Genomic DNA, 49,275 nt, shown 5'->3' on the forward strand with positions numbered 1-49,275 from the left:
GAACCCACCACCGGCGCAGGGAAGTGGCTGTTGCGCGCTGCCTGGGCGTCCAGTGGTCGCCCCTCCCTCTGGCAGGGCGGGGACAAAACGCCCCCCCCCCCCCCCCCCCTCCCCCCACCCCCCCCAACCCCCCCCCCCCCCCCCCCCCCCCCCCCCCCCCGCTGCGCATCGGAAAGCACGCTGCGGATCGCCAGGTACGTCTTGGGTTCGGCCTTGCGCAGCGCGTCCGAGCCCGGCCAGATCAGCACGTGCTCCCCCTGCGGCAGCCACGAAAGGTCGGTCAGGCAGTCGTAGAGCGCGTCCAGGTTGTGCCCGAAGTAGTCCGGAAAGGACAGTGCTTCGGCGAACGCGGTCAGCGTGCTCGCCTTGTCGACGGTTGCCCGCGAGTTCACCAGGTGCGGGTACGCGCCCCGGGCGAAGGCTTCTTCCGCGGCGGCCTTCGCCTGCTCCCCGGCGCTCATCGGGCCGGGTCCACGACGACGAACGACGCGTAGTGGTCGCCGGTGTAGAACAGCTCGTGCGCCTGACCGGTGATCAGCCGCCGCGCGCCGCGGTCGGCGCTGCCGGGGGTCTTCACGGTGTACTCGTGGTAGTAACCGGACTGCTTGCGGGGCAAGCGCTTCTCCCGGTTCTCGAAGACGACGTCGTCGTTGCGCGGATACGGGTAGGGGCCGCCCTTTTGGATCAGCTTCCAGGTGTCGCCGGCCTGCGAGGGCAGTGTCGACAACGGCTTGAGCGGCAGCCCGGAGTCGGCGCCGGGCAGGGCCGCGCCTCCCTGGGCGGGCGCGCTCGCCGACGTGCCGGGGCCCGGCGAGGGGGTTGCCGGCTTGTCGCCGCCGACGGCGTCCTTGACCAGCCAGCCCCCCAACACCAGCACGAGGAGCCCGATCAGCGCGGCGGTGATCCGCCTTCGGTTGAACATGGTGCGCCAGCCTAGGACGAGGTGTCGGAGCGGTCGTCGTCACGGCCCGGGGTGAGCCGGCGGGCGAAGAGCCCGACGAGCTTGTCGAGGATCCAGGCGGCGGCCAGGCACAGCGGCACGACGACCACCATGACCAGCACGAACTGGACCGGGAACCACGCCTGGGCGAGCCACAGCTCGACCCCGTCCCACCAGTCGGCAAGCCCGTTGAACACGGTGTGAGCCTACGCGCGGTCTGCTGCCCCCGCGCCGTAGGGGCGGTACGTTGCCAGACATGTTCGCCGTGTACGCGCAAGAACCCAACGCCGAAAGCCCCTTGGACTCGCTCGTCGTCGGCGAGCGACCCGAACCCGACGTGCCGGACGGCTGGGTCCGGGTGCACGTCAAGGCGGCCAGCCTCAACATGCACGACCTGTGGACCCTGCGCGGCGTCGGGATCAAGCCGGACCAGTTCCCGATGGTCCTCGGCTGCGACGGCGCCGGCACCCTCGACGACGGCTCGGAGGTCGTCGTCCACTCCGTGATCAACGCGCCGGGCTGGCAGGGTGACGACACCCTCGACCCGAAGCGCACGCTGCTCACCGAGAAGCACCAGGGCACCTTCGCCGACCAGGTCGTCGTGCCCGCGCGCAACGTCGTCCCGAAGCCGGCCGGGCTGAGCTTCGCCGAGGCCGCGACCATGGGCACGGCGTGGCTGACGGCGTACCGGATGCTGTTCGTGAAGTCCGGGCTGCGGCCGGGGCAGACGATGCTCGTGCAGGGCGCCTCCGGCGGGGTCTCGACGGCGCTGGTGCAGCTCGGCCGCGAGGCCGGGTTCCGGGTCTGGGTGACCGGCCGCACCGAGGAGAAGCGCGCGCTCGCGGCCGGCCTCGGCGCGCACCAGACGTTCGAATCGGGGGCACGGCTGCCCGAGCGCGTCGACGCCGTGTTCGAGACGGTCGGCAAGGCCACCTGGTCACACTCGGTGAAGTCGCTCAAGCCGGGCGGCATCATCGTCGTCTCCGGCTCGACCAGCGGCCCCGACGCGAACGCCGAGCTCCAGCGGGTGTTCTTCCTCCAGCTGCGGATCGCCGGGTCGACCATGGGCACCCGTGACGAGCTCGCGGACCTCCTGGCCTACCTCGACCTGACCGGCGTGCGGCCGCAGATCGGCGCGGAACTGCCGTTCGCGGAAGCGGCCAAGGGCTTCCAGGCGATGCTCGACGGGGACACCGCGGGCAAGATCGTTTTCACCCGTTAGGGCGGTGACCTGGGCGGATCCGACCGGAGCCCGCCCAGGTCACCACTTATACCGCCCATCTCGTGAATTGTCAACGTACTCGAACCGAGATCTGGTCGTTAGCACCGAAATTCCACCAAAACCCAATGGTGGCAAGCTAATCTGTAGTCATGACCGCAACGAAGCGGCCCGCTCCGGCGGTACCGGGCGGCCGGCCCAGCAGCGACCCGGACCCGATCCGGGTTTCCTTCCGGCGCTACGCCGGCGTCCGCACCCGTGTGCTCGAGGTCGGTGACCTCGCACCGGACCCGGAGCTCCCCCGCCGCTCACTGCGGCGGCGGGCAGCCACGCCGCACGTGCGGCCCAGCGCCCCGCGGCTCGTGCTTCTGCACGGCTACTGCGACAGCGCCGACACCTGGCGCCCCGCCCTCGAGCAGCTCGCGGCCGCCGGCGTCCCGGCGATCGCCGTCGACCTCCCCGGCTTCGGGGACGCCCAGCCGCTGCGGCCCGGCCCGATGCTGCCCCAGCTCGACGCGTTCACCACCGCCGTCGTCCGCGAACAGGCCGTGCTCGGCTCGGTCGTGCTCGCCGGCAACTCCCTCGGCGGCACCATGAGCCTGCGCGCGGCGCAGAACAGCCGGCTGCCGATCTCCGGGGTCGTGTCGATCGCCGCGCCGGGGTTCGTCGACTCGTGGCTGATCCGCACGGTCGCGCGGTACCCGCTGCCGCTGCGGCTGTACTCGGCGCTGCCGGTCCCGGTGCCGGGCTTCCTCGTGCGCAAGGTCGCCGAGCAGGTCGTCCCGCGGCTGCTGTACGCGAACTCGGGCGCGGCCGACGCGACGCAGGTCCAGCGCTTCACCGCGCTGTTCCCGGACTACCGCGCGACGAAGAGCCGCCTGGAGCAGGCCCGGCAGCTCGTCGCGGAGCTCGCCGACGCCTACCGCCTCGACTCGGTGAAGGTGCCGCTGCTGGTCGTCGCGTGCGGCAAGGACAAGCTCGTCACCGCCGCGTCCGGGCGCCAGCTGCACACGCTGGTGCCGCACAGCCGGCTGCTGGTGCGCGAGGACTGGGGGCATTGCCCGCAGCTGGACGACCCGGTGGAGGTCTCCGAGCTGCTCACCTACTTCGCCGCGAGCGCGGTCCGGACCACCCAGGCCAAGCGCGCCGTCGCGGCGGCGCCGGAAGCCGTGAGCGAAGACACCGCGGCGGGCTGAGCGGCTCACACTGTCTTCACGCGGAGTTGGCGGTAGGTTCCCCCGTTGGGTCCGTGATCCGGGCTCGTCCACCGACGTTCGGGAGACGAAGATGTCCGCTCCAAGCCTGGGCTCCAGCTCCGGCATCTTCCGGCGCAAGCCGATCGACCAGATCCAGGACACCAGCGAAGCCGGCGGCCTGAAACGCACCCTGGGACTGTGGCAGCTGACCGCCATCGGCATCGGCGGCATCATCGGCGCCGGGATCTTCGCCCTGGCCGGCAGCGTCGCGCACGGCGACGACTCGGCGGGCATCGCCGGCGTCGGCCCGGCTGTGCTGATCTCGTTCCTCATCGCCGGCGTCGCCAGCGCCGCCGCCGCGTTCTCCTACGCCGAGTTCGCGGGCATGATCCCGAAGGCCGGTTCGGCCTACACCTACGGCTACGCGGTGCTCGGCGAGGTCGTCGGCTGGTTCATCGGCTGGGACCTGCTGCTGGAGTACACCGCGATCGTGGCGGTGGTGGCGATCGGCATTTCCGGCTACTTCAGCTTCCTGCTCGGCCAGCTCGGGCTCGACCTGCCCGCGTGGATGCTGGGCGCGCCCGGCACCGGGCCCGGGCACAAGGTCGACCTCTTCGCGATGCTGCTGTGCCTGTTGATCGCGTACCTGCTCAACCGCGGCATCCGCAGCGCCGCCCGGTTCGAGACGGCGATGGTCGGGATCAAGGTCCTGATCGTGCTGGTGGTCATCCTGGTCGGCTTCTTCTACGTCAAGACCGGCAACTACACGCCGTTCGCCCCGGCCGGCTTCGGCGGCGCGGTGACCGGAGCGGCGACGGTCTTCTTCGCCGTCTTCGGCTACGACGCCATGTCCACCGCCGCGGAGGAGTCCAAGGACGCGCAACGGCACATGCCGAAGGCGATCCTCTACTCGCTCGGCATTTCCATGGTGCTGTACGTGCTGGCCTGCCTGGTGCTGACCGGCATGCAGAAGTACACCGAGATCGACCCGAAGAGCGGCTTCTCGACAGCGTTCAAGTCGGTCGGCCTCGACGGGCTCGCGACCGTGATCGCGATCGGCGCGATCGTCGGCATTCTCACTGTGCTGTTCACGTTCATGATGGGCGCCACCCGCGTCGGCTACTCGATGAGCCGCGACGGCCTGCTCCCGCCGTGGTTCGGCAAGACGAGCCCGAAGCGCCAGGTGCCGAGCCGGATGACCTGGCTCCTCGGCGGCGCGTCCGCGGTCATCGCCGGCGTGCTGCCGATCGGCGAGGCGGCCGAGCTGACGAACATCGGCATCCTGCTCGCGTTCGTCGTCGTCTGCGTCGCGGTGATCGTGCTGCGCTACAAGCGTCCCGATCTGTCGCGGACGTTCAAGACGCCGGGCATGCCGGTGGTGCCCGCGATCGGCGTCGTTTTCTCGATCTGGCTGATCACGTTCCTTCAGCCGGCAACCTGGCTGCGGTTCGCCGTCTGGTTCGTGCTCGGGATGATCGTCTACTTCGCCTACAGCCGGCGGCACTCGGTGCTGAACCGCACCGGCCCGGAGGCCTAGCGGATCCGGTCGAGGCGCGCGGCGGCGTCGCGCGCCTCGACCTTCAGCCGTTCGACGATCACGGCGGCCGACGCGTCGTAGGCGAGCGGGTAGGTCTGGCCGGCCCACAGCGAGATCGCTTCCGAGTCACCCGCCTTCGCCGACGCCTTGCGCACCGGCCCGGCCAGGTTGTTCAGCTGCGGGTACGCGGCGGGCGCGCCTTCGGACAGCGCGTCCATGAACCTGTTGACCAGCCCGCGCGCCGGACGTCCGCTGAAGGCCCGTGTGAAGACCGTCTCGCGTTCGGCGAGCGCCAGCGCCTTGCGGTGGGCCTCGGAGGTGCCGGCTTCGTCCGCGCGCAGGAAGACCGTGCCCAGCTGGGCGGCCACGGCCCCGGCGGCGAGCACGGCGGCGACGTCCGCGCCGTGGACCAGGCCACCGGCGGCGACCAGCGGCAGGTCGGTCTGCCCGGAGACGAGCCGCAACAGCGCGAGCACGCCGTACTCCGGGCCACCGCCGGGCAGGTGCGCGTCGTCGGTGAACAGGCTCCGGTGCCCGCCGGCCTCGAACCCCTGGAGGACCAGCGCGTCGGCGCCGAGGTCCGCCGCCCGGCGCGCGGCTTCCGGCGTCGTCACGGTGACGACGACCGTGCTGCCGGCCTCCTTGAGCCGCACGACGTCGGACGGGCTCGGCGGCCCGAAGGTGAACGACACCACCGGGATCCGCTTCTCGAGCACGACGTCCAGCTTCGCCGCGTACGCGTCGTCGTCCCACTTCGGCTCGCCGAGCTCGACGTCGTACTCGCGGGCGAAGACCTCGAGCCGCTCGCGGTGGGCGCTGAGGTCGGCGCCGGTGTCCGGCTGCGGGACGAAGAGGTTGACGCCGAACGCGCGGCCGGTGAGCTCGCGGGTGCGGTCGATCTGCGCGGCGAGCGCCGCGGGGGTGAGCATGCCCGCCGAGAGGAAGCCGAAGCCGCCGGCTTCGGTGACCGCGGCGACCAGTTCGGGCGTGGTCGGCCCGCCCGCCATGGGCGCGGCGATGACCGGGAACGTCAGCTCGTCGAACATGCCACCGAGCGTAGTACTCAGGCGGGCAACAACATCGTGTAGAGCTTGGTGATGAGCCCGTCCTCGACGAGGGCGACGTCGATCCCCCGCACGACCGGCGGCGCGCCTTCCGGGCCGAGCTCCCAGGCGAGGTGGCCCAGGTCGTGGTTCACCAGCACCGGGCCGGCCGGCGCGAACACGAACCCCGGGGACTGCTCCAGCAGCCCCTTCGCCTTGGCGTTCAGCTCCTCGTGCCCGGTCGCCATCCCCTCGGGATCGGCGAAGGTGACATCGGCCGCATACGTCGCCGCGATTGCCTTCGCCCGCCGCTCGTCGTCACGCTCGTTGAAGACCTCGAGCAGGTTCGCCCGCATCAGTTCGGCCACCGTCGCCATCTCGCACCCTCCTAGGCTCGGCGCCATGTTACGTGACATGTCACGTAACCGTCAGGGGTGGTCGTCCGGCCGCGGCAGGCTGCCGTGCTCGACGAGCGAGTCGTAAACGCGTTCGAGCAGGCCCGCCAGCTGCGGCAGGCCGTCCGGCCCGAGCGCGTCCAGGAACGCCGTGCGCACGAACTCGACGTGGTCCGGCGCCGCCCGGCGCAGCGCCGCCCAGCCGTCCTCGGACAGCGTCACGTCGGTGGCCCGGCGGTCTTCGGGGCTGACGCCGGTCGCGACCAGACCGCGTTCACGCATGCGCTTCAGGTGGTGCGAGAGCCGGCTGCGCTCCCAGCCGAGGCGGACCGCGAGGTCGGTGACCCGCATCCGGCCGTCCGCCGCGCTGGTCAGCGCGACCAGCACGTGGTAGTCGGCGAGCGAGATCCCGCTGTCGGCGCGCAGCTGCCGGTTCAGCTCGTACTCCAGGCGGAGGTGCACCTTCATGTACGCGTACCACGCGGCCGTCTCGGCGCTCGAGAGCAGCGCGAACGGCGAACCCGCCACGAAGTACCGCGTCACCGGGCGAGCTTACTGTGCCGTTCGTTGCCAATCCGACCACAGTCACGGCCGAATGGTTTCGTGGCCACAGTCACCGGCCGCTCGAGGGTCGGCCTGCTTTTGGCCGGATTGACAACCACCCGAACTGGTCTAGACCACGACCGGCAGAAATGCGACGATCCCGGCAGGCGTGACGGCGAGGTCGCGCCCTTCCCGCCAGGAGGTCCCCGGTGAAGCCAACCCGCACGCGACGGCTCGGCCGCGCACTCGCCGTGCTGGCCCTGATCGGCGCCAGCACGACCGCCGCCCAGCTGACCCCGGCCGCGGCGGCCACCCCCGCGTTGCAGTCGATCGTCCCGGTGCCGGTGTCGGTGACCCCGGCGGCGGGAGTGACGTTCCCGCTGGTCTCGACGACGAAGATCGTCACCGAGGCCGGGTCGGCGCCGGCCAAGCAGGTCGGTGACTACCTTGCCGGGGTGCTGCGCCCGTCGACGGGCTACGCGCTGCCGGTGTCCGACGCGCCCGCGTCCGTGCCCGCGGACAGCATCGCCCTCCTGCTCTCCGGCGCGCCCGCGTCCGTCGGAGCGCAGGGGTACCAGCTGGTGTCGACGGCGTCGTCGGTCACTGTGCGGGCCACGACGGCCGACGGGCTCTTCGCGGGCGTCCAGACGTTGCGGCAGCTGCTGCCGGGCCGCGTCGAAAGCGCGTCGGTGCAGCAAGGACCGTGGACCGTCCCGGGCGCGACGGTCGTGGACTACCCGCGCTTCGGCTACCGCGGCGCGATGCTCGACGTCGCGCGGCACTTCCACCCGGTGTCGACGGTCAAGCGGTACATCGACCAGCTGGCCCAGTACAAGATCAACAACCTCCACCTGCACCTGGCCGACGACCAGGGCTGGCGCATCCAGATCGACAGCTGGCCGCGTCTGACGACGTACGGCGGCAGCACCCAGGTCGGCGGCGGTGCGGGCGGCTACTACACGAAGGCGCAGTACACGGACATCGTGAGCTACGCGGCGTCGCGGCACATCACGGTCATCCCGGAGATCGACATGCCCGGGCACGTGAACGCGGCGCTGGCGTCGTACGCGGAGCTGAACTGCAACGGGGTGGCACCGGCCCTGCGGACGGACACGGCGGTCGGCTACAGCTCGCTGTGCATCTCGAAGGACATCACGTACACGTTCATCGCGGACGTCCTGCGCGAACTGGCGGCGCTGACCCCGGGCCCGTACCTCCACATCGGCGGCGACGAAGCGTCTTCGACGTCGGCCTCGGACTACCTGACGTTCGTGAACAAGGTGCTGCCCCTGGTCGCGGCAACGGGCAAGTCGGTGGTCGGCTGGCACGACATCGCGAAGGCAACACTGCCGGCGTCGGCTTCCCCGCAGTTCTGGGGAACCACCACGTCGGACGCGGGCGTCTCGGCGGCGGTTTCCCGGGGCAGCAAGGTGATCCTGTCACCGGCGAACAAGGCGTACCTGGACATGAAGTACAACAGCTCGTCCCCGATCGGCCTGTCGTGGGCGGGGTACATCGAGGTCCAGGACGCGTACGGCTGGAACCCGGGAGCGTACCTGTCGGGCGTGGGCGAGTCCGCGGTCCGCGGCGTGGAGTCCCCGCTGTGGGCGGAAACGGTGGTGACGCCGTCGGACATCGACTACCTGGCATTCCCTCGGCTGGCGGCGCACGCGGAGCTGGGCTGGTCCCCGTGGTCGACGCACGACTGGACGGCGTTCCGCACCCGCTTGGGCGCCCAGGCGCCCCGCTGGGTGGCGCAGGGCATCAACTTCTACCGGTCATCCCAGGTCACGTGGGACACGGGCGGCACGACCAACCCGGGCACGTGCACGGACGCGGCCTGGACGGCGTCGCAGGTGTACACGGGCGGGAACGTGGTGTCCCACAACGGCCACAAGTGGACGGCGAAGTGGTGGACGCAGGGTGAGGAGCCGGGAACAACGGGCCAGTGGGGAGTGTGGACCGACAACGGCGCCTGTTGAGCATCGCCGAGCCCGTCTCGCGGAGACGGGCCCGGCGGTCGTCCGCAGACCGAGACGGGCAGTTCCAGATCCTCACCAGCGGCTCCCTGACTCGCGGGCTCCGCACCGTGGCCTGGGCTGACGACCTCCTCGTCGTGACCCATCAGCCGGCACCTTCCTCGGCTATCTCTTCGTCGAGCCCCGGCGGCACGTCGCGGGGCTGAACGAGCTCACCGAGACGAGGCGCCGGCCGTCGCGCGGGCGGTGTGGGTGGGCGCCCGGGCGCACCTTCGTCGCCGGGCGGTCGCCGGGGTTCACGTCGACTGGCCCGGCGCTCCGCACGGCGATCCGCCGGGCTGTGCGGACGGTTAGCACCGCACTTCACCCGGTGAAACCGGAACATCGCGCCGGGCGGGCAGGTTAAGTTGAGGCATGAGCGTTGATCTCGAGCAGGTTCGGACGCTGTCGCTGCAGGAGCACGGCCTCGCCACCGTCGCCACGACGCGCGCCGACGGCACGGTGCACTCCTCCGTGGTCAACGCGGGCGTCTTCGACGACCCGGTGACCGGCACCCCGGGCGTCGCCTACGTTGCCGTCGGGCAGGCGCACAAGCTTCTGCTGCTGCGCCGGGCCGGGCACGCCACGCTGACCTTCCGCCGGGGCTGGAACTGGGTCTCCGTCACCGGCGCCACCCACCTCATCGGGCCGGACGACCCCGACCCCGCCTTCGACGCCGCGGGCCTGCCGAAACTGCTGCGCGACGTCTTCATCGCCGCCACCGGCACGCACGACGACTGGGACGAGTACGACCGCGTGATGGCCGCGGAACGCCGGGTTGCGGTGTTCGTGCGGGCAGACCGGATAATCGGCAACCCCTGACCCGCCCGGCCCCAGGAGTCGTCCCGTTGCCCGAGTCCCCGTCCCGTGTCACCACGCCGGTCAAGGTCCTGATCGGCGTGCTCGCGGTCGCCGACGCCGGTTTCGGCGCGGCGCTCGCCGGGGGATTGGTGCGCGGCCTGTCCCCCTGGCTGATCGGCGGCGCCTATGCGGCCACCGTGCTCGTCGCGGTGGTCGTGTTCCGCGTCTCCCGCGCTCGCATGCTCAAGCGCGGCCTCGACGGCCTCCGCGACCTCACCCTCGGCGAGGAGGGCATCCGCCTGCCCGCGGGCACCCTCAGCACCCGGGTGGTCCCGTGGGCCCAGATCGCCGACGTCACGGTGCGCCGCTCAGCCCGCTTCGGCGACGGCCACCTGCGCGACGCCATCTGGCTGGACCTGGTCACCGGTGAAGGGGTGGAGAGCTCGGTGCAGTGCTACGCCCCGCGCGGCAAGCTGCACCCGGCCCCGGCGGGAAGGCGCCAGTTCGAGCAGACGGCGATCCTGGACCCGGCGCTGTTCACGGCCGTGATCGAGCGGCTCCGGAAGGAGCTGCGACACCGCCGGCTGCACTCCCAGCTCCGCGGCGCACCACGCATCCGCCACCACTGACGGGCTCCGCAGCTGCGCCGCATTCGACGGCGCGGCAAACGGACTGCGCGCTCACTCCGCCGGCGGCGAAGCAGGGCCGCTGGACCACAAGGACGAGTCGATGACCCCGTCCTCCGGCGCTGCGATCCACCAACACGCCCGGCAGCGCGGACCGCGGCCCGCCGGGCAGCTTCGCCGGCATGGCCGGCGCCTCCCGGCCGGGTCCGGCCAGAGCGGCCGGCCTGTCCTCGTGCGCGGCCAGCCGGCCTCAGGCGAGCCGGCCCAGCAGCTCCCGCGGCACGATCCGCACCGCGAACGGCCGCTCGAGCTCGACCGCCTCGTCGGCCGCCGCCTTGGCCACCTGCTGGTAGTGGCCGTCCTCGTCCAGCTCGAACACGGTCAGCTCAGGGCCCGCCGGATCGATCACCCAATAACTCTCGGTCCGGAGCCGCTCGTAGACAGCTTTCTTGAGGTTCAGGTCGTAGATCGCCGTGCTGGGCGACAACACTTCGACGGCCAGCACCGGCGGTGCCGGGAGGTCCTTCTCGGTGAAGTCCTCGTCCCGGCCGACCAGGACATCCGGCTGCAGCTCCGTATCGTCGCCCGAGTGCACCGCGAACGGTGCGATCAGTACGTCGTACTCGGGCGGGCACGCGTCCTCGAGGACTCTCGAGAGTCGCACCACGATCTTCTGATGTCTTCTTCCCGGCGCGGGGCTCACGATGAGCACCCCGTCGATGAGCTCGTAGCGTCGGCCGTCATCCGGGATCCCCTCGAGGTCGCGCACCTTCAAGGGGCCCGAACCGGTGGGATGCTCGAAGTCCGCCATGACCGTCATGGTGCTCTCCTTTCGCTCTTCGCACCAGAGCACACCAGACAGCACCGACAGAAACCGCGTCGAACACGGGTTCGGCGCCCATATTCACTCGGCGGAGCGAATATGGGCGCCACTGTCACATCAGGAGAACAGTTACTTCTTGCCCTTACCCGAGTCCTCAGTGGACAGAGCGGCGACGAAGGCCTCCTGCGGGACCTCGACCCGGCCCACGGTCTTCATCCGCTTCTTGCCTTCCTTCTGCTTCTCCAGCAGCTTGCGCTTCCGCGAGATGTCACCGCCGTAACACTTGGCCAGGACGTCCTTGCGGATCGCGCGAATCGTTTCGCGGGCGATGATCCGGGAGCCGATGGCCGCCTGGATCGGCACCTCGAACTGCTGGCGCGGAATGAGCTCGCGCAGCCGCGTCGCCATTCGGTTGCCGTAACCGTAGGCCGCGTCCTTGTGCACGATCGCGGAAAACGCGTCGACGGTTTCGCCCTGCAGCAGGATGTCGACCTTCACCAGCTCGGCGACCTGCTCGCCGGCCTCTTCGTAGTCGAGCGACGCATAGCCGCGCGTACGCGACTTCAGCGTGTCGAAGAAGTCGAAGATGATTTCCGCCAGCGGCAGGTTGTACCGCAGCTCGACCCGGTCCTCGGACAGGTAGTCCATGCCGAGCAGCGTCCCGCGCTTGGTCTGGCACAGCTCCATGATCGTGCCGACGAACTCCGACGGCGCGAGGATGCTGACCTTCGAAACCGGCTCGTGCACCTCGGAGATCTTCAGCCCGCTCGGCCAGTCCGACGGGTTGGTCACGACCACCTCGCTGCGATCCTCCAGCACCACGCGGTAAACCACGTTCGGTGCCGTCGAAATCAGGTCGAGGCCGAACTCGCGCTCGAGCCGGTCGCGCGTGATCTCCAGGTGCAGCAGGCCGAGGAAGCCGCAGCGGAAGCCGAAGCCCAGCGCCACCGACGTCTCCGGCTCGTAGTCGAGCGCGGCGTCGTTCAGCTGAAGCTTGTCGAGCGCCTCGCGCAGCTCCGGGTAGTCGGAGCCGTCCACCGGATACAGTCCGGAGTAGACCATCGGCTTCGGCTCGCGGTAGCCGGCCAGCGCCTCCTTGGCGCCGTGGCGTTCGGACGTCACGGTGTCGCCGACCTTGGACTGGCGGACGTCCTTCACGCCGGTGATCAGGTAGCCCACCTCGCCGACGCCGAGCCCCTTGCTGGGCTTGGGCTCCGGCGAGATGATCCCGACCTCGAGCAGCTCGTGCGTCGCGCCGGTCGACATCATCTTGATCTTCTCGCGCGGCGTGATCTTGCCGTCGACGACCCGGATGTAGGTGACGACGCCGCGGTAGGTGTCGTACACCGAGTCGAAGATCATCGCGCGGGCGGGCGCGTCGGCGTCGCCCTGCGGCGCCGGGACCTGCTTGACGACCTCGTCGAGCAGCGTGCCGACGCCCATGCCGGTCTTGGCCGAGACCCGCAGGACGTCGTCGGGCTCGCAGCCGATGATGTGGGCCAGCTCACCCGCGTACTTGTCGGGGTCGGCCGAGGGCAGGTCGATCTTGTTGAGCACCGGGATGATCTGGAGGTTGTTCTCCAGGGCGAGGTAGAGGTTGGCCAGCGTCTGGGCCTCGATCCCCTGCGCGGCGTCGACCAGCAGGACGGCGCCTTCGCACGCCTCCAGCGCCCGGGACACCTCGTAGGTGAAGTCGACGTGGCCGGGGGTGTCGATCATGTGCAGGACGTGGTCCTGCCCGTCGACCTGCCACGGGAGCCGGACGTTCTGGGCCTTGATCGTGATCCCGCGCTCCCGCTCGATGTCCATCCGGTCGAGGTACTGCGCGCGCATGGCCCGCTCTTCCACGACGCCGGTGAGCTGCAGCATGCGGTCGGCCAGGGTGGACTTGCCGTGGTCGATGTGCGCGATGATGCAGAAGTTCCGGATGAGCTCCGGAGGCGTGAAGGTCGTGTCGGCGAACTTGTTGAGCGCTGTCACTCGAATGAGTCCTCGGAAAGTCGGGGATGGCCACCTCTATGGTCCCATGGCCCTCCGGGTGCGGGTGGGGGTCATCCCCGATGCGGGCTTTTGTGATCCGTGGTGCCCTCGAAGTATGAGCACTTCGCACCAGCCGGCACCCCCTCCCCAGCCGGAGACCAGCGGCTTCGCCCGCGTCCTCGACCGGACGTTCGGTCACCCCTCCGGCGTGCTCGGCCGCCTCGGCGGCCTGCTGATGGCCAGGGGGAACGCCGCCACCGAACACCGCGTCGTCGACCTGGCCAAGCTCGAGCCGGACGAGACCGTCCTGGTCGTCGGGCCGGGCCCCGGCGTCGGCCTGGAGGCCGCGTCGCGGCTGGCCGGGCGCGTCGTCGGTGTCGACCCCTCCCCCGAGATGCTCGCGCTCTGCCACGAGCGCTGCGGCGACCACGCCGAGCTGCGGGAGGGGTCGGCCGCGCACACCGGTGAGCCCGGCGAGTCCGTCGACGTCGTGCTGACCGTGAACAACGTGATGCTCTGGGACGACCGCGCCGCGGGGTTCGCCGAGCTGTTCCGGGTGCTGCGGCCCGGCGGACGGCTGCTGCTGTCCGCGCACGAGAAGTGGCTGCCCGTGAGCAGGCACGTGCTGGCCGACGAGGCCGCCGCCGCGGGCTTCGCCGACCTGCAGACGTGGACCTGGGAGCCGCCCGGCTTCACCGCGCTGGCCGCGCAGCTGCGCGCCGTCAAGCCCGCCTAGCGGGTGTCGGTGCGGATCGGGTGGCCTTCGGGCACCTCGACCAGCACGATCCGCGTGCCGTCCGGGTCGGCGATCCAGGCCTCGTCCAGGCCCCAGGGCTCGCGCCGGGCGTCCCGCACCGGCTCCAGGCCCTTCCCCTTGAGCTCGGCCAGGGTGCCCGCCAGGTCCCGGACCTGCACCCAGAGCACCAGGTCGGGCGACGCGCCCGCCGTCCCCTCGCCGGAGACCTCCAGGGAGCCGTGGCCGAGGAAGAACACGGTGCCGCCGGGGAACTCGCGCTCCACGGCCAGGCCGAGGGTGTCGCGGTAGAACCCGGTGGTCGCGGCGACGTCACGCGGGCGGATCAACAGCCTGCTCTTCAGGACTTCCATCCGACCATCCCTACCGGACGCGCTCAGGCGAGGGCAATCGCGGCGATCCCCGACAGCACGATCACGGAGCCGGCGAGCCGCCGCACGGCGTCGCGTTCGCCCAGCACCAGCCACGCGGCGAGGCCACCGAGCACGATGCTCAGCTCCCGGGCGGGCGCGACCAGGCTGACCGGCGCCATGGTGAGCGCGAACAGCACCAGGACGTACGCGATCGGCGAAAGCACCGCGACGACGAGCACCTCGCGACGCTGCTCGCGCCAGATCCGGCGCACCTCCCCGCGGTCGGCCAGCGCGCCGGGCACGAGCAGCACGCTCTGCAGGACCGACCCGAGGCCGAAGTAGACGATCGGCGGCACGCCGAGGCCGGTCACCGCGTGTGCGTCCCAGAGCGTGTAGCCGGCGATGACGGCGCCGGTCAGCAGGCCGTAGAAGATCCCGGCCTTGACCGCTTGCGGGTCGCCCGCCTTGCGGCCGGTGCTGATCACCAGCACCCCGGTGATCACGAGGAACGCGCCGAGCAGGCCGAGCAGGCCCGGCCGCTCGCCGAGCACGAGGACGGCGGCCAGCACCGACAGCAGCGGCCCGGTGCCGCGCGCGACCGGGTAGACGACCGAGAGGTCGCCGACGCGGTACCCGCGCTGCAGGACGATGCCGTAGGCGATGTGCAGCACCGCCGTCACGACGGCGGCGAGCAGCCAGCTCCACTGTGGACGGTCCGTTTCCACGACCAGCAGCACGACCGTCACCGGCAGGAGCAAGACGGCGGAAGCCGTGTAGTAGAGCCAGACGAACTGCGTGCCACCGGAGGAGATCCGCTTGGCGGCCAGGTTCCACGCCGCGTGCACGACCGCGGCGACGAGGACGAAGGACAGGGCGGTGGCGTTCATGGGACCCTTTCGGGTTTTCGCGCGCGCGAAAACCGGGTCCTCCAGGCTTTTGCCCCGTCAGATGAACGACCGGCCGTCCGGGCCCGCCGATGGTGCCGCTCGGACCAGACCCGCCGGTCCTGGTTGTGTGGTGCGGTGTGTGCGGACCGGCGACGGAACCCTAGGCACTGACCGCCCTCCACCGTACTCCCCATGATCGGCGGCGCGCAGGTCCCGGCGGACGAGGCCGGGAGCCGGGCTGTTAGAGTTGTCGCTCGCTGCCCGTGCGGCATTCCGTCATGGAGGAAACCTGTTTTCGAGCAGGGCCACTTCAGCGCGGCGGCGAATCTCACCGAGTGAAACAGGAGTTGCCCTATGGCCAACATCAAGTCGCAGATCAAGCGCATCACGACGAACGAGAAGGCGCGTCAGCGCAACCAGGCGATCCGGTCCTCGGTGAAGACCGCGATCCGCAAGGTCCGCGAAGCCGCCGAGGCCGGCGACAAGGCCAAGGCTGCCGAGCTGCAGCGCGACGCCGCCCAGAAGCTGGACAAGGCCGTCTCGAAGGGCGTCATCCACGCCAACCAGGCCGCCAACAAGAAGTCGGCGCTCGCGAAGCGCGTCAACGCGCTCTGAGCAAGCTGTTTCTGGAGAAGCCCCGGCCTCGGCCGGGGCTTTCTTCATGTCAGCGGTCGCCCTTGGCGGCCGCCACCTCCAGCACGGCTCGTTCCAGCGCGTAACCCGGGTCGGCCGCCACGCCCTTGACCTCGGCGTTGAGCCGCGCGACCACCCGCATCGCCGTGGCCAGCCCGTCCTGGTTCCAGCCCCTGGACTGGCCCTGCGCCTTGCGGATCTTCCACGGCGGCATGCCCAGCTCGCCGGCCAGCTGGTTGGGGTTGCCCCGGCCCGCACCGGAGACGCGGGCGATCGTGCGGACGGCGTCGGCCAGCGCGTCGGCGACCAGGACGTGCGGGACCCCGAGCTGCATCGCCCAGCGCAACGACTCCAGCGCCGCCGCGCGGTCACCGCTGACCGCCCGCTCCGCGACCGCGAACCCGGTCACGTCGGCCCGGCCGCGGTGGTAGCGCCGGACCGCTTCGGCGTCGACCGCGCCGCCGGTGTCCGCGACCAGCTGGGTCGCCGCGGAGGAGAGTTCCCGCAGGTCGGAGCCCACGGCGTCGATGAGCGCGGCGACACCGGCCGGGTCGATCTTGCCGCCCACCCGGCGCACCTCGTGCCGCACGAACTGCTCCCGCTCGGCGGGCTTCGTCAGCTTCGGGCACTCCGTGACTTCGGCACCGGCCTTTTTCAGCACGGCCGGGAGCGTCTTGCCGGCCTTGCTGCGGCCACCGCCGGTGTGCACGACGACCAGCACGACCCCGTCCGCCGGGTCCTTCAGGTAGGACGCCACGGCGTCGGCCAGCTCCTGCGAGATGTCCTGCGCCGACTCCAGGACGATCACGCGGCCTTCGCTGAACAGCGAGGGGCTGACGAGTTCGGCCAGCTCAGGGGCTGTGAGATCGGACACCCGGACCCGGGTCAGCTCGGCGGTCGCGTCGATCGCGCGGGCCGCGGCCAGCGTCTCGCGGACGGCGCGCTCGATCAGCAGTTCTTCCTCACCCAGGACCAGGTGCAGCGGGGGCGGGGCGGTGGCTTGCGCGGTCACCGGAGGATCCTCTCACTTCTCCGAACGTGCGCCCGCTCCGGTGATGTGGAGCCGCCACCATGGCACGGTCCGAACGCCATGTCGTACGGTGTCCTCGAGGCGGCGCGTTTGTGGCGCGCCCCGACAACCGAATACCGCTCATCCAGAGGGGCAGAGGGAACGGCCCGACGAAGCCCCGGCAACCGGCGTACAGCCCGTCATCCCGCGATCGCGGGGTAGCTGACGACCACGGTGCCAATTCCGGCCCGCTTCGGCGGGGCAGATGAGGAAAGGAACCTCGCGATGACCGCAACCCTCGGCACGACCTCCACCACCAAGACCCCGGATCTCGGACCGGCCGTCGAACTGGTGTCGAAGGAAGAGGGCCACCGGCAGCCGCTCGCCCCCGAGTTCGTCTCCGCCGAAGACTTCTCGCCGCTCGAGGTCGCCTACGACTTCGGCCGCGTCCGCCGCGAAGACATCGAGGCCGGCCCCAAGAACATCTGGCGCTACAAGAAGCTCCTCCCGGTTCCGTCGAACATCGAAGAAATCCCCAACACCGAGCCCGGCGCGACCCGCCTGGTGCGTGCCGACCGCCTCGCCAAGGAGCTCGGCCTCAAGCGCGTCTGGGTCAAGGACGACACCGGAAACCCGACGCACTCCTTCAAGGACCGCGTGGTCGCCGTCGCGCTGGCCGCGGCCCGCGAGTTCGGGTTCGAGGTGCTCGCGTGTCCCTCGACCGGCAACCTGGCCAACGCGACGGCCGCCGCGGCCGCCCGCGCCGGCTGGCGGTCGGTCGTGCTGATCCCGAAGTCGCTCGAGCGCGCCAAGATCCTCACCACCGCGGTGTACGACGGCGACCTCATCGCCATCGACGGCAACTACGACGACGTCAACCGCCTCGCCACCGAGCTCGCCGGTGAGCACCCGAAGTGGGCGTTCGTGAACGTGAACGTCCGGCCGTACTACTCGGAAGGCTCGAAGACGCTGGCCTTCGAGGTCGCCGAGCAGCTGGGCTGGCGCATCCCGCCGCAGATCGTCGTGCCGATCGCCTCCGGTTCTCAGCTCACCAAGGTGGACAAGGGTTTCCGCGAGCTGGGTCAGCTCGGTCTCGTGGACGCCAGCCCGTACAAGGTGTTCGGCGCCCAGGCCACGGGCTGCTCGCCGGTGTCGGCCGCGTTCCGCGGCGGCCACGACGTCGTCCAGCCGGTGAAGCCGGACACGATCGCCCGTTCGCTGGCGATCGGCAACCCGGCCGACGGCCCGTACGTGCTCGACATCGTCAACCGCACCGGCGGCGCGATCGAGGACGTCTCCGACGAAGAGGTCGTCGAAGGCATCCGCCTGCTGGCCCGCACCGAGGGCATCTTCACCGAGACGGCCGGCGGCGTCACCGTCGCCACGGCGAAGAAGCTGGTCGAGACGGGCAAGCTGGACCCGGACGCCGAGACGGTGCTCCTCATCACCGGCGACGGCCTCAAGACCCTCGACGCGATCGAGAACCACGTGGGCCCCAAGGCGGTCCTGCCGCCGTCGGCCGCCGCGGTGAACGAGGCGCTCGGGTACTGATCTTCCCCCGGCGGTGGGCCGGGGCGGGCCGCGTGGCTCGCCCCGGCTCATCGGCGCGGTGGGCCGCGGGGCTCACCTCGGCGTGAAACCGCCGGGCCCGCCGGTTCGCCTACCACGGCGGTGTCTCCGTCCTGGTCCGTCCGGGTCACCCGAGCGCCCAACGCCATCAGAGTGTCCATTGTGGACTTGCTGGGATGTCCGTAGGTGTTGCCCGCGCCCACGCTGACCAACGCCACCCGCGGTGCCACCGCGGCGAGGAACGATGGCAGCGAGTACCGCGAGCCGTGGTGGGGGACCTTCAGCACCTCCGCTTTCAGGTCTGCGACGTCGGCCAGGAGATCCGCCTGCGCGGCCAGTTCGACGTCGCCGGTCAGGAGCATCCGGCCGGCTGCCGTTTGCGCCCGGAGGACCAGCGAGCTGTTGTTGATCGTGGTGCCGTCCTGCCCGGCCGCGCGGGCCGGGACGTAGCGCGGGCCGAGCACGTCGAGTGAGAGCCCGGGCCAGTCCAGCCGCTCCCCCGGGTTCAGCTCGACCAGCGGCACGGCTTGGCGGGACGCCTCCGCGGCGACCTGCCGCCACGCCCACTCCGGCGCGCGCCCCGGCCCGACGGCGATGCCGCCGACCGCGCGGCCGTCGAAGACCGACGCGAGCCCGCCGATGTGGTCGGCGTGCAGGTGGCTCAGCACCACCAACGGGATCCGGTCGACGGCGAGCCGGTGCAGGCACTCGTCGACCGGTCCCGGCTCGGGTCCGGTGTCGATGACGATCGCCCGTCCGGGCTCGGCGGTCGCCAGGACGACCGCGTCACCCTGTCCGACGTCGCATTCGACCATCGCCCAGTCGCGCGGTGGCCACGCCGGCGCGATCACCCGGACCGGCACGAGCACCAGCAGCGCGCCGACGACCAGCACGGCCATCAGCAGCCGGATCCGCCGGTGGCGGGCGGCCAGCACCAGCACGACGAGGACACCGGCGGCGAGCAGGCCGCCGGCCCAGCCGCCGGGCCACGCGACTGTCGCGCCCGGGGCTCGTGCGCCGTGCCGCGCCACCGTGATCAGCCAGCGTGCCTCCGGATCGGCCAGGTGCACCAGGACTTTCCCCGCGCCCGGCCACCAGGGACCGGTGACCGTCGCCAGCACGCCGAGCACCGTCGCCGGGGCCACGACCGGTGCCGCGAGGACGTTGGTCAGCACCGAAACCAGGCTCACCGAGCCCGCCATGCCCGCGATCACCGGCGCGGTCACGAGGAACGCCGCCAGCGGGATCGCCAGCCCTTCGGCGAACCCCGGCGGGACGCCACGGCGGACGAGCGCGGCCGCCCAGCGAGGCGCGAGCAGCACGAGCCCGGCGGTGGCGAACACCGACAGCGCGAACCCGAAGTCCGTGGCCATCGCCGGATCCGCCACCACCAGCACGCAGACCGCGAAGGCCAACGCGGGCAACGCCGAACCGCGGCGTCCCAGCGCCAGAGCCAGCAACGCGACCGCCGCCATGACGCCGGCCCGCAGCACGCTCGGCTCCGGGCCGACCAGGACGAGGAACCCGGCCAGGCACGCCCCGGCCGCCACCGCCGACAGCCGGGGCCCGAGCCGGACCAGGCGCAGGAGGAGCAGCACCGCGCCGCAGGCCACGGCGAGGTTCCCGCCGCTGACCGCGGTCAGGTGGGCGAGGCCGGCGGTGACGAACTCCTGCTCGACCCGCGGCGACAGGCCGCTCGTGTCACCGAGGACCAGGCCCGGCAGCAACCCGGCGGGCTCGTCCGGCAGGCTCTGGCACAGGTCGTGGAGACCCGCGCGCAGATCGGCCGCTGCCCGCTGCCACCACGGCGCGGGGCCGGGTTCCGCGGGCGGGCCACGGACGGACAACACGGCGACGGTCAGGTCCGAACCACGCGGCGGCATCAGCAGACCCGAGACGGCCACTTCCTGGCCCGGGAGCAAGGTCGCCCACTGCGCGACCGGCGCGAGGAGGAGGACGCGCCCGGAGGAGTCGACCGGGCGGCCGTCGACCGACGCGGTGCGCACGTCGGCGGTGAGCACCACCGATCGGGCGCCGGCTTGGGTGTCGGCGTATCCCGCGCTCCGCACCGGCTTCGGCCGTTCGGCGACGATGACTCGGAGGGTGGCGGGTAGGCCGTTCGCAGCTGCTGCGCGGAGTTCGTCTTGCTGGGCGTCGCGGATCTGCCAGGCGACCGGGCCGGCTGTGACGAGGCCCAGCACGAGTACGGCCGCCGCTGTGCCGAGTGCTCGGGGACGGCCGCGGGCGCGGTAGAGCACCAGGCCCGCGATGAGCGCCGAGGCTAGACCGGCGGCGAGTGCCGTCCACCAGCCGAGGAGGAGGCCGGACAGTGCCGCGAGCCAGCACTGGAGGGCTGCCGGGACCAGTCGCATGTCTTGGCGGGTGTCGGTTACCGGGACGCTGGTCATCGGACCGGCTCCTGACTCCGCGGGCTGGCGGCTGTTGTCGACCGCGGGCCGACGAGCAGGCTGGTTGGTGCGCCGAGCCGGGGCAGCGCGTGGACCACCGGCAAGCCTTGCCAGACGGCAGTCACCTGCGTCCGTGCGCGGACGAGGAGCCTGACCAACACGCCAAGCCATGCAGGGACCCACTGCGAGCCCTGCCAGGCGGCAGTCACCGGGGTAGCCGCCGACCGTGAATCGACGAGGAACCCGGAGAGCGCGCTGGGCCAGCACACCAGCGCGGCCTTAAGCAACCACAAGTCCCGCCCGCTCGCAGGAGAGAGCGGTGTGGGCCGGGTTGCTTGGCAGCCGGTGGCGGGCGGTCGCAGTTGCCATGACTGCTGCTCGGCGCCGTTCGGGATCGGCGTCGGGCACCACGACGGGGAGGCGTTGGGCCCGCCGGCGGGTGTGCGGTTCGAGCCGCTGCAGGAGACCATCCGGCCGGCTGGGGCAAGCCGGCGCACCAACACCGCCCAAACGGACTGCAAGTGTGGAGCGGCAGTCATCCGGGCGGCGACCGATGACCACCAGCCACCAAACGATCGTGCCGATGCCGCGGGGACAAGCCGGGCCGGGACGGCGGTCATCCGACCGTCACCTGCTCCCGCAACTTGGCGAACTTGCTTTCGCCGATGCCATCCACGTCACGCAACTGCTCCACCTTCGTGAAGCCGCCGTGGTCGGTGCGCCACTGGACTATGCGCTTGGCCATCACCTCGCCGACTCCGGGCAGCGTGTCGAGCTGGTCCGCCGTCGCCGCGTTGAGGTCGACCTTCGCGCCGGCCGGGTCGCCGGGGGCCGCCAAGGGTGCCGCGGGAGCCGGGATTCCGACCGCTAGCTGTTCGCCGTCGGTCACCCGGCGGGCGAGGTTCAGTGCGTGGAGGTCCGCTCCCGGGTCGGCGCCGCCCGCTGCTCGGAGGACGTCCGCGACCCGGGATCCCAGGGGCACCGTGACCAGCCCCGGTGAGCGGACGCGGCCGATCACGCTGACCACGAGACCGGCCTGGGGTGCGGCCCGGGCCGGCGCCTCGGCCGCCGGTTTTGCCGGCGGCAGTGCGGGCGCCGGCTCGGGTGCCGGGCGGCCGCCGAGGAGGGCCACCGAGCCGAGGATGATCAGCACGACCGCCGCGAGGACGCCGGCGAACGCCCACCGGCGGCGGCCGGCGCCGGTGGGGCCGCCCGGCAGCCAGCGCCGGACCAGCCGGCCGCCTGGCCCGACCGTGCTCGCGTCGGGCGTGAGCTGGTCGGCCAGCCAGGCGAGCCGGTCGTTGAGGGGTGGGCCCGGATCCCGGGCGGGCTGCTCGAACACACGATCGACGTTAGGGCCCGCGGGGAGGCGTCCGACAGGGGTGCCGCCGCGTTCTGTGGACAACCGGGGTGTTGTGGATGGATCAGCTCCGCCCGGCCCGGGACCGGCCGTTTCCGTCGTACCCGGATGGCATGCTGGAGGGTTTCACCCCGCTGCCGGCACGGTGGCCCGCCGGACGACGCGACCCCCGGCCACCGACGTCACCGCCAGCGCCACCACCGCCCCGAAGACCGCGCTGAGCAGGAACGGCCCGGCATCAAGAGCCAGGCCGCCCGTCTTGACGACGGCGAACGGCACGACGCAGACCACCGCGCCGGCGGAGGCGGCCACGATCGCCGTCACCGCCGCGGCCGCCGTTTCGCGCAGCAGCATGCCTTTCGCCTGCCGGCCGGTCGAACCGAGCAGCGCCAGGACGGCGAACTCGTCGTGACGACGGCCGATCGCGGCGACGAGGTTGTTCGTCAGCGCGATGGCCATGAACAGCCCGATGAGGACCACCACGAGGTAGTTGATCGACGCCAGGACGCGCGCCGTGCTGTCCACCGCGACGTGCCGGTTCTCGATCCCCTGCATGGCCAGCGTGCCCGCCGAAACGCCGACGAGCAGGGTCAGGAACGTGACCACCGGCCGCATCCGGTCCGGCGCCGCGGCCAGGTTGACCGCGGCCAGGTAGGCGCCCGCGCCCCGGGACCGCGGCCGGAAAAGGCGCAGGACGGCGTTGGCGGCCGCGATCAGCTCCGGCGCGAGCACCGCGAGCCCGATCGCCGTCAGCACCGTGGCCGGGCCGGTCATCGCCGTCGTCGCGATGCTGTCGGCCGGCAGCCCCAGGACCGCCGACGCCGACCCGATCCCGGCGACGAGCAGGACGATCGCCGTCACCCGCCGGCCGTTGCCGGCTCGCCGGGAAGGCAACGGCTCGGCCACCGCGACCGGGCTGCGCCGCGCGGGCTTCCGGCTGCCGATCCAAGCGGCCAGGACACCCGCGCCGAGCACCACGGCGACACCTGCGACCGGCAGGGCTATCCCGGGCGCGTAGGCCGTCGCCGGGTCGGTCAGCCCGGTCGCGCGGACGCCCCGCAGGAGCAGCCATCCGAGGAGATACCCGGCCCCGAGGCCCGGGACGGCGGCCGCGGCCGAGATCGCGAGCGTTTCGACCGAAACCAGGACCCGCACCTGCCGCGGGGTGGCCCCGATCAGCCGGAGGCCGCCGACTTCGGCGGCCCGGGCCGCGAGCGTGACGCCGATGGTGGAGACCATCGCGAACACGACGATCGCCACCACCCAGCCGCCCATGATCAGCGGGAACTCGACGAGGAACGCCCGGTCCGCCGCGGCGGTGCCGGTGGCCAGGCCGGTGCCGAGCAACGCGGTCATCGCGACGACCAGGGCCAGGCCGACGACGGCGACGAGCCCGGTGGCCAGCGCAGCGCCGCGGTGGTGGCGTGCCAGCCGGAGAGCCAGGGAACCCATGTCAGCGCACCCCCGCCGCGTTCGCCGCCCGCTCGGCCGACTCGACCAGCGTCGCCATCCGGTGGGCGACGGCCGCCGCGTTCGGCCGGTCCAGCCGGTCGACGACCAGGCCGTCGGCGAGGAACAGCACGGTGTCCGAAAAGGACGCGGCGACCGGGTCGTGGGTGACCATGATGATCGTCTGGCCGCGGTCGGCGAGCCGCCGCAGCAGCCCGAGCACCTCCCGCGCGCTGCGGATGTCCAGCGCCCCGGTCGGTTCGTCCGCGAACACGACCTCGGGGTCGGTCACGAGCGCGCGGGCGACGGCGACCCGCTGCTGCTGGCCGCCGGAGAGCTGCCCGGGCCGGTGCTGTGCACGGTTCCCGAGGCCGACGTGGGCCAGCAGGTCCGCGGTGCGCCGCGGTTCGGGCCGGCGCCCGTCCAGCCGCAGCGGCAGCTCGACGTTCTCGGCCGCGGTCAGCGCCGGCAGCAGGTTGAACGACTGGAACACGAACCCGACGCGGCGGCGCCGGATCTCGGCGAGCCGCGTCTCACTCAGCCGGGCCAGGTCGTGCCCGTCCAGTTCGGCGGTGCCGCCGGTCGGGGTGCGCAGGCCGGCCGCGCAGTGCAACAAGGTGGTCTTGCCGGAGCCGGACGGCCCCATGATCGCGACGAACGAGCCGCGGGCGACGTCCAGGTCGATCCCGCGCAGCGCGTCGACCGGCCCTCCTTCGCCCTCGAACCGGCAGCGCAGCTGCCGTGTGCGGACCGCGGGTGCTGTGATCATGACGTCCCCTTCGCCTGTAATGGTCATTCGTTTAAAACGAACGTTTACATGCTACGGTAGCGCGCGTGGGACACCGGGAGAATCTGCTGACCGCGGCACGCGAGTGCCTCCTCAAGACCGGCTACGCGCGCACGACGGTGCGCGACCTGGTCGCCGCGTCGGGCGCCAACCAGGCGTCGATCAACTACCACTTCGGGTCGAAGGACCAGCTGCTCACGCGGGCGCTGATCGAGCTGAACACCGAGTGGGGCGAGCTGCTGTTCTCCGCGCTGGGCGCCCCCGACGAGCCGGTCGGGCCCGAGGAGCGCTGGCGCCGGATCATCGCGTCGATCGAGGCGAACCGGGAGCTGTGGTTCGTCAACTTCGAGAGCGTCAGCTACCTGCAGCACGACGAGCAGATCCGGGAGATCAACGCCCAGGGCCAGCAGCTGGCCCGCACGACACTGGCCCACGCGTTCGGCGGCTTGCCCGCCGACGCCGACCCCGACGACCTCCGGGTCGTCGGCTCCCACTACTACTCACTGCTGGTCGGGGTGGCCGCGCAGTGGCTGACCGACCCCGGGAACGCCCCCAGCGCGGCCGAAGTCACCCGGGCCGACCGGCGTTAACGAGACGGGACCGTCCGCTGGACGACCACGCCCAGCACCCCGGGCCCGGTGTGCGCCCCGATCACCGCGCCCAGCTCGGAGACCACGCAGCCCGCCGAGCGCGGCACCGCCTCCTCCAGCCGGTTCGCCAGCGCGACCGCCCGCTCCGGCGACGCGAGGTGGTGGACGGCCAGCTCGACGTCGTCGTCCCGGGCGGCGGCCGCGGCCAGCTCGACCAGCCGCGCGAGCGCCCGGTTCATGGTCCGGACCTTCTCCAGCGGCAGGATCCGGCCGTCCGACATGTGCAGCACCGGCTTCACCGCCAGCGCTGTGCCGAGCAGCGCCGCCGCCGGCCCGATCCGGCCGCCGCGGCGCAGGTGGTCCAGGGTTTCCACGACGAACAACGTCGACGAGCAGCCGGCCGCCGTGACCGCCGCGGCTTCGACCTCGGCCGCGTCCTTCCCGGCGCCCGCGGCGTCGGCGGCGTGCAGGGCGGCGAACCCGAGCCCCATCGCGGTCGTGCGCGAGTCGACCACGCGCACCCGGTCCGGCCCGACTTCCTGCGCGGCCAGGACGGCCGCCTCCCAGGTGCCCGAGAGCTCGCGCGAAAGGTGCACCGAGACGATCGAGTCGGCGCCGTCGGCGAAGGCGGCCCGGTACTCCTTCACGAACTCCGTCGGCGTCGGCCGGGACGTCGTGACGATCTTGCGCTGCTTCATCGCTTCGGCGACCGCCGCGGGACCGGTCTCGATGCCGTCGAGCGAAACCACGCCGTCGACCAGGACGTGCAGCGGCACCACCCGGACCGCGTGCCGTTCGGCGAAGCCCTCCGGCAGGTGGGCGGTGGAATCCGTGACTACGGCGACCGACACGCCGTCAGCCTACGTGGCCGGGGGCCGGCACCGGGGCCATCAACACGGACATCGCGTCACCCACCGCCGCGTGTCCCTGCCAGCCCCAGTGCATGCCGTCCGGGTTGCCTTCGCCGCTGAGCACGTGCTCCCCCACGACGGCTTCGAGGTCCAGCAAAGGGATTCCGGCCCGCGCGCCCCACGCGGCCAGCGCGGCGGCCGCCGCGGGACGCGCGGTGTGCACCCCGCCGTAGGCCGCGGCCCGGTGCACCGACGGCAGCATGCCGAAGATCGGCAGCTCGGGCCGCAGGACGCGCAGCGCGCCCACGGCCGTGTCGAGGTACTGCACGGTGAGCTTGGCCGGTAGCACCGTCGGACGGCCGCGGAACGCGACCGACAGCTTCGGCTGCGCGGCGAGGTAGGCCTTGCGCACGACGCGCCGGACCGGGTCCGGCCGCAGGTACTTCAGCCCCGTGCGCAGGTAGGTCGGCAACGGCGACGGCAGCGTGTCCATGCTGCCGACCGCCAGCACGACGGCGTCGACGTGGTGCAGGTCGGCCCAGACGCGCGGGTCGCCGGTCAGCGACCACCACGCGTCGCGGGCGGTCCAGCCGATCCCGGCGACCAGGTCGGCGGTGCCGCCGAGCGCCGCGGCGGCCACGTTGGGCCACAGCCGCGGTTCGTCGGCGGCGCAGGGTCCTTCGGGACCGTGAAAGCTCAGCGAATCGCCGAACACGAGCAGGCGCGGCCCCATCGGCTAGCCGTGCATCCCCGCGTTGTAGGCGTGCAGCCGCCACTTGCCGTCACGCAGGCCGAGCTCGACCCAGTGGCAGTTCGAGATCCCGCCCAGCGACGGCCAGATCTCCACCGGCAGGTTCACCAGCCGCGCGGTGAGCGCGGTGATCAGGCCGCCGTGGGCGGCCAGCAGCACGGTGTCGCCGGCGTCGGAGTTGGCCTGCTGCAGGTCGGCGACCACTTCGCCCGCGCGGTCGGCGACGTCGAGACGGTTCTCCCCGCCCGGCGGCGCCCAGGTCGCGTCCTTGCGCCAGCGGTCGCGCTCACCGGGGTAGGCCTCGTCGACCTCCGCGCCGGTCATCCCCTGCCACTCGCCGAGGTGCGTCTCGCGCAGCCGCTTGTCGATGCGCAGCGGGACGCCGATCGCGTCGGTGAGCACGGTGGCCGTGTCGGTGGCGCGACGCAGGTCGGAGGCGATCACCAGGTCCGGCGCGAACCGGGCCAGCGCGGGCGCGGCGAACCGGGCCTGGTTCCAGCCGCGCGGCGTCAGCGCCGAGTCGAGGTGACCCTGCATCCGCCCGGCGGCGTTGTAGTCCGTCTCGCCGTGGCGCCAGAGCACGAGCCGCCGCGGGCTCACGGGACGTCCGGGTCCTCGTCGGCGGCCGGCTCCTCGAGCCCCGCCACCTCGATCCTCGGGCAGTCTTTCCACAGCCGCTCGAGGCCGTAGAACGTGCGCTCCTCGACGTGCTGGACGTGCACGACGACGTCGACGTAGTCGAGCAGGACCCAGCGGCCCTCGCGGGCGCCTTCGCGGCGGACCGGCTTGTGCCCGCTCTCCCGCAGCTTCTCCTCGACGTTGTCGACGATCGCGCCGACCAGGCGCTCGTTGGACGCGGAGGCGATGACGAAGGCGTCGGTGATGACGAGCTGCTCGGACACGTCCAGCACGACGACGTCGCTGGCCTTCTTGTCCGCCGCCGCGTGTGCGGCCGCTACGGCCAGCTCTCGTGCCTCGGACGTGGCTGCCACGGTGCTCCTTCACAGATCGGGTTCGCCCGAGAAGGGTACCCGCACCGACCAGCGGCCTTTCAGTCGCTCTTCCGGTAGAGATCCTTCTTGGCGATGTAGCGGACGACGCCGTCCGGGACGAGGTACCAGACCGGCTCCCCGCGTTCGACGCGGTCGCGGCAGCCGGTCGACGAGATCGCCATCGCGGTCACCTCGACCAGGCTCACCTTGCCGCTGGGCAGGTGGTGCGAGTTGAGCCGGTAGCCGGGCCGCGTCACGCCGATGAAGTGCGCGAAGTCGAACAGCTCGTCGGCCTTGTGCCAGGTCAGGATCTGCTCGAGCGCGTCGGCGCCGGTGATGAAGTACAGCTGGTCTTCGGGGTATTCGGCGTGGAGGTCGCGCAGGGTGTCGACGGTGTAGGTCTGGCCGGCGCGGTCGATGTCGACGCGGCTGACCGAGAAGACCGGGTTGGACGCGGTCGCGATGACCGTCATCAGGTAGCGGTCCTCGGCCTTGGTCACCTGGCGGTCGGTCTTCTGCCACGGCTGCCCGGTGGGGACGAAGATCACCTCGTCGAGCCCGAACCGGGACTGGACCTCGCTCGCTGCGACGAGGTGGCCGTGGTGCACGGGGTCGAACGTGCCGCCCATGACCCCGATCCGCCGTGGTGACATGAGTGAGGAGCCTATACATCGGCGGGCGCCGACGTCCTGTGCTGCCGCACACCTCGCCCGACCGGGCAATCGTTGTGATTCAGGTCACATTACGGCCGGTATTCGACACGAACGGTCCGTTCGCGACGCCGCCGATTCCCGGTCTGTCGGTGCCATGGGGTAGACGTGGGACGTGGACACCACCGGCACCACCCCAGCCCTCCGCGACCGCGCCGAAACGCTCCTGCGAGCACTGGCCGGCGATTCGGCGAAGCTGCGCGAAGACCAATGGACGGCCATCGAGGCCTTGGTCGCGCAGCGGCGCCGCGCACTGGTCGTGCAGCGCACCGGCTGGGGCAAGTCGGCGGTGTACTTCCTGGCGACGGCCTTGCTGCGCGAGCAGGGCAGCGGGCCGACGGTGATCGTCTCGCCCCTGCTCGCGCTGATGCGCAACCAGATCTCGGCCGCGGCGAAGGCCGGGATCCACGCGGCGACGATGAACTCCGCCAACGCCCAGGAGTGGGAGCAGGTCCAGGCGGCGGTCGCGGCCGGCGAGGTCGACGTGCTGCTGGTCAGCCCCGAACGGCTGAACAACCCGGACTTCCGCGACAACGTGCTGCCGAAGCTGACCGCGAGCACCGGGCTGCTGGTGGTCGACGAGGCGCACTGCATCTCGGACTGGGGGCACGACTTCCGGCCGGACTACCGGCGCCTGCGGACGCTCCTGGGCGACCTGCCCGACGGCGTGCCGGTGCTGGCGACCACGGCGACCGCGAACGACCGCGTGGTCACCGACGTCGCCGAGCAGCTGGGCCTCGGCACCGGCGGTGACACGCTCGTCCTGCGCGGCACGCTCGACCGGGCGAGCCTGCGGCTGGCGGTGTGCCGGCTGCCGACGTCGCAGGCGCGGCTGGCCTGGCTCGCCGAGCACCTGGCCGAGCTGCCCGGGTCGGGGATCATCTACACCCTCACCGTCGCGGCGGCGCACGACGTCGCGTCGCTGCTGAAGGACCGCGGGTACCCGGTGGCGGCCTACACCGGGAAGACCGACCCGGCCGACCGGCAGGCGGCGGAGGACGACCTGCTCGGCAACCGGGTCAAGGCGCTGGTCGCGACGTCCGCGCTGGGCATGGGGTTCGACAAGCCGGACCTCGGGTTCGTCGTGCACCTCGGGGCGCCGTCGTCGCCGATCGCGTACTACCAGCAGGTCGGGCGCGCCGGGCGTGGTGTCGAACGCGCCGAGGTCGTGCTGCTGCCCGGCGAGGAGGACAAGGCGATCTGGGCGTACTTCGGGTCGCTCGCCTTCCCGGACGAGCTGCGGGTGACCCAGGTGCTGAACACGCTCTCCTACGCCGACCGTCCACTGTCGACGGCCGCGCTCGAGCCGTCGGTGGAGCTTTCGCGCTCGCGGCTGGAAATGGTGCTCAAGGTGCTGGACGTCGACGGCGCGGTGCGGCGCGTCAAGGGCGGCTGGACGAGCACGGGCGAGGACTGGCAGTACGACCGCGGGCGCTACAAGCGGGTCGCCCAGGCGCGCGACCGCGAGCAGGACGCGATGCTCGGGTACCTGGCGACCGACGGCTGCCGGATGGAGTACCTGCGCCGCCAGCTCGACGACCCCGAGGCGGCGCCGTGCGGGCGGTGCGACAACTGCACCGGCCGGCACTGGGACACCACGGTGGCGGACGACGTCGCCGAGGCGACCCGGGAACGGCTGCAACGTCCGGGCGTCGAGGTCGCGCCGCGGAAGCAGTGGCCCACCGGGATGTCCTCTTTGGACGTACCGGTGTCCGGCCGGATCTCGGCCGACGACCAGGCCGAGCCGGGCCAGGTGCTCGGGCGGCTGACCGACGTCGGCTGGGGCAACCGGCTGCGGGAGCTCGTGGGGCCGCAGGCGAAGGACACCGAGGTGCCGGACTCGGTGTTCAAGGCCTGCGTCCAGGTGCTCGCCGGATGGCAGTGGTCGGAGCGGCCGGTCGCGGTGGTGGCGGTGCCGTCGGAAACGCGGCCGCAGCTCGTCTACAGCCTCGCGACGCGGCTGGCCGAGATCGGCAAGCTGGAGTTCCTCGGCGCGCTCGACGCCGAGGGGCCGCCGCCGCGGCAGGCGAACAGCGCGCAGCGGCTGGCCGACCTGTGGCGGCGGATGAGCATGCCGGCCGACCTCGCCGGGGTCCTGGCGGGCGGGCCGGTCCTGCTGGTGGACGACGTCATCGACACCGGCTGGACGATGACGCTGGCCGCGCGCCTGCTGCGGAAGGCCGGGGCGCCGGCGGTCCTGCCGTTCGCGCTGGCGAGCACCGCCTGAGAGGAGAACGGACAGTCAGGATCTTTCGCACCGCGAACGAATGTGGCAAAGTCCCGTTGCACCTTCGGGGGACGTGGAGGCTGCCATGACCGTGCAGGTCCAGCACCGGCTGCCGGTGCGCAAGCTGTTCGCGGCGAGCGCGGGCAACGCGCTGGAGTGGTTCGACTGGACGATCTACGCGACGTTCAGCATCTACTTCGCCGGCGCATTCTTCCCGGCCGGGAACGACACACTCGCGTTGATCAACACGTTCGCCACCTACGCGCTCGCGTTCTTCTTCCGCCCGCTCGGCGGAGTGCTGCTCGGGCGCTTCGCGGACACGCGCGGCCGCAAGCCCGCGATGATCCTCACCATCCTGCTGATGGCCGGCGGGTCGGTGGCGATCGGGCTGCTGCCGACGTTCGCGCAGGTCGGCTGGCTCGCGCCGATCCTGCTGCTGCTCGCCCGGATCGCGCAGGGGCTGTCGCTCGGCGGTGAGGTGTCGAACGCGTCGGCCTACCTGGGTGAGATCGCGCCGCCGGCGCGTCGCGGGCGGTACTCGGCGTTCTTCTACGTCTCGACCGGTTCGGCCGTGCTCATCGCGACCGTGCTCGGGTTCGTGCTGGCCCGGACGCTGGACAAGGCGCAGCTGGCGTCGTGGGGCTGGCGGCTGCCGTTCCTGCTCGGCGGGGTGTTCGGCCTGGTCGGGCTGTGGTTACGGCGCAGCCTCGCCGAGACCGAGCTGTTCGAGCAGACGAAGACCAAGGCCCAGAAGCTCGAACGGCCGTTGCTGGCCACCCTGACGCACCACCCGAAGGCCGTCGGCCGGCTCGTCGGCTTCTCGATGCTCTCGACGCTGTGCTACTACACGTTCTTCAGCGCGCTCACGTCCTTCGCGGTGAAGAACCGGCACGCCGACGCGGACGTCGTCTTCCTCGCCCTCTCGGTCGCCACGGCGTTGTTCATCGTGCTGCAGTACCCGATGGGGGCGCTGGCGGACCGGGTCGGGCGCAAGCCGCAGCTGCTCGTCTGGTCCGGGGCGACCGCGGTGGTGATCGTGCCACTGTCCACTTTGATCGGACCGTCGGCCGGCGGGCTGCTCGTGGTGTTCTGCGTCGGGCTCGGGCTGTACACGGCGATGACGTCGATCGCGCCGGCGATCATGAGCGAGCTGTTCCCCACCGAACTGCGCGGGCTGGGGATCGGCGCCTGGTACAACCTCACCGTCGCGGTCTTCGGCGGCACCGCCCCGCTGCTGATCACCGTGTTCGGCGCCATCTCGCCCACGCTCTACTTCTGGTACGTCGCCGCCGGCGCCGCGATCGCGTTCGCCGTGATCCTCACGCTGCCGGAGACCAAGGGCGCGGAGCTGCGGTAAACCCCGTCGTCACCGGAGGGTCGCGCTCGCTACGCTGCGGGCTCCGTGACCGATCCGAAGGAGGGACACCGTGCAGCACGCCGACGTTACCGAGGAGCTGGCGCGCCGCGTGGTCGCCGCCGCGGGCCGGGCACTGGATGTCGAGCTGACGCCGGAGCAGGCGCTGATCCAGGCGTCGCCGCGGGACGGCGTCGATTACCAGGGCAACCTCGCGATGAGCCTGGGCAAACGGCTCGGCCGGCCGCCGCGCGAAGTCGCGACGCTGATCGCGGAAGCGCTGGAGCTGGACGGGCTCGCCGACCCGCCCGAAGTGGCCGGGCCCGGTTTCCTCAACTTCGTGCTGCGCACGGACTGGCTGGAAACGCGCGTCGCCGCGATGCTCGGCGATCCGCGGCTCGGGGTGCCGGAGGCGGCCGGACCGCGGACGATCGCACTCGACTACAGCAGCCCGAACGTCGCGAAGGAAATGCACGTCGGGCACCTGCGCTCGTCGGTGATCGGCGACGCGCTCGCCCGCCTGCTGCGCTTCGCCGGGCACGAAGTGCTGGCGCACAACCACCTCGGCGACTGGGGCACGCCGTTCGGCATGCTCATCGAGCACCTTCTCGACGTCTCCGCCGGGCATCGCGCGATCGCCGATCTCGACGCCTTCTACCGCGAAGCCCGCGGGAAGTTCGACAGTGACGAAGCGTTCGCGACCCGCGCGCGCAACCGCGTCGTGCTGCTGCAGAGCGGCGACGAAGAGACGCTCTCCGTCTGGCGGGAGCTGGTCGAGGAGTCGAAGCGGCACTTCAACGAGGTCTACGCGCTGCTCGGGATCTCGTTGACGGACAAGGACATCTACGGCGAAAGCTTCTACAACCCGTTGCTCGCGGCAGTGGTCGACGACCTCGAAGCGGCCGGGCTGACCGAGATCAGCGACGGGGCGGTCTGCGTGTTCCCCGAAGGGTTCCGCAACCGCGAAGGTGACCGGCTGCCGCTGATCGCCCGCAAGCGCGACGGCGGTTACGGGTATGCGGCCACCGACCTCGCCACCGTCCGGTACTGGACGGCCGAACGCGGCGCCACCGATCTGCTCTACGTCGTCGGGACGCCGCAGGCCCAGCACTTCGCGATGCTGTTCGCGACCTGCCGCGAAGCGGGCTGGCTGACCGGGCACGCCGAGCACATCGGGTTCGGCACGGTCCTCGGCGCGGACGGCAAGACCATGCGCACCCGCGCCGGCGACACGATCAAGCTGGCCGACCTGCTCAGCGAAGCCGTGACGCAGGCCGCCGCGGTGGTCGCCGAACGCAGTGAGCTCGACGCGTCGGGCCAGGCCGAGGTCGCGCGGGCCGTGGGCATCGGCGCGGTCAAGTACGCGGACCTGTCCGGGGACCGCGAGCGCGACTACGTCTTCGCCTGGGATCGCATGCTCGCGAAGGAGGGCAACACCTCGGTGTACCTCCAGTACGCGCACGCGCGGACGCAGTCGATCCTCCGGAAGGCGGGCGGCCTGCCCGACGGCACGCAGGTGCTGCTGGAAGCCCCAGCGGAGCGCGCTCTGGCGCTGAAGCTGCTCCGGTTCGGCGAAGCGCTGAAGAGCGCGACGAGCAGCTACGCGCCGCACAAGCTCTGCACGTACCTTTACGAGACGGCGGTCGCTTTTTCCCGGTTCTTCGAGGAATGTCCGGTCCTGAAGGCGTCCACCCCGGAACTGCGCGCGTCGCGGCTACGGTTGACTACGCTGACGTCGCACACGCTCGCGCTCGGGCTCTCCCTGCTCGGCATCGCGGCGCCCGACCAGCTCTAACGGGAGACCACTGTGGAACTGCCCGGCGACCTGCTCGCGCTGCTGCGCGAGCCCAGCCTCTGCTTCCTCTCGACGTTGATGCCGGACGGCTCGCCGCAGCTCACCCAGACCTGGGTGGACACCGACGGCACGCACCTGCTCGTCAACACCGTGCTCGGCCACCAGAAGCAGCGCAACATCGAGCGTGACCCGCGGGTGGCGCTGAACGTCGCCGACCGCGAGCGGCCGTCGCGCTACTTCGCGATCCGCGGCAGGGTGCTGGAGATGACCGAAGAGGGCGCCGTCGAGCACATCGAGAAGCTGGCGCAGCGTTACCTCGGCGGGCCGTACCCGTGGTGGGGCGGGCGCGACCAGACGCGGCTGCTGCTGACGATCAAGCCGGACCGGATCAACCCGTCATGATCATCGTCTCCGGCTGGCTCGCCGTCGCTCCCGAGAGCCGTGACGCCTATCTCGAGGACTGTGCCGAAGCCGTCCGGCTGGCACGAGAAGCGCCGGGTTGCCTCGAGTACTCGCTGGGCGCCGACCTGCTCGATCCCGGCCGGATCACCGTCTACGAGCGCTGGGAGTCCGACGAGGACCTCGAGCGCTTCCGCGGGTCCGGGCCTTCGGACGAGCAAGCGGTCCAGATCCTCGACGCGTCGGTGGCGCGCTACCGGATCTCGGCTGTCGAAGCGCCGTGATCGGCCAGTAGCGCCACCAGTTCGCGGCCACGAACCGCAACCTGAGCGGAACGGTCCTCGAGGCGACGGCGGCGGCCGCCTGGTCTCGGTGGGCTAGCAGGCATCACGCGTGATCAACGAGGAATCTCGCGTGATCCGGCGGGCATCTCGCGTGATTGGAGGGGCATCACGCGTGATTAGAGGGTCGACACGGTGGTGCCTGCCTGATCACGAGTGATGCCCGCCTGATCACGGGTGATTCCCCTCGGATCACGGGTGATGCCCGTCGGGCACGGGGCGGTCAGCGGCGGAGGGGGACGAGGTCGTCGGCGTGGACTACCTCGCGGCGTTGTTCCGGCGGGAGTTCGGGCGTTGAGCGGCCGATCAGCTCCGGGAGCTCCGTCGCGTCGAAGGCGACCACTCCGCGGGCCACCGCCCGGTCCTTCGCGTCGACCAGGTCCACCACGTCGCCGGCCTGGAACTCGCCCTCGACGCCCGTGATTCCCGCGGCCAGCAGGGACCGGCGGCGGCGGACCACCGCCGTCACCGCGCCGTCGTCCAGGCGGAGCTTGCCCGTCGTGTCCGCCGCGTAACCCAGCCAAAAGCGGCGGGCCGAGAGGCGGGTGTCCGCCGGGGCGAACGCCGTGCCCGGGGAGGCCGAAGTCAATGCGGCGGAGGCTTCCGACGCCGCCGCCAGCAGGACCGGGATGCCCGCGCCCGCCGCGGTGCGGGCGGCCGCCAGTTTCGAGACCATGCCGCCCGTTCCGAGACCGGAGCTGGACATGCCGACCGAGATCCCGTCCACATCGGACTCCGAGAGCACCTCGGTGAGCTTGCGGGTGGCACCTTCGCGAGGGTCTCCGTCGTAGAGACCGTCCACATCGGACAGCAGGATCAGCGCGTCCGCGCCGATCAGGTGCGCCACCAGCGCCGCCAGCCGGTCGTTGTCGCCGAAGCGGATCTCTTCCGTGGCCACCGTGTCGTTCTCGTTGACCACCGGGACCGCGCCGAGGGCCAGCAGCCGCGAAAACGTCCGCTGGGCGTTGCGGTAGTGCGAGCGGCGGACGACGTCGTCGGAGGTGAGCAGCACCTGCCCGACCGTCAGCGTGTACCGCCCGAACGACTCGGCGTACGCGTGCGCCAGCGCCAGCTGGCCGACGCTCGCCGCCGCCTGCTGCGTCGCGAGGTCACGCGGACGCTTGCCCAGCGACAGCGGGGCCAGGCCCGCCCCGATCGCGCCCGACGACACGAGCACGATCTGCGTTTCGCGGGCGACACGCTCGGCGATCGCGTCGACCAGCGCGTCCAGGCGGGCCGTGTCGAGCCCGCTGCCCGCGGTGGTCAGCGCCGACGAGCCGACCTTGACCACCAGGCGCCGGCCGGCGGCGATGGACTCGCGGGTGCCGCTCACGCGTCGAGGTCCAGGTCGTCGTCGTCCTCCGGCTCCTCCGTGCCGTCGCGGCGGACCCGGCGGGCTTCCTTGCGCTCGGCCGCGCCGATGCGTTCGTTGCGCTCGAGCCGGACGTCGGTGCCGCGGCCGGACAGGTGCACCGCGACGCTCGGCGTCGACGGCTCCCATTCGAACTGGACGTCGCCGATCGTGACCGGGCTGCCCGGCCGCGCGCCGAGCTTGGCCAGCTTCTCCTCGACGCCGAGGCGGTTGAGCCGGTCGGCCAGGTACCCGACGGCCTCGTCGTTCGCGAAGTTGGTCTGGCGGATCCACCGCTCCGGCCGGGAGCCGCGCACGATGAACGCGCCCTCCTCCTCGGGGTCGACCTCGACGGTGAACCCGGTGTCGTCGACGGCGAGCGGCCGCAGCACGATCTTCTCCGGCTCCAGCACCGGCTGCGCCTCGCGGTACTCCTCGACGACCTTGGCGAGCGCGAACGTCAGCTCGCGCAGGCCCTTGCGCGACGCCGTCGAGACCTCGAACACCTGGAGGCCACGGGCTTCGAACTCCGGCCGGACGAACTCGGCCAGCTCGGCGGCCTCGGGGACGTCGATCTTGTTGAGCACGACCACCCGCGGACGTTCTTCGAGCTTCCCGCCGAGGCTGGGGGTGTACTTCGCGAGCTCGGCCTCCAGAGCGTCCACATCGGACACCGGATCGCGGCCGGGCTCGAGCGTCGCGCAGTCGACGACGTGCACCAGCACCGCGCAGCGCTCGATGTGGCGGAGGAAGTCGAGCCCGAGGCCCTTGCCCTCGGACGCGCCGGGGATCAGGCCGGGGACGTCCGCCATCGTGAACACCGTCTCACCGCCGGTGATGACGCCGAGGTTCGGCACCAGCGTGGTGAAGGGGTAGTCGGCGATCTTCGGCTTGGCCGCGGAGAGCACCGAGATCAGCGACGACTTGCCGGCGGACGGGAACCCGAGCAGGCCGACGTCGGCGACCGACCGCAGCTCCAGCACCAGGTTGCGGGCCTCACCCGGCTCGCCCAGCAGCGCGAACCCGGGGGCCTTGCGGGCCTTCGACGCCAGCGAGGCGTTGCCGAGCCCGCCGCGGCCGCCCTGGGCGGCGACGAACGTGGTGCCCGGGCCGATCAGGTCGGCGACCAGCTCGCCGTCCTCGGTGAACACGACGGTGCCCGAAGGCACCTTCATCACCAAGGTGTCCCCCGCCGCGCCGGCACGGTTGCCGCCCTGGCCCATCTTGCCGCTGCCCGCCTTGGCGTGCGGGCGGAAGTGGAAGTCGAGCAGGGTGTGCACGTTCGGGTCGACGACCAGCAGGACGTCACCGCCGTTGCCGCCGTTGCCGCCGTCCGGGCCGCCGAGGGGCTTGAACTTTTCGCGGTGCACCGAGGCGCAGCCGTTCCCACCGTCACCCGCGGTCAGGTGGATGACCGCGCGGTCCACGAACCGGGACGCCATGACTTTGCCTCACTTCACTCAACAAAAAGGGTCCGAACAAAACAAACGAGGGGTGGCACCGGATATTCCGGCCCCACCCCTCGTCAGAGGTCTAACTCGAAGCCGAAAACTCAGGCTTCGGTCGGGACGACGATGTTGATCGTCTTGCGACCACGCTTCTCGCCGAACTGGACCGCACCGGCGGCCAGCGCGAACAGCGTGTCGTCGCCGCCACGGCCGACGTTCACACCCGGGTGGAACTTGGTGCCACGCTGGCGGATCAGGATCTCGCCGGCGTTGACTTCCTGGCCGCCGAAGCGCTTGACGCCGAGGCGCTGCGCGTTCGAGTCACGACCGTTGCGGGAGCTGGACGCACCCTTCTTGTGAGCCATGGCGAATGCCCTTCTTGGAAAAACTCAGTCTGAAAAACAGATCCGGAAAAGTTCTTACAGCGAGATGGCGGTGACCTCGACGCGGGTCAGCTTCTGCCGGTGACCCTGGCGCTTGTGGTAGCCCGTCTTGTTCTTGAACTTGTGGATCCGGATCTTCGGACCCTTGGTCTGCTCGACGACCTTGCCGGTGACCGAGACCTTCGCCAACGCGTCGGCGTCCGTGGTGACCTCGCCACCGTCGACGTACAAAACGGCGGGGAGGATGTGCTCGGTGCCCGGCTCGCCCTCGAGCTTCTCGACCTCGACGACGTCGCCGACGGCCACCTTGTACTGCTTGCCGCCGGTCTTGACGATCGCGTACGCCGACACGGAAGTCTCCTGCATTACTCGACAATGGGTGGGGGCCCGCGCGATCGGCCCACCTCCGGGAAGGCGGTCCTGGACTCGCGCAGCGACCTGCTCTGGTGGCAGGCCGTACTACAGGTTACGTGGGGTGCCCCGGTGCGTTACCACCGGGGTCCCCTAGTTGTTCAGTTGCTCTGTTCCGAGGCGTGCACCGGCGGGCCCGCCGGGCGTGACGCCGCCCGGCGCGGACGGCGCCGGGTGGAGCGCACGGCCGGCTCGGGCACGCTGACCTCGGGTTCGGCGACCGGCTCGGCGGCCTCCGAAGACTCGGTGACCGGCTCTTCCGCCGGTTCCGGCGCCGAGGACCGCTCGACCGCCGGCTCGTCCTGCGGCACCGGTGTCTCGTCCGCCTCGGTGGTCACCGGGACGTCCGCGACCTCGGTGGCCGGCGCGACGGCTTCCTCGGCCGGCTCGGCGGGCTCGGGCTCGGGCTCGGGCACGTGCCCGTTGCCGTTCAGCGCACCCTGGTCGTGCTCCTTGGCGGCCTTCGAGGCGTTCGCCATCGCCGCCACCGCGGACGCGACCGACGCGCGCTGCTCCGGCGGCGGGACGGCGTGGACCTCGGCCTTGGCGGCCTCGGCCTGCTCCTTGGCGGCTTCCTCGCCCTTGCCGCGGCCCCGCGACCGGCGGGAGCTCTTCTCCCCGCCACCGCCGCCGTTGCCGCCGTTGTTCCCGCCGTTGCCGCCGTGGGTGTGCGAGCCGCCGCCCGTGCGCTGCACCTCGGTCGAGACGACCACGCCCCGGCCCTTGCAGTGCTCGCACGGCGTCGAGAACGCCTCGAGCAGGCCGGTGCCGATCTTCTTGCGGGTCATCTGCACCAGACCGAGCGAGGTGACCTCGGCGACCTGGTGGCGCGTGCGGTCGCGGCCGAGACACTCGGTCAGGCGGCGCAGCACCAGCTCGCGGTTGGACTCGAGCACCATGTCGATGAAGTCGATCACGATGATGCCGCCGATGTCCCGCAGCCGGAGCTGGCGGACGATCTCCTCCGCCGACTCCAGGTTGTTGCGGGTCACCGTCTCCTCGAGGTTGCCACCCGATCCGGTGAACTTGCCGGTGTTGACGTCGATCACCGTCATCGCCTCGGTGCGGTCGATGACCAGGTAACCGCCGCTCGGCAGCCAGACCTTCCGGTCGAGCGCCTTGGTGATCTGCTCGTCGATCCGGTGGTCGGCGAACGCGTCCCCGGTGCCGGTGTAGCGCTTGAGGCGCTCGGTGAGCTCCGGCGCGACGTGGCTGACGTAGCCGTTGATGGTCTCCCAGGAGCGGTTGCCCTGGATCTCCAGCTTGGCGAAGTCCTCGGTGAAGAGGTCACGCACGACCTTGACCAGCAGGTCCGGCTCTTCGTAGAGCATGGTCGGCGCGCCGCCCTTGCGGCCGGAGCCGGCGTCGGCCTTCTCCTTGATGACGTCCCACTGGGCCTTCAGGCGGTCGACGTCGCGGCCGAGCTCCTCCTCGCCGATGCCCTCGGAGGCGGTGCGGATGATGACGCCCGCGTCCTCCGGGACGATCCGCTTGAGGATGTCCTTGAGCCGGCGGCGCTCGTTCTCCGGCAGCTTGCGGGAGATGCCGGTGGCGCCGCCCGCGGGCACGTACACCAAGAAGCGGCCGGGCAGCGAGATCTGCGTGGTCAGCCGGGCGCCCTTGTGCCCGACCGGGTCCTTGGTCACCTGGACCAGCACGGAGTCGCCGGTGGAGAGCGCCTGTTCGATCTTGCGGGCCTTGCCCTCGAGACCGGCGGCGTCCCAGTCGACCTCACCGGCGTAGAGCACGGCGTTGCGGCCGCGGCCGATGTCGATGAACGCGGCCTCCATGCTCGGCAGCACGTTCTGGACGCGGCCGAGGTAGACGTTGCCGACGATCGAGCCGGAACCCGACTGCGTCACGAAGTGCTCGACCAGCACACCGTCCTCGAGCACGGCGATCTGCGTCGCGTCGCCCTTCTCGAGGACGACCATCGTGCGCTCGACCGACTCGCGGCGGGCGAGGAACTCGGCCTCGGACAGGATCGGGGCACGGCGGCGGCCGGCCTCGCGGCCGTCACGACGGCGCTGGCGCTTGGCCTCCAGGCGGGTCGACCCGCGGACGCTGCGCACCTCGTCGCGCGCCGGGCGCTCGCGCTCGGCCTGCTCGGCCTTGGCCTGGCGGACGTGGGTGACGGTGTTGGGCGGGTCGTCGGTGGTCTCGGCGTCGTCGCCGTCCGAGCCCTTGCGACGACGACGGCGGCGACGGCGCTTGTTGCCACCCTCGCCGTCTTCGCTGTCGTTGCCGTCGTTGTCCGCCTCCGCGGCGGCGTCTTCGGTCTCTTCGGTGTCCGCTTCGGGCTTTTCGTCCGTGTTGCGGCCCTTGCGGCGCGGCTCTTCGGCCTGACCGTCGTCGTTGTCGCCGGCCTCGTCGCTGCCGTCGGCGCCCTTGCCCCGGCCACGGCCACGGCGGCCGCGGCGGCGACGGCGGCGGCTGTTGGCGTCGTCACCGTCGTCGTCACCGGTGTCGGTGGCCGGCGTGGTGTCCTCGGCCTCGTCTTCGTCCGCCTCCGGCTCGGGCTGCGGCTTCGCCTTGGGCTGGGCCGGCGGCTGCGGCGGCTCGGCGAACGGGTCCGCCGGCTTGCGGGCCGGCTTGGCCGCGGCGGGCTCCGGCGGCAGGAAGACCGGCGACGGCGCGGCGAACACCGGCAGGTGCGCGCGGGTCTTCTGCCGCGGGCGCGGCTTGTCGGCCTCCGCGGCCGGCACCTCGGGCACCGCCGGGGCCTCGGCCTTCTTCGGCTCCGGCGCTTCGGGCTGCTCGGCGGCGGGCTGCTCGGCAGCCGGCGCCGCGTCGGTGGTGCCGCCCGAGAAAGCCTCGGCGACCTTGAGTGCCACTTCCCTGGTCACGCTCGACTGCGCGCTGCGGACGCTTTCGCCCAGTTCGGCCAGCTTCGCGAGGACGTCCCGGCTGTGCGACTCGAGCAGCTTGGCCAGCGCGTGCACCCGGATCCGGGCGGGCAGGTCGGCCAGCGGGCCGGTCGTGGGTGTGGCGGGATTCCCGCCGGTGTGCTCGGCGGGTGTTTCCGCGTTCGACATGTGTCTCCTCCGCCCCCGGGCGCGTCTGCCGGTTCGCACCGGCAGGGACGCGGCCGCGCAGGGGCCCCTTTCTGTTCGTTCCGCCGTGGTGGTCACCAGCGGCGGGAATCCTTGCCCGACGACCGGGCGCCGCACCACCGCACTCGGCAGCGCGCAACCCGGTCAAAGGTCTGCTCGGCGGCGTGCGTGGCCAGGCTGTCGCTACCCCCGGGCCGCCCGCCACGTCGTCCAGCCGCCCGGTCTGCGGGCGGCGACGCGTCGCGGGAGTTCACGCACATCACCGGGCCACAACACCGCAGGCAGCACCTCTCACGTGCGCCCCGCGGCCCGGTGGCCTCCCCGAGTATCCCACACCGGGTGACTGCTCCGTCGTACTCGGTACCTCCGCCCACGCCGCCGGGCGCGCCGCGGGCGTCCCTCCGGACCCACCGGCCGGGGGAACTTGGCCGTAGCGCTTGTCCACCGGGCACGGGGTGGCTACCGTGCGGCTCGGGGTGACCGGGATCTCGCGCGCCGGCACCCGCGGTTCCTGCATCCGGTGGGAGGTCCGGTGTCCCTGCTGGCGCGGCCGCTGCGGGCGGCCGTGTGCACCGTCCTGGTGCTTTCGGGATGCGTCACCGCCGGTCCGGCGGTGGCCGACGAGCCCGGCTGCGGCCACGGGCGGAACCTGCGTTACGTCGTCACCTTCGACCGCGGCACGCCCGAAGCGACCGCCCGCGCGCAGGTCACGGCCGCCTGCGGCGCCACCACCGTGTACTACCCCCAGATCGCCGTGGCGGTCGCCACGTCGGGCGACTCGTCCTTCGGCGACCGGATCGGGCTCGACCGGGCGTTCAGCGCCCAGGCCGAGCGGCTGGCCGCGCAGCGCGCGACGGAGTCCGCCAAGCCGCAGCCCGTGCGGGCCACGCTGCCGGCGACCGACCCCGCGAAGGTGCCCACCGCCGACCTGAGCGCCCAGCAGTGGGACATGCGGATGATCAACGCGGGCCGGGCGCGCGGGTACGCCGAAGGCAGCCGTGACGTCGTCGTCGGCGTCCTCGACTCGGGGATCGACCCGGACCACCCAGACCTGGTCGGCGCCCTCGACCGCGACGACTCCGCCGGCTGCCTGACCGGCGCCCCCGACCGCTCCCCCGCGGCCTGGGCGCCGACGACGTCGGTGCACGGCACGCACGTCGCGGGCGTCATCGCCGCGGCCGACGACGGCCACGGGGTGACGGGAGTGGCGCCCGGGGTGCGCGTGGCGTCGGTGAAGGTGATCGACGACCGCGGGTACGCCGACCCCGAAGCGGCGGTGTGCGGGCTGATGTGGGCGGCGTCGCGGCACATGCGGCTGACGAACAGCAGCTTCTTCGTCAACCCGTGGACGCTCTCGTGCATCCGCGGCAACGACCGCGGCGTGGTGCACGAGGCGCTGGCCAGGGCGGTCGAGTACAGCACGTCCACGGGCACGCTGAACGTGGCGGCGGCGACCAACGAAGCCGTCGACCTGACGCCGTCGGCGCGTTCAGGGGCGCCGGGCGCGGGCAGCGGCTGCGAAGCCCTGCCGGCGGCGCTGCGGGACGTCGTCGCGGTGTCGGCTGTCGGCTCGGACCGGGTGAAGGCGGGTTACAGCTCGTACGGGCTGGGCGTGATCGACGTCACCGCGCCCGGCGGCGAGACGGGCCAGTGCGTCCTGTCGACGGTGCCCGGCGGGTACGCGCCGCTGTGCGGGACGTCGATGGCCGCGCCGCACGTGACGGGGGTGCTGGCGCTGCTGGCGTCGTCGTCGCCGGAGGCGGGGCCGAGGCAGCTGCGACGGACGTTGGACGCGCAGGCGATGGCGATGCCCTGCCCGGCCGACTACGACCTCACCGGGGACGGGACCCAGGACGCCTACTGCGCCGGGTACGAGGGGTTCAACGGGTTCTACGGGCACGGGATGGTGGACGCGCTGGCGGCCGTGGCCCCGCGGGGACGGCCGGATCCGGCTCGCTGAGGCGTCCGGGCTCGTGTGCGAAACCGGAACTCGCGTGACTGGAGCCGGAACTCACGTGATTGGGCGCGTAACTCGCGTGATCAGGCAGGCATCTCGCGTGATTGGAGGGGCATCTCGCGTGATTGGGTCAGGTCAGGAGGAGTTTGGCGATTCGGCGGGTTGAGGCCCACAGGCCCAGGCCGCCCAGCGCCAGCAGGTAGGCCAGGTTGACCAGCATCGAGCCGGACAGGAGGCCTGTTGCCAGGCCGCGCATCAGCTCGATCGCGTGGTAGAGCGGGAGGCAGCGGACCACCCACTGCAGCGGTTCCGGGTAGACCGACAGCGGGAAGAACGTCGTCGAGAAGAGGAACATCGGCATCAGGATCAGCTGGATGTAGTCGAACTGGGCCGTCGAGCGCAGGAACGTCACCATGGCCATCCCCGTCGCCGAGAACGCCAGCCCCACCAGCAGCGCCGCCGGGACCATCAGCAGGGCCCACCACGACACCAGCAGCCCCATCGCCGCCGCGATCGCCAGGAACGCCACCGAGTAGACCCCCGCGCGGGTGACCGCCCAGCCGATCTCGCCCAGCGCGACGTCCAGCGGGCCGATCGGGGTGGCCAGCATCGCGTCGTACAGCTTCGCGTAGCGCAGCTTGAAGAACAGGTTGTACGTCGACTCGAAGACCGCGCCGTTCATCGCCGACATCGCCAGCAGCGCCGGCGCGACGAACGCGACGTAGCTCATCGGGCGGCCGTCCGGGCCCGCCACCTCGGTGACCAGCTTGCCGAAGCCCAGCTGGAAGGCCAGCAGGTAGAGGAACGGCTCGACCGCGCCGGACAGGAAGATCATCCAGTTGGTGCGGTAGACCAGGTACGACCGCTCGACGAGCATGCGCGCGCGGCCCGCGTACAGCCCGGGCGGGAGGATCCGCAGCAGCAGCCCGGCGCGGGCCGGCGGCGCTTGGACGCTCACCATCAGACCACCAGCCTCCGGTAGAAGGCCCGGTGCGCCAGCGCCCACCCGGCCGCGAACAACCCCGCCAGCACGGCGAAGTGGCCGAGCATCGCCCAGCCGCCGACCCCGCCGACGCTCACGCCGCGGGCCAGCTGCGTGCCGTGCCACAGCGGGGAAAGCCAGGCCAGCCAGCGGATCGCGCCCGGCAGCTGGGAGATCGGGAAGAACGTGCCGGAGAACAACGTCATCGGCATCACGACGAAGCGGAAGATCAGCCCGAAGCGCTGGCCCTCGTCGTGCGTGCTCGCCGCGAGCGCCGCCATCGGCGTGGTGCAGGCGAGGCCGGTGACCGTGCCGGCCACGACCACCAGCAGCACGCCCGGACTCGTCCAGGCGCCGAAGAACAGCGCGACGAACGCGTAGATCGCGCCGGCCAGCGTCAGCCGGATCGCCGACCAGATCAGGTGCCCGCCGAACACCTGGCCCGGCGACACCGGCGTGGCGGTGACGGCCAGGTAGTCCTTCTGCCACTTGAACCCGGACAGCACCGGGTAGCTCGACTCGCCGACCGCCTGCTGCGCCGCGCCGGCGGCCAGCAGCGCGGGCGCGATGTACTGCAGGTACGACAGGCCGCCGGTGACCGCGCCCGGCCGCACCTGCGAACCGAAGCCGAGCCCCATCGCGGCGAGGAACAGCACGGGCTGGAGGCCGGTGGAGTACAAAGTGGACAGCCAGTGCCGCCGGTACCACGTCCAGTGCCCCTCGACGCGCAGCCAGGCGCCGTGCCACTTCCCGACGACGCGACCGGTGGAGACGGTCATCGCCGCCTCCCCGGACACGACCGGCCGAACCGCCGCGGGCGACCGGCGAGAGTCGTCGGCGAGTGCCTCCCGTTCGTCTTCGTCACGGCTCAGTCCACCAACGTCCGGCCGGTGAGCCGCAAGAAGACGTCTTCCAGCGAGCTGCGGCGCACCAGGCTCGACAACGGCCGCGCCCCGCGGGCGTGCGCGTGCTCCAGGGCCGCCTCGCCGTCGTCGCTGTAGAGCAGCACCCGGTCCGGCAGCACCTCGACGCGCTCCGCGAGCCCCTCCATCCGCTGGGCCGCCCCGGCCTGCTCCCCCGGCGGGAACCGCAGCTCGACGACCTCACGCGTCGAGTACCGGCTGATCAGGTCAGCCGGGGAGCCCTCCGCCGCGATGCGGCCGTGGTCCATCACCACCAGCCTGTCGCACAGCTGCTCGGCTTCGTCCATGTAGTGCGTGGTGACGATCAGCGTGGTGCCCTGCGCCTTGAGCCGGAAGAGGCGATCCCAGAGCAGGTGCCGGGCCTGCGGGTCCAGCCCGGTCGTCGGCTCGTCGAGCAGCAGCAGCTCCGGGTCGTTGACCAGCGAGCGCGCGATCGTCAGCCGCCGTTTCATGCCGCCGGACAACGGGTCGACCTTGTCGTCGGCGCGGTCGGTCAGCTGGGCGAACTCCAGCAGCTCCTCGGCCTTGCGCCGGGCCGCAGCGCGCGACAGCCCGAAGTAGCGGCCGTAGATCAGCAGGTTCTCCCGGACGGTCAGCTCGACGTCCAGGTTGTCCAGCTGCGGCACCACGCCGAGCCGCGCGCGGATCCGCGGCCCGGCCACCTCCGGGTCGAGCCCCAGCACCCGCAGGTCGCCGTCGGTGCGCGGGGACACGCACGCGATCATCCGCATGGTCGAGGACTTCCCGGCGCCGTTCGGGCCGAGGAAGCCGAACGCCTCGCCGCGCCGCACCTCGACGTCGATCCCGCGCACGGCCTCGAACTCGCCGAAGCGCTTCACCAGCGCCTTGGCCTGCACCAGCGCCGGTTCCCGGTCCTCCGATTCGTCCACACCCCGACCATAGGACCGGGCACCGACAAAAACCGAACGGATTACCCGCGGACGGTCACCACCAGCGTCCGCGTCACCCCGTTGACCGTCACCGAGAGCCGCGCGACACCCGGGCGCAGCGCCGTCAGGACCCCGGACGCCGGGTCGAACGCGACGACACCCCAGCCGACCGTCCAGTCCGCGCTCACCGGGTAGGACACCGGCAGGTCCCGGGTGCCCTGGCGCAGGGTCGCCCGCACCTCGGCGCGGTCACCGCGCTTCAGCGAGGAAGGCCCGGACAGCGTCAGCGAGTCGACGTTCGGCCGCGTCTCGAAGCGCACCGGCTGCGCGCGGTCGGCCGGGTCGACGCGCACCAGCGTCCAGCCGACGAACCCGCCGTCGCCGGGCGCGGCCGCCGGGGCCTTGCCCGAGTTGCCGTTGACCAGGTACGGCACGCCGTCCACACGCGAGAGCGAGAAGACGCCCGCGTGCGAGGCGATCGACCCGGCCGGCTTGCCGGACGCCTGCTCGAACCCGGTCAGCCACTGTGTAAGCAACGTGGCTTCCTTCCGGTCGCCGAGCTGGGAGTTCCCGGTCGGGCTCGGGTCCTTCACCGGGTGGTGCATGGCGACGACGACACCGTGGACCGATCGGTCGCGCTCGGCCGAGTCGAGCGCCGAGCGCAACATCCGGATCTGGTCGAACCCGCCCGCCCGCAGCGAACCCCGCGAAGAGTCCATCAGCACCAGCCGGATGCCGTGCACGTCGACGACCTGGTGCGTCACCCCGAAGACGGCCTGGAAGTTGGCGAGCCCGTTGCCACCCTCGGCTTCGTGGTTGCCCGGCACGTAGTACCAGGGCACCTTGCCGTCGAGCTCCTCGGTGATGACCTGCTTCGCGAGCACGAAGTCGGGCGGCGTGCCGCGGTCGACGAAGTCGCCGTTGATCAGCACCAGGTCCGGCTTCGCCGCGACGGCTTCCCGCAGGGCGCGGCGGGCCTGCGCGACCAGCGGGCCGGCCGGGTCGTCCGCGGTGAACTGGGCGTCGCTGACGACGGCGACCCGCAGGCCCCCGGTCAGGGTTCCGTCGGTGACCAGCGCCGGGTCGTGCGGCGCCGGGTCCGCGGGCACCGTCGCCGTCGGCGCCACCTCGAAGGTGAGGTCGTCGAACACGAGGTGCCCTTCGTACTGCTGGTCCGGCACGTTCTCGACGGCGTAGAAGCGCGCCAGCCGCTGACCGTCGGGCAGCCCGGCCGGAACCGCCGCCGTGACGTAGCGCCAGCCCGTCCAGTCGACGCTCAGCGACAAGTCCACAATGGACGCGACGTTCGCCGCGTCGCGCAGCTCCGCCCGCAGCCAGGCGCCCTTGCCGTCGCCGTTGACCCACAGCCCGATCTTCTGCGTGCCGGACGGCACCGGCAGCGGCGACGACGGCGTCACGTAGGCCGCGCGCGTGGCGGTCGTGCCGGTGAGCCGGTAGTCCAGGGCGAGACCGGCGCCGCCGTCACGGCCGGGCGCGGCCGACAGCGCCGCGCCGACGACCGCCGGGAACACCGTCGCGGCCCAGCCCGCGGTGCCGTCCAGCGGCGACGCGACCTGCGGCACGGTACCCACCGATGCGGCCAGGTGCGTCGTGAAGCCCGCGGCGGTCGCGGTGATCGCAGACGCCCCGGACGCGGTCAACGCCGTCACCGAGTACCCGTCACCCGCCGGTTCGACCTTCACCACGGCATGGTCGTAGTCCAGCTTGACGTCGTCGGGCTCCAGCCAGGTGCCGTACCCGTCGGCGTCGTAGCCGTAGACCTTGAACGTGCTCTTCGCGCCGGCGCCGGACAGCGCGACCTGCTCGGTGCTCGTGCCGAGCCGGACCGGCTTGCCCAGCACCGAAAGCGTGGTCTTCCCGGCCGCGCGGCCGGACTTCGCGACGACGTCGACCGCGCCGGCGCCGTGGCCGGTGACGACCCCGCGCGTGACGGTGGCCCGCCGGAGGTCGGAGGTGCTCCAGCGCGGGTCGGCGGCGACCGCGGCGCCGGTCTCGTCGTGGCCGTCGGCGACGAGGTGCCGGGTCAGGCCGGCCAGGACGCGGTTCGCGTCGGCCGTCGCGACCGCGGGAGCCGGGGCGAACCCGGTGAGGCGACCGCTTCCGGGCACCGTCGTGAAGCCGATCCCGTTGGGCACCAGGCGTTCCCCGCCGTCGGAGGGGGCGTTGCGGATGCTCGGCGCGGCTTCGCCCTCGTTGCGCGCGAGGAGCGTCGACGAGCCGCCGCCGTCGAGGTTGATGGCGTCGTCCGCGCCGAGGCTCTTCATGTGGCGCGCCAGTTCCAGCTCGGTCATGCCCCGGCTGTCGGCCTGGCGACCGTCCACAGTGGCCAGCCACAGCCGGCGGCCGTCGGCGGAGAAGCCGACCGCGGTCCGCGGGTGCATGGCGACGTTGTCGACGGGCTGCACGACACCGTCGCGGAGCAGGACTTCGTTGCCGCCCACCGCGACCGCGATCTTCCCGGCGTCCGTGCGCGGCGCGTACGTGACGCCGACCGCGTCACCCGGCTTCAGCGCGGCGAGGGCGTCCGCGCCGGCTTCGCGGGCCAGCAGGACCGTGCTCCCCGCCGCGATCGGACCCGACGCGGGCGCGGCGCGGACGTCGGTGACCACGCCGTCACGCAGTTCGACCTCGACGACACGAGCCGCGCCGGCCACCGACGTCGCACGGGCCGAGGCGCCCCACAGCGGGGTGTAGACGCCGATCGCGTCGCGGTCGAGGACCGGGCTGTTGAAGTTGGTCGCTTTCACCGCGCCGCTCGGCAGCGTCACGTTCGCTTCGAGGAAGACCGAAGCCAGGCGCGCCTTTCCCGCCTCGGTGATCGACGCGGTGAGGTTGTGCCCGGCGGCGGGCGCGGTCTGCAGCTGCCCGTGGTCGATGCCGACGCCGATCGGCGCGCCGGTGGCGTTGATGTCGAAGAAGTCGCCGTTCACCCCGGCGACCGCGCCCGCCCGCGCGACCTGCTGCGAAAGCGGCGTGCGCGCGGAAACCGTGCCCGGGCTGAGGTACGTCGGCTTGAGGACCTTGCTGCCCAGGTCGACGGCGAGGGTGTCGCCGCGGATCCAGCCCGCCGGGTCGAACCGGTCGAACTGGGTGAGGTCGAGCCCGGGCGCGACCTCGGTGGTCGCGCTGCCGGTGACGAGCCCGTCGTCGGGGTCCGCCGCGGCGAAGGTGGCCGGCCCCTGGTGGTCCGAGGACGCGGCGGGCGCGGCCTCGACCGGCGGCGTGCCGAGCGGCGCCGCGAGCGGGTCGGCGTGGGCGGGGACGGCGAACGCCGTCGCGAACAAGGCGACCAGCGGCAGCACAACGCGGGACTTTTTCACCAGGTACCCCAGCATCGAGTGAGAGTGAGCCGGACCCAGCACAGCGCAGCGGCTCGTCCGGCGGAAGGGCTTCCCGGTGAACGCCGCCTGAATGGTCTAGATGTGATGTCCAGGGACGTTGTCCCGAGTTGAGGTGACCTGGTGGCGGCCTGTCGTGCAGACAGGTGAAGGCCTCCGGTTGTGAAGTGGAGCTGTC

At 72.0% G+C, this 49,275-nt stretch carries 44 protein-coding genes, 1 pseudogene and 1 riboswitch; of the genes and pseudogenes, 16 read left to right on the forward strand and 29 right to left on the reverse strand.

Features of this window, described 5'->3' with window-relative positions:
* Positions 1-140: 140 nt before the first annotated feature.
* The 3 genes and pseudogenes from ACZ61C_RS47015 to ACZ61C_RS47025 all read right to left on the reverse strand — a co-directional run.
* A pseudogene (locus ACZ61C_RS47015) lies at positions 141-461 on the reverse strand (barstar family protein); the annotation flags it as partial.
* Positions 458-922, reverse strand: coding sequence for a guanyl-specific ribonuclease (locus ACZ61C_RS47020; RefSeq protein WP_465314508.1), 465 nt, complete (start codon positions 920-922; stop codon positions 458-460). The pseudogene ACZ61C_RS47015 and the gene ACZ61C_RS47020, both read right to left, overlap by 4 nt.
* Before the next feature lie 11 nt (positions 923-933).
* Positions 934-1,137 carry a hypothetical protein gene (locus ACZ61C_RS47025; RefSeq protein WP_465314509.1) on the reverse strand — a complete coding sequence of 68 codons (204 nt, stop codon included), beginning with the start codon at positions 1,135-1,137 and terminating at the stop codon, positions 934-936.
* A gap of 59 nt (positions 1,138-1,196) precedes the next feature.
* Here ACZ61C_RS47025 and ACZ61C_RS47030 point away from each other — a divergent pair, with 59 nt between their 5' ends.
* The 3 genes from ACZ61C_RS47030 to ACZ61C_RS47040 all read left to right on the forward strand — a co-directional run bounded on the left by ACZ61C_RS47030 (position 1,197) and on the right by ACZ61C_RS47040 (position 4,892).
* The gene (locus tag ACZ61C_RS47030; RefSeq protein WP_465314510.1) at positions 1,197-2,162 is read left to right on the forward strand and encodes a quinone oxidoreductase family protein; all 966 of its coding nucleotides are present in this window, start codon (positions 1,197-1,199) and stop codon (positions 2,160-2,162) included.
* 149 nt (positions 2,163-2,311) lie between these two features.
* Positions 2,312-3,355, forward strand: a complete 1,044-nt coding sequence (locus ACZ61C_RS47035) for an alpha/beta hydrolase (RefSeq protein ID WP_465314511.1) — start codon at positions 2,312-2,314, stop codon at positions 3,353-3,355.
* A gap of 91 nt (positions 3,356-3,446) precedes the next feature.
* A complete protein-coding gene (locus tag ACZ61C_RS47040; RefSeq protein ID WP_465314512.1) occupies positions 3,447-4,892 on the forward strand; it encodes an amino acid permease in 1,446 nt (481 codons plus the stop codon).
* Here ACZ61C_RS47040 and ACZ61C_RS47045 read toward each other — a convergent pair.
* Genes ACZ61C_RS47045 through ACZ61C_RS47055 form a run of 3 tightly spaced genes read right to left on the reverse strand, consistent with a single transcriptional unit; the run spans position 4,889 to position 6,873 of the window.
* Positions 4,889-5,938 (reverse strand): nitronate monooxygenase, encoded by a 1,050-nt coding sequence (locus tag ACZ61C_RS47045; RefSeq protein WP_465314513.1) that lies wholly within the window; start codon positions 5,936-5,938, stop codon positions 4,889-4,891. The genes ACZ61C_RS47040 and ACZ61C_RS47045 overlap by 4 nt on opposite strands.
* Before the next feature lie 17 nt (positions 5,939-5,955).
* Positions 5,956-6,312: a nuclear transport factor 2 family protein gene (locus ACZ61C_RS47050; protein ID WP_465314514.1), complete on the reverse strand. Its 357-nt coding sequence runs from the start codon at positions 6,310-6,312 to the stop codon at positions 5,956-5,958.
* 51 nt (positions 6,313-6,363) lie between these two features.
* A complete protein-coding gene (locus ACZ61C_RS47055; protein ID WP_465314515.1) occupies positions 6,364-6,873 on the reverse strand; it encodes a MarR family winged helix-turn-helix transcriptional regulator in 510 nt (169 codons plus the stop codon).
* A 209-nt stretch (positions 6,874-7,082) separates the two neighbouring features.
* Here ACZ61C_RS47055 and ACZ61C_RS47060 point away from each other — a divergent pair, with 209 nt between their 5' ends.
* The 3 genes from ACZ61C_RS47060 to ACZ61C_RS47070 all read left to right on the forward strand — a co-directional run bounded on the left by ACZ61C_RS47060 (position 7,083) and on the right by ACZ61C_RS47070 (position 10,321).
* Positions 7,083-8,855 (forward strand): family 20 glycosylhydrolase, encoded by a 1,773-nt coding sequence (locus ACZ61C_RS47060; protein ID WP_465314516.1) that lies wholly within the window; start codon positions 7,083-7,085, stop codon positions 8,853-8,855.
* Between the two features lie 411 nt (positions 8,856-9,266).
* A complete protein-coding gene (locus tag ACZ61C_RS47065) occupies positions 9,267-9,713 on the forward strand; it encodes a pyridoxamine 5'-phosphate oxidase family protein (RefSeq protein ID WP_465314517.1) in 447 nt (148 codons plus the stop codon).
* Between the two features lie 26 nt (positions 9,714-9,739).
* Positions 9,740-10,321 carry a hypothetical protein gene (locus ACZ61C_RS47070; RefSeq protein ID WP_465314518.1) on the forward strand — a complete coding sequence of 194 codons (582 nt, stop codon included), beginning with the start codon at positions 9,740-9,742 and terminating at the stop codon, positions 10,319-10,321.
* 247 nt (positions 10,322-10,568) lie between these two features.
* Here the strand turns inward: ACZ61C_RS47070 and ACZ61C_RS47075 are convergent, their stop codons facing one another.
* Together ACZ61C_RS47075 and lepA are read right to left on the reverse strand one after the other, a co-directional pair.
* The gene (locus ACZ61C_RS47075) at positions 10,569-11,138 is read right to left on the reverse strand and encodes a Uma2 family endonuclease (RefSeq protein ID WP_465314519.1); all 570 of its coding nucleotides are present in this window, start codon (positions 11,136-11,138) and stop codon (positions 10,569-10,571) included.
* Positions 11,139-11,270: 132 nt separating this feature from the next.
* A complete protein-coding gene (gene lepA, locus ACZ61C_RS47080) occupies positions 11,271-13,121 on the reverse strand; it encodes a translation elongation factor 4 (protein ID WP_465314520.1) in 1,851 nt (616 codons plus the stop codon).
* 115 nt (positions 13,122-13,236) lie between these two features.
* Between lepA and ACZ61C_RS47085 the strand changes: the two genes are divergently transcribed.
* Entirely contained in the window at positions 13,237-13,857 is a 621-nt protein-coding gene (locus ACZ61C_RS47085; protein WP_465314521.1) for a class I SAM-dependent methyltransferase, read from the forward strand.
* On the opposite strand, the gene ACZ61C_RS47090 is transcribed toward ACZ61C_RS47085, so the two are convergent.
* The gene (locus ACZ61C_RS47090) at positions 13,854-14,228 is read right to left on the reverse strand and encodes a VOC family protein (RefSeq protein WP_465314522.1); all 375 of its coding nucleotides are present in this window, start codon (positions 14,226-14,228) and stop codon (positions 13,854-13,856) included. The genes ACZ61C_RS47085 and ACZ61C_RS47090 overlap by 4 nt on opposite strands.
* 23 nt (positions 14,229-14,251) lie before the next feature.
* A complete protein-coding gene (locus tag ACZ61C_RS47095) occupies positions 14,252-15,115 on the reverse strand; it encodes an EamA family transporter (protein WP_465314523.1) in 864 nt (287 codons plus the stop codon).
* 354 nt (positions 15,116-15,469) lie between these two features.
* On the opposite strand from ACZ61C_RS47095, the gene rpsT reads away from it, so the two are divergent.
* Positions 15,470-15,730, forward strand: a complete 261-nt coding sequence (gene rpsT, locus ACZ61C_RS47100; protein WP_091316168.1) for a 30S ribosomal protein S20 — start codon at positions 15,470-15,472, stop codon at positions 15,728-15,730.
* 49 nt (positions 15,731-15,779) lie between these two features.
* On the opposite strand, the gene holA is transcribed toward rpsT, so the two are convergent.
* Positions 15,780-16,760, reverse strand: a complete 981-nt coding sequence (holA, locus tag ACZ61C_RS47105) for a DNA polymerase III subunit delta (protein WP_465314524.1) — start codon at positions 16,758-16,760, stop codon at positions 15,780-15,782.
* 135 nt (positions 16,761-16,895) lie between these two features.
* Positions 16,896-17,029, forward strand: a riboswitch (SAM riboswitch).
* 13 nt (positions 17,030-17,042) lie between these two features.
* On the opposite strand from holA, the gene thrC reads away from it, so the two are divergent.
* Positions 17,043-18,308 carry a threonine synthase gene (thrC, locus tag ACZ61C_RS47110; protein WP_465314525.1) on the forward strand — a complete coding sequence of 422 codons (1,266 nt, stop codon included), beginning with the start codon at positions 17,043-17,045 and terminating at the stop codon, positions 18,306-18,308.
* A gap of 47 nt (positions 18,309-18,355) precedes the next feature.
* On the opposite strand, the gene ACZ61C_RS47115 is transcribed toward thrC, so the two are convergent.
* From ACZ61C_RS47115 to ACZ61C_RS47130, 4 genes are all read right to left on the reverse strand, one after another.
* Positions 18,356-20,734 (reverse strand): DNA internalization-related competence protein ComEC/Rec2, encoded by a 2,379-nt coding sequence (locus ACZ61C_RS47115; RefSeq protein WP_465314526.1) that lies wholly within the window; start codon positions 20,732-20,734, stop codon positions 18,356-18,358.
* Between the two features lie 616 nt (positions 20,735-21,350).
* Complete coding sequence (locus tag ACZ61C_RS47120) at positions 21,351-22,076, reverse strand: ComEA family DNA-binding protein (protein ID WP_465314527.1); 726 nt, start codon at positions 22,074-22,076, stop codon at positions 21,351-21,353.
* A 144-nt stretch (positions 22,077-22,220) separates the two neighbouring features.
* Positions 22,221-23,546, reverse strand: coding sequence for an FtsX-like permease family protein (locus tag ACZ61C_RS47125; RefSeq protein WP_465314528.1), 1,326 nt, complete (start codon positions 23,544-23,546; stop codon positions 22,221-22,223).
* Between the two features lies 1 nt (position 23,547).
* Positions 23,548-24,312 (reverse strand): ABC transporter ATP-binding protein, encoded by a 765-nt coding sequence (locus tag ACZ61C_RS47130; RefSeq protein ID WP_465314529.1) that lies wholly within the window; start codon positions 24,310-24,312, stop codon positions 23,548-23,550.
* A 65-nt stretch (positions 24,313-24,377) separates the two neighbouring features.
* Between ACZ61C_RS47130 and ACZ61C_RS47135 the strand changes: the two genes are divergently transcribed.
* The gene (locus ACZ61C_RS47135) at positions 24,378-24,920 is read left to right on the forward strand and encodes a TetR/AcrR family transcriptional regulator (RefSeq protein WP_465314530.1); all 543 of its coding nucleotides are present in this window, start codon (positions 24,378-24,380) and stop codon (positions 24,918-24,920) included.
* Here the strand turns inward: ACZ61C_RS47135 and ACZ61C_RS47140 are convergent.
* From ACZ61C_RS47140 to nadD, 5 genes are read right to left on the reverse strand one after another with little or no spacing between them, the layout of a single operon-like run.
* Positions 24,917-25,771: a DegV family protein gene (locus ACZ61C_RS47140; protein ID WP_465314531.1), complete on the reverse strand. Its 855-nt coding sequence runs from the start codon at positions 25,769-25,771 to the stop codon at positions 24,917-24,919. The genes ACZ61C_RS47135 and ACZ61C_RS47140 overlap by 4 nt on opposite strands.
* Positions 25,772-25,775: 4 nt before the next feature.
* Positions 25,776-26,504 carry a diglucosylglycerate octanoyltransferase gene (octT, locus tag ACZ61C_RS47145; protein WP_465314532.1) on the reverse strand — a complete coding sequence of 243 codons (729 nt, stop codon included), beginning with the start codon at positions 26,502-26,504 and terminating at the stop codon, positions 25,776-25,778.
* A 3-nt stretch (positions 26,505-26,507) separates the two neighbouring features.
* Entirely contained in the window at positions 26,508-27,122 is a 615-nt protein-coding gene (locus ACZ61C_RS47150) for a histidine phosphatase family protein (RefSeq protein ID WP_465314533.1), read from the reverse strand.
* On the reverse strand, positions 27,119-27,514 hold the full coding sequence (rsfS, locus tag ACZ61C_RS47155; RefSeq protein WP_465314534.1) for a ribosome silencing factor: 396 nt from the start codon (positions 27,512-27,514) through the stop codon (positions 27,119-27,121). Before rsfS ends, ACZ61C_RS47150 begins: the two co-directional genes overlap by 4 nt.
* 59 nt (positions 27,515-27,573) lie before the next feature.
* Positions 27,574-28,143: a nicotinate-nucleotide adenylyltransferase gene (nadD, locus tag ACZ61C_RS47160; protein ID WP_465314549.1), complete on the reverse strand. Its 570-nt coding sequence runs from the start codon at positions 28,141-28,143 to the stop codon at positions 27,574-27,576.
* A gap of 196 nt (positions 28,144-28,339) precedes the next feature.
* Between nadD and ACZ61C_RS47165 the strand changes: the two genes are divergently transcribed.
* The 5 genes from ACZ61C_RS47165 to ACZ61C_RS47185 all read left to right on the forward strand — a co-directional run bounded on the left by ACZ61C_RS47165 (position 28,340) and on the right by ACZ61C_RS47185 (position 34,283).
* A complete protein-coding gene (locus ACZ61C_RS47165) occupies positions 28,340-30,451 on the forward strand; it encodes a RecQ family ATP-dependent DNA helicase (RefSeq protein WP_465314535.1) in 2,112 nt (703 codons plus the stop codon).
* Positions 30,452-30,536: 85 nt separating this feature from the next.
* On the forward strand, positions 30,537-31,808 hold the full coding sequence (locus ACZ61C_RS47170) for an MFS transporter (protein ID WP_465314536.1): 1,272 nt from the start codon (positions 30,537-30,539) through the stop codon (positions 31,806-31,808).
* Between the two features lie 70 nt (positions 31,809-31,878).
* Positions 31,879-33,600 (forward strand): arginine--tRNA ligase, encoded by a 1,722-nt coding sequence (gene argS, locus ACZ61C_RS47175; RefSeq protein WP_465314537.1) that lies wholly within the window; start codon positions 31,879-31,881, stop codon positions 33,598-33,600.
* Between the two features lie 12 nt (positions 33,601-33,612).
* Positions 33,613-34,002, forward strand: a complete 390-nt coding sequence (locus ACZ61C_RS47180; protein WP_465314538.1) for a PPOX class F420-dependent oxidoreductase — start codon at positions 33,613-33,615, stop codon at positions 34,000-34,002.
* Positions 33,999-34,283, forward strand: coding sequence for a putative quinol monooxygenase (locus tag ACZ61C_RS47185; protein ID WP_465314539.1), 285 nt, complete (start codon positions 33,999-34,001; stop codon positions 34,281-34,283). Before ACZ61C_RS47180 ends, ACZ61C_RS47185 begins: the two co-directional genes overlap by 4 nt.
* Before the next feature lie 280 nt (positions 34,284-34,563).
* Here ACZ61C_RS47185 and proB read toward each other — a convergent pair whose 3' ends face one another.
* From proB to ACZ61C_RS47210, 5 genes are all read right to left on the reverse strand, one after another.
* Positions 34,564-35,673, reverse strand: coding sequence for a glutamate 5-kinase (gene proB / locus ACZ61C_RS47190; protein ID WP_465314540.1), 1,110 nt, complete (start codon positions 35,671-35,673; stop codon positions 34,564-34,566).
* Entirely contained in the window at positions 35,670-37,133 is a 1,464-nt protein-coding gene (gene obgE, locus ACZ61C_RS47195) for a GTPase ObgE (protein WP_465314541.1), read from the reverse strand. The genes proB and obgE overlap by 4 nt, the downstream gene beginning before the upstream one ends.
* 110 nt (positions 37,134-37,243) lie before the next feature.
* Positions 37,244-37,504 carry a 50S ribosomal protein L27 gene (gene rpmA, locus ACZ61C_RS47200; RefSeq protein ID WP_465314542.1) on the reverse strand — a complete coding sequence of 87 codons (261 nt, stop codon included), beginning with the start codon at positions 37,502-37,504 and terminating at the stop codon, positions 37,244-37,246.
* Between the two features lie 54 nt (positions 37,505-37,558).
* Positions 37,559-37,873: a 50S ribosomal protein L21 gene (rplU, locus tag ACZ61C_RS47205; RefSeq protein WP_086678418.1), complete on the reverse strand. Its 315-nt coding sequence runs from the start codon at positions 37,871-37,873 to the stop codon at positions 37,559-37,561.
* A 161-nt stretch (positions 37,874-38,034) separates the two neighbouring features.
* Entirely contained in the window at positions 38,035-40,968 is a 2,934-nt protein-coding gene (locus ACZ61C_RS47210; protein WP_465314543.1) for a translation initiation factor IF-2 N-terminal domain-containing protein, read from the reverse strand.
* A gap of 550 nt (positions 40,969-41,518) precedes the next feature.
* Here ACZ61C_RS47210 and ACZ61C_RS47215 point away from each other — a divergent pair.
* Positions 41,519-42,946, forward strand: a complete 1,428-nt coding sequence (locus tag ACZ61C_RS47215; protein WP_465314544.1) for a S8 family peptidase — start codon at positions 41,519-41,521, stop codon at positions 42,944-42,946.
* Positions 42,947-43,073: 127 nt separating this feature from the next.
* Here the strand turns inward: ACZ61C_RS47215 and ACZ61C_RS47220 are convergent, their stop codons facing one another.
* The 4 genes from ACZ61C_RS47220 to ACZ61C_RS47235 all read right to left on the reverse strand — a co-directional run bounded on the left by ACZ61C_RS47220 (position 43,074) and on the right by ACZ61C_RS47235 (position 49,094).
* Entirely contained in the window at positions 43,074-43,904 is an 831-nt protein-coding gene (locus ACZ61C_RS47220; protein WP_465314545.1) for an ABC transporter permease, read from the reverse strand.
* The gene (locus tag ACZ61C_RS47225) at positions 43,904-44,704 is read right to left on the reverse strand and encodes an ABC transporter permease (protein ID WP_465314546.1); all 801 of its coding nucleotides are present in this window, start codon (positions 44,702-44,704) and stop codon (positions 43,904-43,906) included. Before ACZ61C_RS47225 ends, ACZ61C_RS47220 begins: the two co-directional genes overlap by 1 nt.
* Before the next feature lie 89 nt (positions 44,705-44,793).
* Positions 44,794-45,738, reverse strand: a complete 945-nt coding sequence (locus ACZ61C_RS47230; RefSeq protein ID WP_465314547.1) for an ABC transporter ATP-binding protein — start codon at positions 45,736-45,738, stop codon at positions 44,794-44,796.
* Between the two features lie 41 nt (positions 45,739-45,779).
* Entirely contained in the window at positions 45,780-49,094 is a 3,315-nt protein-coding gene (locus ACZ61C_RS47235) for a phosphodiester glycosidase family protein (protein ID WP_465314548.1), read from the reverse strand.
* Positions 49,095-49,275: the final 181 nt, after the last annotated feature.

This window comes from Amycolatopsis sp. NPDC104587 (assembly GCF_055583645.1).

Excerpts from the sequence above, each read along its gene's own strand:
- ACZ61C_RS47075 (WP_465314519.1), bottom strand. The coding sequence starts at position 11,138 with ATGACGGTCATGGCGGACTTCGAGCATCCCACCGGTTCGGGCCCCTTG.
- ACZ61C_RS47125 (WP_465314528.1), bottom strand. The coding sequence starts at position 23,546 with ATGGGTTCCCTGGCTCTCCGGCTGGCACGCCACCACCGCGGCGCTGCG.
- ACZ61C_RS47235 (WP_465314548.1), bottom strand. The coding sequence starts at position 49,094 with ATGCTGGGGTACCTGGTGAAAAAGTCCCGCGTTGTGCTGCCGCTGGTC.
- ACZ61C_RS47040 (WP_465314512.1), top strand. The coding sequence starts at position 3,447 with ATGTCCGCTCCAAGCCTGGGCTCCAGCTCCGGCATCTTCCGGCGCAAG.
- ACZ61C_RS47185 (WP_465314539.1), top strand. The coding sequence starts at position 33,999 with ATGATCATCGTCTCCGGCTGGCTCGCCGTCGCTCCCGAGAGCCGTGAC.
- ACZ61C_RS47035 (WP_465314511.1), top strand. The coding sequence starts at position 2,312 with ATGACCGCAACGAAGCGGCCCGCTCCGGCGGTACCGGGCGGCCGGCCC.
- ACZ61C_RS47210 (WP_465314543.1), bottom strand. The coding sequence starts at position 40,968 with ATGTCGAACGCGGAAACACCCGCCGAGCACACCGGCGGGAATCCCGCC.
- ACZ61C_RS47170 (WP_465314536.1), top strand. The coding sequence starts at position 30,537 with ATGACCGTGCAGGTCCAGCACCGGCTGCCGGTGCGCAAGCTGTTCGCG.
- rpmA (WP_465314542.1), bottom strand. The coding sequence starts at position 37,504 with ATGGCTCACAAGAAGGGTGCGTCCAGCTCCCGCAACGGTCGTGACTCG.
- ACZ61C_RS47225 (WP_465314546.1), bottom strand. The coding sequence starts at position 44,704 with ATGACCGTCTCCACCGGTCGCGTCGTCGGGAAGTGGCACGGCGCCTGG.
- ACZ61C_RS47085 (WP_465314521.1), top strand. The coding sequence starts at position 13,237 with ATGAGCACTTCGCACCAGCCGGCACCCCCTCCCCAGCCGGAGACCAGC.
- ACZ61C_RS47130 (WP_465314529.1), bottom strand. The coding sequence starts at position 24,312 with ATGATCACAGCACCCGCGGTCCGCACACGGCAGCTGCGCTGCCGGTTC.
- ACZ61C_RS47065 (WP_465314517.1), top strand. The coding sequence starts at position 9,267 with ATGAGCGTTGATCTCGAGCAGGTTCGGACGCTGTCGCTGCAGGAGCAC.
- ACZ61C_RS47115 (WP_465314526.1), bottom strand. The coding sequence starts at position 20,734 with ATGACCAGCGTCCCGGTAACCGACACCCGCCAAGACATGCGACTGGTC.
- ACZ61C_RS47045 (WP_465314513.1), bottom strand. The coding sequence starts at position 5,938 with ATGTTCGACGAGCTGACGTTCCCGGTCATCGCCGCGCCCATGGCGGGC.
- nadD (WP_465314549.1), bottom strand. The coding sequence starts at position 28,143 with ATGGGCGGCACGTTCGACCCCGTGCACCACGGCCACCTCGTCGCAGCG.
- ACZ61C_RS47095 (WP_465314523.1), bottom strand. The coding sequence starts at position 15,115 with ATGAACGCCACCGCCCTGTCCTTCGTCCTCGTCGCCGCGGTCGTGCAC.
- obgE (WP_465314541.1), bottom strand. The coding sequence starts at position 37,133 with ATGGCGTCCCGGTTCGTGGACCGCGCGGTCATCCACCTGACCGCGGGT.
- thrC (WP_465314525.1), top strand. The coding sequence starts at position 17,043 with ATGACCGCAACCCTCGGCACGACCTCCACCACCAAGACCCCGGATCTC.
- ACZ61C_RS47050 (WP_465314514.1), bottom strand. The coding sequence starts at position 6,312 with ATGGCGACGGTGGCCGAACTGATGCGGGCGAACCTGCTCGAGGTCTTC.
- ACZ61C_RS47020 (WP_465314508.1), bottom strand. The coding sequence starts at position 922 with ATGTTCAACCGAAGGCGGATCACCGCCGCGCTGATCGGGCTCCTCGTG.
- rpsT (WP_091316168.1), top strand. The coding sequence starts at position 15,470 with ATGGCCAACATCAAGTCGCAGATCAAGCGCATCACGACGAACGAGAAG.
- ACZ61C_RS47220 (WP_465314545.1), bottom strand. The coding sequence starts at position 43,904 with ATGGTGAGCGTCCAAGCGCCGCCGGCCCGCGCCGGGCTGCTGCTGCGG.
- ACZ61C_RS47090 (WP_465314522.1), bottom strand. The coding sequence starts at position 14,228 with ATGGAAGTCCTGAAGAGCAGGCTGTTGATCCGCCCGCGTGACGTCGCC.
- ACZ61C_RS47030 (WP_465314510.1), top strand. The coding sequence starts at position 1,197 with ATGTTCGCCGTGTACGCGCAAGAACCCAACGCCGAAAGCCCCTTGGAC.
- octT (WP_465314532.1), bottom strand. The coding sequence starts at position 26,504 with ATGGGGCCGCGCCTGCTCGTGTTCGGCGATTCGCTGAGCTTTCACGGT.